Origin of the sequence: Rubrivirga sp. SAORIC476, from assembly GCF_002283555.1 — a bacterium.
Lineage (GTDB): Bacteria > Bacteroidota > Rhodothermia > Rhodothermales > Rubricoccaceae > Rubrivirga.
Genome location: NZ_MVOI01000011.1, coordinates 57,672 through 115,342 on the forward strand (window position 1 = coordinate 57,672; position 57,671 = coordinate 115,342).

General features: G+C 71.7%; 48 protein-coding genes and 1 tRNA gene (2 of these 49 cut by a window edge). 7 read left to right on the forward strand and 42 right to left on the reverse strand.

Annotation, left to right across the window (positions count from 1 at the left end; genetic code table 11):
• The 30 genes from B1759_RS16730 to B1759_RS16875 form a co-directional block, all read right to left on the reverse strand.
• A protein-coding gene (locus B1759_RS16730) for a hypothetical protein (protein ID WP_095516228.1) crosses the window boundary here: on the reverse strand, positions 1-661 show its beginning. It extends 1,055 nt beyond the left edge of the window; 661 of the gene's 1,716 nt are visible here — the first part of the coding sequence; the start codon lies at positions 659-661; the stop codon falls past the left edge of the window.
• Positions 662-704: 43 nt separating this feature from the next.
• On the reverse strand, positions 705-1,256 hold the full coding sequence (locus B1759_RS16735; protein WP_095516229.1) for a T9SS type A sorting domain-containing protein: 552 nt from the start codon (positions 1,254-1,256) through the stop codon (positions 705-707).
• Between the two features lie 251 nt (positions 1,257-1,507).
• Positions 1,508-3,229: a hypothetical protein gene (locus B1759_RS16740; protein ID WP_095516230.1), complete on the reverse strand. Its 1,722-nt coding sequence runs from the start codon at positions 3,227-3,229 to the stop codon at positions 1,508-1,510.
• Positions 3,230-3,295: 66 nt separating this feature from the next.
• On the reverse strand, positions 3,296-3,847 hold the full coding sequence (locus tag B1759_RS16745; protein WP_095516231.1) for a T9SS type A sorting domain-containing protein: 552 nt from the start codon (positions 3,845-3,847) through the stop codon (positions 3,296-3,298).
• Positions 3,848-4,105: 258 nt separating this feature from the next.
• The gene (locus tag B1759_RS16750; protein WP_198948974.1) at positions 4,106-5,077 is read right to left on the reverse strand and encodes a YheT family hydrolase; all 972 of its coding nucleotides are present in this window, start codon (positions 5,075-5,077) and stop codon (positions 4,106-4,108) included.
• Between the two features lie 62 nt (positions 5,078-5,139).
• Positions 5,140-5,213: transfer RNA gene (locus B1759_RS16755), tRNA-Arg, on the reverse strand.
• Between the two features lie 92 nt (positions 5,214-5,305).
• The gene (locus B1759_RS16760) at positions 5,306-7,372 is read right to left on the reverse strand and encodes an endonuclease (protein ID WP_095516232.1); all 2,067 of its coding nucleotides are present in this window, start codon (positions 7,370-7,372) and stop codon (positions 5,306-5,308) included.
• Positions 7,373-7,529: 157 nt separating this feature from the next.
• The gene (locus B1759_RS16765) at positions 7,530-8,798 is read right to left on the reverse strand and encodes a T9SS type A sorting domain-containing protein (protein ID WP_095516233.1); all 1,269 of its coding nucleotides are present in this window, start codon (positions 8,796-8,798) and stop codon (positions 7,530-7,532) included.
• Positions 8,795-10,141, reverse strand: a complete 1,347-nt coding sequence (locus B1759_RS16770; protein ID WP_143537453.1) for a hypothetical protein — start codon at positions 10,139-10,141, stop codon at positions 8,795-8,797. Before B1759_RS16770 ends, B1759_RS16765 begins: the two co-directional genes overlap by 4 nt.
• Positions 10,142-10,165: 24 nt before the next feature.
• Complete coding sequence (locus B1759_RS16775) at positions 10,166-11,701, reverse strand: tetratricopeptide repeat protein (protein ID WP_095516235.1); 1,536 nt, start codon at positions 11,699-11,701, stop codon at positions 10,166-10,168.
• Positions 11,698-13,026, reverse strand: coding sequence for a dicarboxylate/amino acid:cation symporter (locus B1759_RS16780; RefSeq protein WP_095516236.1), 1,329 nt, complete (start codon positions 13,024-13,026; stop codon positions 11,698-11,700). Before B1759_RS16780 ends, B1759_RS16775 begins: the two co-directional genes overlap by 4 nt.
• Positions 13,027-13,214: 188 nt before the next feature.
• Positions 13,215-14,678, reverse strand: coding sequence for a DUF92 domain-containing protein (locus B1759_RS16785; protein ID WP_095516237.1), 1,464 nt, complete (start codon positions 14,676-14,678; stop codon positions 13,215-13,217).
• A gap of 78 nt (positions 14,679-14,756) precedes the next feature.
• The gene (gene porV, locus B1759_RS16790; protein ID WP_095516238.1) at positions 14,757-15,947 is read right to left on the reverse strand and encodes a type IX secretion system outer membrane channel protein PorV; all 1,191 of its coding nucleotides are present in this window, start codon (positions 15,945-15,947) and stop codon (positions 14,757-14,759) included.
• A 48-nt stretch (positions 15,948-15,995) separates the two neighbouring features.
• Positions 15,996-19,991, reverse strand: a complete 3,996-nt coding sequence (porU, locus tag B1759_RS16795; RefSeq protein ID WP_095516239.1) for a type IX secretion system sortase PorU — start codon at positions 19,989-19,991, stop codon at positions 15,996-15,998.
• A 330-nt stretch (positions 19,992-20,321) separates the two neighbouring features.
• Positions 20,322-21,326 carry a tetratricopeptide repeat protein gene (locus B1759_RS16800; RefSeq protein ID WP_143537454.1) on the reverse strand — a complete coding sequence of 335 codons (1,005 nt, stop codon included), beginning with the start codon at positions 21,324-21,326 and terminating at the stop codon, positions 20,322-20,324.
• A 215-nt stretch (positions 21,327-21,541) separates the two neighbouring features.
• Complete coding sequence (locus B1759_RS16805) at positions 21,542-22,072, reverse strand: histidine kinase dimerization/phospho-acceptor domain-containing protein (RefSeq protein ID WP_198948976.1); 531 nt, start codon at positions 22,070-22,072, stop codon at positions 21,542-21,544.
• 128 nt (positions 22,073-22,200) lie between these two features.
• A complete protein-coding gene (locus B1759_RS16810; RefSeq protein WP_095516241.1) occupies positions 22,201-23,775 on the reverse strand; it encodes a hypothetical protein in 1,575 nt (524 codons plus the stop codon).
• Positions 23,776-23,817: 42 nt separating this feature from the next.
• Positions 23,818-24,681 (reverse strand): MBL fold metallo-hydrolase, encoded by an 864-nt coding sequence (locus B1759_RS16815; RefSeq protein ID WP_095516242.1) that lies wholly within the window; start codon positions 24,679-24,681, stop codon positions 23,818-23,820.
• A 68-nt stretch (positions 24,682-24,749) separates the two neighbouring features.
• Positions 24,750-25,331, reverse strand: coding sequence for a CvpA family protein (locus tag B1759_RS16820; RefSeq protein ID WP_095516243.1), 582 nt, complete (start codon positions 25,329-25,331; stop codon positions 24,750-24,752).
• Positions 25,328-25,774: a GatB/YqeY domain-containing protein gene (locus B1759_RS16825; protein WP_095516244.1), complete on the reverse strand. Its 447-nt coding sequence runs from the start codon at positions 25,772-25,774 to the stop codon at positions 25,328-25,330. Before B1759_RS16825 ends, B1759_RS16820 begins: the two co-directional genes overlap by 4 nt.
• Positions 25,775-25,953: 179 nt before the next feature.
• Entirely contained in the window at positions 25,954-26,718 is a 765-nt protein-coding gene (locus tag B1759_RS16830; RefSeq protein ID WP_095516245.1) for a hypothetical protein, read from the reverse strand.
• Positions 26,715-27,803 carry a PQQ-binding-like beta-propeller repeat protein gene (locus B1759_RS16835; RefSeq protein ID WP_095516246.1) on the reverse strand — a complete coding sequence of 363 codons (1,089 nt, stop codon included), beginning with the start codon at positions 27,801-27,803 and terminating at the stop codon, positions 26,715-26,717. Before B1759_RS16835 ends, B1759_RS16830 begins: the two co-directional genes overlap by 4 nt.
• The gene (locus B1759_RS16840; RefSeq protein WP_095516247.1) at positions 27,803-30,784 is read right to left on the reverse strand and encodes a BamA/TamA family outer membrane protein; all 2,982 of its coding nucleotides are present in this window, start codon (positions 30,782-30,784) and stop codon (positions 27,803-27,805) included. The genes B1759_RS16835 and B1759_RS16840 overlap by 1 nt, the downstream gene beginning before the upstream one ends.
• Before the next feature lie 280 nt (positions 30,785-31,064).
• Complete coding sequence (locus tag B1759_RS16845; RefSeq protein ID WP_158225324.1) at positions 31,065-32,114, reverse strand: bifunctional phosphoglucose/phosphomannose isomerase; 1,050 nt, start codon at positions 32,112-32,114, stop codon at positions 31,065-31,067.
• Positions 32,115-32,163: 49 nt separating this feature from the next.
• A complete protein-coding gene (gene ptsP, locus B1759_RS16850; RefSeq protein ID WP_095516249.1) occupies positions 32,164-34,023 on the reverse strand; it encodes a phosphoenolpyruvate--protein phosphotransferase in 1,860 nt (619 codons plus the stop codon).
• A 74-nt stretch (positions 34,024-34,097) separates the two neighbouring features.
• Positions 34,098-34,367, reverse strand: coding sequence for an HPr family phosphocarrier protein (locus B1759_RS16855; RefSeq protein WP_095516250.1), 270 nt, complete (start codon positions 34,365-34,367; stop codon positions 34,098-34,100).
• Between the two features lie 10 nt (positions 34,368-34,377).
• The gene (locus B1759_RS16860) at positions 34,378-35,358 is read right to left on the reverse strand and encodes a polyprenyl synthetase family protein (protein ID WP_095516251.1); all 981 of its coding nucleotides are present in this window, start codon (positions 35,356-35,358) and stop codon (positions 34,378-34,380) included.
• Complete coding sequence (locus tag B1759_RS16865; RefSeq protein ID WP_095516252.1) at positions 35,355-35,996, reverse strand: adenylate kinase; 642 nt, start codon at positions 35,994-35,996, stop codon at positions 35,355-35,357. The genes B1759_RS16860 and B1759_RS16865 overlap by 4 nt, the downstream gene beginning before the upstream one ends.
• A 79-nt stretch (positions 35,997-36,075) precedes the next feature.
• The gene (locus B1759_RS16870; protein WP_095516253.1) at positions 36,076-36,684 is read right to left on the reverse strand and encodes a hypothetical protein; all 609 of its coding nucleotides are present in this window, start codon (positions 36,682-36,684) and stop codon (positions 36,076-36,078) included.
• A 4-nt stretch (positions 36,685-36,688) separates the two neighbouring features.
• The gene (locus tag B1759_RS16875) at positions 36,689-37,204 is read right to left on the reverse strand and encodes a phage holin family protein (protein ID WP_158225325.1); all 516 of its coding nucleotides are present in this window, start codon (positions 37,202-37,204) and stop codon (positions 36,689-36,691) included.
• A gap of 149 nt (positions 37,205-37,353) precedes the next feature.
• Here B1759_RS16875 and B1759_RS16880 point away from each other — a divergent pair, with 149 nt between their 5' ends.
• Positions 37,354-37,626 carry a NifU N-terminal domain-containing protein gene (locus B1759_RS16880; protein WP_095516255.1) on the forward strand — a complete coding sequence of 91 codons (273 nt, stop codon included), beginning with the start codon at positions 37,354-37,356 and terminating at the stop codon, positions 37,624-37,626.
• 23 nt (positions 37,627-37,649) lie between these two features.
• On the opposite strand, the gene B1759_RS16885 is transcribed toward B1759_RS16880, so the two are convergent.
• The 7 genes from B1759_RS16885 to B1759_RS16915 all read right to left on the reverse strand — a co-directional run bounded on the left by B1759_RS16885 (position 37,650) and on the right by B1759_RS16915 (position 45,944).
• Positions 37,650-39,245, reverse strand: a complete 1,596-nt coding sequence (locus tag B1759_RS16885; protein WP_095516256.1) for a GMC family oxidoreductase — start codon at positions 39,243-39,245, stop codon at positions 37,650-37,652.
• 128 nt (positions 39,246-39,373) lie between these two features.
• A complete protein-coding gene (locus B1759_RS16890; RefSeq protein ID WP_095516257.1) occupies positions 39,374-40,528 on the reverse strand; it encodes an HRDC domain-containing protein in 1,155 nt (384 codons plus the stop codon).
• A 2-nt stretch (positions 40,529-40,530) separates the two neighbouring features.
• The gene (locus tag B1759_RS16895) at positions 40,531-41,121 is read right to left on the reverse strand and encodes a redoxin family protein (protein WP_095516258.1); all 591 of its coding nucleotides are present in this window, start codon (positions 41,119-41,121) and stop codon (positions 40,531-40,533) included.
• On the reverse strand, positions 41,121-41,657 hold the full coding sequence (locus B1759_RS16900) for a TlpA disulfide reductase family protein (protein ID WP_095516259.1): 537 nt from the start codon (positions 41,655-41,657) through the stop codon (positions 41,121-41,123). Before B1759_RS16900 ends, B1759_RS16895 begins: the two co-directional genes overlap by 1 nt.
• A gap of 52 nt (positions 41,658-41,709) precedes the next feature.
• The gene (locus B1759_RS16905; RefSeq protein ID WP_158225326.1) at positions 41,710-43,302 is read right to left on the reverse strand and encodes a M14 family metallopeptidase; all 1,593 of its coding nucleotides are present in this window, start codon (positions 43,300-43,302) and stop codon (positions 41,710-41,712) included.
• Positions 43,299-44,807 (reverse strand): sodium-dependent transporter, encoded by a 1,509-nt coding sequence (locus B1759_RS16910; RefSeq protein ID WP_095516261.1) that lies wholly within the window; start codon positions 44,805-44,807, stop codon positions 43,299-43,301. Before B1759_RS16910 ends, B1759_RS16905 begins: the two co-directional genes overlap by 4 nt.
• A 102-nt stretch (positions 44,808-44,909) precedes the next feature.
• Positions 44,910-45,944, reverse strand: coding sequence for a ParA family protein (locus B1759_RS16915; RefSeq protein ID WP_095516262.1), 1,035 nt, complete (start codon positions 45,942-45,944; stop codon positions 44,910-44,912).
• Positions 45,945-46,113: 169 nt separating this feature from the next.
• Between B1759_RS16915 and B1759_RS16920 the strand changes: the two genes are divergently transcribed.
• From B1759_RS16920 to B1759_RS16945, 6 genes are all read left to right on the forward strand, one after another.
• Positions 46,114-47,745: an apolipoprotein N-acyltransferase gene (locus tag B1759_RS16920; protein ID WP_095516263.1), complete on the forward strand. Its 1,632-nt coding sequence runs from the start codon at positions 46,114-46,116 to the stop codon at positions 47,743-47,745.
• Positions 47,746-47,777: 32 nt separating this feature from the next.
• Positions 47,778-48,365, forward strand: a complete 588-nt coding sequence (locus B1759_RS16925; protein WP_095516264.1) for a nucleoside triphosphate pyrophosphatase — start codon at positions 47,778-47,780, stop codon at positions 48,363-48,365.
• A gap of 3 nt (positions 48,366-48,368) precedes the next feature.
• Entirely contained in the window at positions 48,369-48,923 is a 555-nt protein-coding gene (locus tag B1759_RS16930; RefSeq protein ID WP_095516265.1) for a fasciclin domain-containing protein, read from the forward strand.
• Positions 48,920-49,684 (forward strand): SDR family NAD(P)-dependent oxidoreductase, encoded by a 765-nt coding sequence (locus B1759_RS16935; RefSeq protein ID WP_095516266.1) that lies wholly within the window; start codon positions 48,920-48,922, stop codon positions 49,682-49,684. Before B1759_RS16930 ends, B1759_RS16935 begins: the two co-directional genes overlap by 4 nt.
• Before the next feature lie 114 nt (positions 49,685-49,798).
• Positions 49,799-52,534, forward strand: a complete 2,736-nt coding sequence (locus B1759_RS16940) for a serine hydrolase (protein ID WP_095516267.1) — start codon at positions 49,799-49,801, stop codon at positions 52,532-52,534.
• A 48-nt stretch (positions 52,535-52,582) separates the two neighbouring features.
• Positions 52,583-52,891, forward strand: a complete 309-nt coding sequence (locus B1759_RS16945; RefSeq protein ID WP_095516268.1) for an FmdB family transcriptional regulator — start codon at positions 52,583-52,585, stop codon at positions 52,889-52,891.
• Between the two features lie 6 nt (positions 52,892-52,897).
• Here B1759_RS16945 and B1759_RS20500 read toward each other — a convergent pair whose 3' ends face one another.
• The 5 genes from B1759_RS20500 to surE all read right to left on the reverse strand — a co-directional run.
• The gene (locus B1759_RS20500; RefSeq protein ID WP_095516269.1) at positions 52,898-54,295 is read right to left on the reverse strand and encodes a GWxTD domain-containing protein; all 1,398 of its coding nucleotides are present in this window, start codon (positions 54,293-54,295) and stop codon (positions 52,898-52,900) included.
• A 62-nt stretch (positions 54,296-54,357) separates the two neighbouring features.
• The gene (gene tpiA / locus B1759_RS16955) at positions 54,358-55,119 is read right to left on the reverse strand and encodes a triose-phosphate isomerase (RefSeq protein ID WP_095516270.1); all 762 of its coding nucleotides are present in this window, start codon (positions 55,117-55,119) and stop codon (positions 54,358-54,360) included.
• 10 nt (positions 55,120-55,129) lie between these two features.
• Complete coding sequence (locus B1759_RS16960) at positions 55,130-56,863, reverse strand: GAF domain-containing protein (protein WP_095516271.1); 1,734 nt, start codon at positions 56,861-56,863, stop codon at positions 55,130-55,132.
• A gap of 12 nt (positions 56,864-56,875) precedes the next feature.
• Positions 56,876-57,334 carry a thioredoxin-dependent thiol peroxidase gene (gene bcp / locus B1759_RS16965; RefSeq protein WP_095516307.1) on the reverse strand — a complete coding sequence of 153 codons (459 nt, stop codon included), beginning with the start codon at positions 57,332-57,334 and terminating at the stop codon, positions 56,876-56,878.
• A gap of 1 nt (position 57,335) precedes the next feature.
• Positions 57,336-57,671 carry the 3' portion of a 5'/3'-nucleotidase SurE gene (surE, locus tag B1759_RS16970; protein WP_095516272.1) on the reverse strand. The gene runs 486 nt beyond the window's last position, so the window shows 336 of its 822 coding nt (coding positions 487-822); its start codon lies off the right edge, out of view; its stop codon occupies positions 57,336-57,338.

Here is a 57,671-nt window from a genome sequence, read left to right on the forward strand (position 1 = left end):
CGATCGAGAACGTCCCCTGCGGACGCGACCCGCTGGCACCATAGACGCGGTACTCCCAGATCCGGCCCGCGCCACCCGTCGAGGTCAGGCGGAAGCGCGTCAGCCCCGTCGTCGTGAACACCGGCGTGATGTCGCGCACGATCAGACCGATCGAGTTGAGCGCCCCGCGGATCTGCATTGCGCTGCCGGTGATGTCGATGATCCGGCCGTTCTCGTACGAGTCCTGTAGCGTGTTGCCCGGCGCGAACGAGCCCTCCGCCGAGGCGCCGCGGTCGAGGCGCATCGGCGCGCTCGCCACCTCCCCGTCGACCGAGACGGTGAAGTACTCCATGTCGGCGGGCACGTCGTCCTGCGAGCCCAGCACGGTCAGGAACCGGCCGCCCACCACGGCCGCGTTGTGGCTCTCCTCCCAGGTCGGCGCGGCGCCTGCGCGGGCATCCTCGGCCGAGGCGTAGCCCCGGAAGACGAGCGCGCGCGGCCCGTCGGCGAGCGCGGCGCCCTCGGCGTCGGTCAGCACACCGGAGTAGGTGAACCGCGTCGGGGCGTCGAGCACGGTCTCGGAGGCCGTCAGGCCCTCGGCGGCGGTGCGGTCCTGCGCGGAGGCGGACGGGATCAGGAAGGCGAGCGCGAGGGCCGCCAGAAGCAGGTGTCGAAGAGTCATCGGTCTAGGAGTGTGGTGTCGAGAAGAGGTCGGGGCGTCGTCTTTAGCGGACGACGGTGAAACGGGTCGCGCCGACGAAGGCGTCGGCGCTCAGCCGCACGTGGTAGACGCCCGGCGCCAGCCGTGCCGCGTCGAGCGGCGCGGTGTGGAAACCGGCCTCGCGCTCGCCGTCGGCGAGCACGGCCACCTGGCGGCCGAGCGCGTCGTAGACCGCGAGGCGGACCGTCGCGGCGGCGGGCAGCTCGTACGGGATCTGGGCGCGGGTCGCGAGCGGGTTGGGGTAGACCGACCGGAGCGCGATCTCGGCCGGCAGCGCCGCCGAGAGCGGCGCGGCGGCGGCCGGGGCGACGGGCACCTCGTCGAGCAGCACCGAGGCGCCGCGGACGGGCTCGACGGTGGCCCAGATGGCGACGGCGCCGGAGCGGAGGGCCTCGGCGGGCGTGGCGCGCGCGGCGAGGCGGTAGGGCCCGGAGGCCATCTGTGGGGTGCCGGCGTAGAGGTCGACGGTCGAGAGGACGACGTCGGCCTGCGCCGAGGCGGGGAGGACGAGGGCGAGTCCCGCTACGAGCGGGAGGAGCTGAGAGAACCAGCGCATAAGCGGAGAGGGGGGTTGAGCAGCGCACACGCAGTGCCGGAGCAGTCAGGATCCGCTGCGACGAACACGAAGTGGGGCGGTCGGCGAAGCGGGTCGTCCGACCGTTCCCACCTCTCCGTACGCGAAACCTCAGTTTGACGTGTCACGCGACGGAGCCCGATCCCTTCCTCCCAAAGCGACGGGGCCGACCGCGGCTGCGGCCGACCCCGTCGGGTGGGTCCGCCTCGGGACCGAGGCGGGCGAAGTGGGTACTACCTGTCGTTGGTCATCGTCGCCTGGATCTCTGCGATCCGCGCCTGCATGGCTGCGAGTTCGGACGCCATGCGAGCCTGGTTGGCCGCGACAGAGGCGGCACGCTCGGACGCGATGTCACCCGTCGACAGCGCGGCCACCGGAGCGAGGCGGTCGTCCTCATCCTCCCCCTCACCCAGGTTCGGGGCGACGGTCCCGTACGCCGTCGGAACGTACATGAGCGTCAGCTGCTGGTCGTCGATGGAGCCGGCCGTCGAGGACACCAGCTGCACGAAGGCGCAAAACGTCGTGGTCCCGGCAGGCACGGAAAAGAGGCCATGCACCGCGCCAATCTCGCGGTACGTCGCCGTCGGCAGGACCGACGGGATCTGGAGGTTGGCCTGCTGTGAGGTCGGCGCCGTGGGCGACGCATCGCAGTCCGTCGAGACGGCGTATTGAACCGTCGACGTGGTCCCGGTCGTGTGATTGACGATCAGCTCCCCCCCAGCGTAGGCGACCACGTACCCGGGTGCGGGCACCGTGATCGAGCGCGAGAGCGTCAGGTTGGCGCCCGATGACAGAGCGACCACCGACGAGTTGAACGCGTTGGCCGCGCCCGCCTCATTGAGGATCTCTGCCGCGCTGACCGAGCTGGTGGGGAGGTTCACCGAGGCGTCCTCAATCTCGCCCGTGTTGAAGGACATCGAGGACGTCCCGCCGGCGATGGAGACCGTGGCGCCCGACCCCGTGTTGCCGTCGACCGAGAAGGCCGAGCCCGAGCCCGAGGCCCCCGCGACTTCCAAGAAACCGCCCGTGCCGTTGATGTCTGGCTCGATGCGGGTGTGATTCAGCCCATCCTCGGTGATGAAGCGAGCCGCGCCGCCCTCACCCGACCAGTCCCAGAGCCGAACGTTGACACGCCCATTGGCCGGGTCGGCCGGGTTGGGGGTCGTGTAGGCCGCCAGCGCCGCCTGGTTCTCCAGGCTACCCAGCTGCGCCGTGTTGCCCGTCAGCGTCAGCACGTCCTCCCCCACTCCCGGCGCCATGATGAATCCGTCGGAGCCGCCGCCCGTCGCGTCTGCGATCGAGAACGTCCCCTGAGGACGCACGCCCGCGTCGCCGTAGACCCGGTACTCCCAGATCCGACCCGACCCCGCCGACGACGTCAGGCGGAACCGCGTCAGCCCGCTCGTTACGAACACCGGCGTGATGTCGCGCACGATCAGACCGATCGAGTTGAGCGCCCCACGGATCTGCATCGCACCGCTCGTGATGTCGATGATCCGCCCATTGTCGTACGAGTCCTGCAGCGTGTTGCCCGGCGCGAACGAGCCCTCCGCCGAGGCGCCGCGGTCGAGGCGCATCGGCGCACTCGCCGCCTCCCCGTCGACGGCCACCGTCAGGTAGTGCACGTCCGGCGGCACGTCGTCCTGCGAGCCGAGCACCGTCAGGAACCGGCCGCCCACCACGGCCGCGTTGTGGCTCTCCTCCCAGGTCGGCGCGGCGCCCGCGCGGGCATCCTCGGCCGAGGCGTAGCCCCGGAAGACGAGCGCGCGCGGCCCGTCGGCGAGCGCGGCGCCCTCGGCGTCGGTCAGCACACCGGAGTAGGTGAACCGCGTCGGGGCGTCGAGCACGGTCTCGGAGGCCGTCAGGCCCTCGGCGGCGGTGCGGTCCTGCGCGGAGGCGGACGGGATCAGGAAGGCGAGCGCGAGGGCCGCCAGAAGCAGGTGTCGAAGAGTCATCGGTCCAGGGGTGTAGAGTCGAGTAGGATGCAGGTCAGGGAAACCGTCGCTAGCAGACAAGGAGGTCTAGCGGACGACGGTAAAGCGGGTCGCGCCGACGAAGGCGTCGGCGCTCAGCCGCACGTGGTAGACGCCCGGCGCCAGCCGTGCCGCGTCGAGCGGCGCGGTGTGGAAACCGGCCTCGCGCTCGCCGTCGGCGAGCACGGCCACCTGGCGGCCGAGCGCGTCGTAGACCGCGAGGCGGACCGTCGCGGCGGCGGGCAGCTCGTACGGGATCTGGGCGCGGGTCGCGAGCGGGTTGGGGTAGACCGACCGGAGCGCGATCTCGGCCGGCAGCGCCGCCGAGAGCGGCGCGGCGACGGCCGGGGCGACGGGCGCCTCGTCGAGCAGCACCGAGGCGCCGCGGACGGGCTCGACGGTGGCCCAGATGGCGACGGCGCCGGAGCGGAGGGCCTCGGCGGGCGTGGCGCGCGCGGCGAGGCGGTAGGGCCCGGAGGCCATCTGTGGGGTGCCGGCGTAGAGGTCGACGGTCGAGAGGACGACGTCGGCCTGCGCCGAGGCGGGGAGGACGAGGGCGAGTCCCGCTACGAGCGGGAGCAGCTGAGAGAACCAGCGCATAAGCGGAGAGGGCTGGGCCGAGCGCGCCGCAGGCGAGAGAGCCGTGAGACACGACACGACGTTCGGAAAGCGGAGGCACCAGGGGTCGCACGACGCAGAGCAGCCTCCACCTATCCTTACGCGAATCGGCGACTTGGCGTGTCACGACCCGCCCTCTCGTGCCGTATCGCCCTCTATCGATCGAAAACAGGACCGGTCCCGGCGCGGCCACCTCCGCGAGCAGGTCCGCCTCGGTACCCCGCGGACGGGATGGGTGGGCTACGGAGCGACGCCCTGAGACGCATCGAGGAAACGCCCGACGACGTCCTCCGACCAGAACACGCCCCCCCGTTGCATGAACCCGACGTGCCCCCCGTGCGAAGGCATGAGCAGGGTTAGGTTCGGATTCGCAAGCGCCGCCTCGGCCGGAAAGCAGGTCGGCCCCAGAAACGGGTCATCGAGGGCATTGAGGAGCAACGTTGGGATGCCGATGTCGGGGAGACCGGGGAGCGACGACGCCCGCGCCCAGTAGTCCTCGGCGCTCCCGAACCCGTGGACGGGCGCCGTGAACAGCCCGTCGAACTGGCGGAAGGTGCGCGCGGCACGAATCGCCTCCAGGTCGAGGTCAGCATCGAACTGGTCTGCCTTGGCCGCCACCTTCCCCGAGAGCGAGCGCATGAAGCGGAGCATGTAGATGCGTCGGCTCCACACCTCCATCGTTTCCGAGGACGACGCGAGGTCGACCGGCACCGAGACGCCCGCGCCCGCCACGAGCCGAGGGTCGATGCCCGCGCCCTGCTCGCCGAGCCACTTCAGCGTCAGGTTCCCGCCGAGGCTGAACCCGACGACCGCCACCGCCTCGGCGCCGAGGTGGAGCACGTGGCGTACGACCGCGTCGAGGTCCTCGGTCGCCCCGCTGTGATAGGAGCGGAGCAGCCGGTTCGGCTCGCCGGAGCACCCCCGGAGGTTCCACGCGCAGACCGTCCATCCCCGCCGCGCCAGTTCGCGGGCCATCCCGCGGACGTACGCCCGGTCACTGCTGCCTTCCAGCCCGTGCGCGACCACGGCCACGCGCGAGCCCCCGGCCGTGCCCACCCAGTCGAGGTCCAGGAAGTCCCCGTCGTCCAGGTCCAGCCGCTCGCGGCGGTAGGCGACGCCGTCGACCTGCCGGAAGAGCGTCGGGAGGATGGTCTGGAGGTGGCCGCTGCGCAGCCAGAGCGGAGGCCGGTAGGCGGGGACGTGCAGATCCACGGGGCGAGCGGGACGGGGCCACAAAAAAACGCCCTCCGCCAAGCGTGAGGCGGAGGGCGTTGTACGCCCGAGAGGATTCGAACCTCTGACCTTTGGTACCGGAAACCAACGCTCTATCCAACTGAGCTACGGGCGCGGCGTGAGGGCAAGATACGGTCGGTCCGAGGGCAGGCAAGCGGCTCCGCGCTGCAAGACCTCGTGAACCGCCGCGCAGGCGCCCCCTCTCCGCTACCGAACCACCGTCAGCGTGCGCGACACGACCTGGGTGCCCGCCTGGACGCGGACGACGTACAGACCGGTCGGGGCCTGCGTGAGGTCGAGGGCCACCGACTGGAAGCCCGCCCCGAGACGTCCCGCCTCGACGGTCGCCACGTGGCGGCCCAGCGCGTCGAACACGTCCGCTCGTACGTCGGCCGCCTGACCGAGGTCGAGCGCCAGCGTGGTCCGGCCGCGCGTCGGGTTGGGGAACACCTGGGCGTCGAGCCGGAGCCCGCCATTCGGAAGGCCCTCTCCGGAGGTCGCCACCGTAGCCGACGACTGGCCGCCGTTCAGCGAGCCGCGCGAGTGGCCCGTCGGGCCCGTCCAGGTGAAGTCGGCGTAGGTCTCCCCGGAGCCGATCAGCTGGAGCGACTGGGTGGCGCCCGTCGAGCCGGTCTCGGACACGCCGATGTCCTCCGACAGCACACCGGACGCCGTCCCGCCCGAGGCCGTCAGCGTTCCCTCGTAGGAGAGGAACTGGACGAGCGCGCCGTCGCCGTCGACCAGCGCGAGCCCGTCGGGGGCGCCGTTCTGGATGCCTGCCTGGGCGAACCAGAGCGCGCCGAGGCCGAGGCCCTCGTCGTCGATGGTGCCCGAGAGCGGGAGCGTGGCATAGACCGCTCCGTTGGAGCCGTTGACGAACTCGACGCTCCAGCCGGAGAGGTCCAGCCCGGCCGTGCCCGCGATCTCGACGCCCTCGTCCACGTCGGTGCTGCTGTTGTCGTAGTGAAGCTCGTTGATCCAGGCCACTGCGGGCGCCGCGCCGACGAACGTCTGCCCGACGTTGGGCTGACCGGGCGTGGAGACGGTCGGGTCCTGCCAGGCGAAGTCCTCCGCGGCCGACCCGGTGCCGGTCACCTGGAGACTGTGGCCGAGGGGCGTCGTCGTGGTCTCGGCGACGCCGAGGTCGACGGAGGTAAGCCCGATCGCGGCATCGTCGGTAGCCGTGAACGTGCCCTCGTAGCTGAGGAACTGCTCCACCGTGCCGTCGGGCGCGACCAGCGCCACGCCGTCGGGGCTGCCGTTCTGGATTCCGGCGACCGGGACCCACACGGTCCCGAAGCCGGCCTGCTGCGAAGGCACCGTGCCGGAGAGCGCGACCGTCGCGTACGCGCCGCCGCCGTTGCCGTTGTAGAACACGAGCGACCAGCCGCTCATGCTGGTCCCGGCAGGTCCGGCCACCTCGACGCCCTCGTCGGCATCGGTGCTGGCGTTGTCGTAGTGGATCTCGTTGACCCAGAGCGGACCGGTGGCGCCTCCCTCCTCCCCGCTCCCGGTGAGCGTGTAGGCACGCCGGGCGAGGGTCGAGTCGAGGATGAACGGGTTGTGGGTGCCCTGCCGAGTCGCGATCCAGGCCGAGCGCGCGTACTCCTCCAAGTCCACCGGGTCGAGGTAGTGCCAGTCGATCAGGTCATCCGCCTGGGTGTCGAAGAACGACTGCGAGTTGTAGGCCGTGACCTGCCCGGGGTAGACGGCGCGGTAGTAGAAGACGGCGCGGGCGGCGTTGCCCTTGTGGTCTTCCCGCGGCTCGAAGCGGCCCGGCCCGCGCTCGCTCCACTCGTCGATGAACACGGTCGGGATGGTCGTCTGGTCGGAGGCGCCCCGGAACCAGCGGTCCGTGTCGGCATCGGCGATCTCGCCGTAGGGCTCGTTGCCGCGGGAGGAGTTGACGTTGGCCTTGGCCGGGAACAGGTGGTGCAGGTCCGAGCGCGACGGCTCGTCGGCCGCGCCCATCGACTGGGGCCAGGTGTGCTCTGCGTTGATGCCCTTGTTGAACGCGTCCGTGGACGGGTCGGCGCCGGGCGTCAGCTGGATGCAAAAGCGGGTGTAGACGCCACACAGCTCGCCGTCGGTGCGCTGCTCGTAGGCGTAGAGCGAGTCACGGGCCGGGTTGTAGCCGAGCGTGAGCGCAGGCGAGTAGTCCGCGTCGATGGCGCTCAGGAGCGGGGCGCCGGTCTGTCCGGGGTAGAGAACCGTCTGAGGCTGGGCGAAGACGGGGGCCGCGAGGAGGATCGCGACGAGTGGCACAAGGCGCATCGGTGTGGCGGGGGGACATGTGCATATACCCACTCCAGAGGGCGATCTCAACCGGCGTCCGCATATTTCCTACACGCGTAATAGGGAGCCACACATATCCCCCCTCGGGTCCCCATCGCAGTCCCGTTCGCGATTGCCACCTGGATCTCCGCGTGCCTCAGCGCACGACCGTGACGGGCACCGCCAGCGCCTCGGGCCCGCCGCGGACGGAGAGCACGTACACCCCCGACGCGAGGCCGGACGCCCCGATCTGGATGTCGCGCGCCGTGCCGCCCACCAGCACCATCGTGCCGTAGTCGCGCACCCGCCGGCCCAGCATGTCGATCAGGGTCACGCGGACGGAGACGGGCTCCAGACTTTCGAGTTCGATCGTCGCCGTGCCGGTGAACGGATTGGGGCCTCGGCGCGTCGCGGTCACCCGTGAGACCGTCTGGGGCAGCGCCCCGACCAGCTCGGCACAGCGCCCGGCGAGCGTCCACCCTACGTCTGCAATCATGCCGCAGACGACGGGGCCGGGCTCGGCGATGGTCTCGCTGCGCGCGATGAAGGGCGTCATCAGCCCGTCCGGCGTCCCGGCGGCGAACGCGTCCTCGTCCAGGTGCGAGTACGAGCCGCCCTGCACCCACGGGCGCGGCATGTACAGCGGCACCGACCCGCCGACCGCCTGCTCGACGCCGCGGCCGACGAAGCGGACCTCCTCTTGGAGCGCGTTGGCCAGCGCGACCGAGCCGTCGGGGAAGCGACCCGAGTCGAGCAGCGAGACGCCCTTCGGAGTCTGCGTGTGGAGGTCGTAGCTGAAGGCGCCCTCAGGGTCCTGCCCGACGTACCCGAGGCCGTCGTCCACCTCCAGCGACCCGATCAGGCCGAGGCCGTGGCCGAGTTCGTGGAGGACGACCGTGTAGAGGTCGTAGAGCCCGGTCGGTGCCGGCCCGGGGCCGAAGTGCCAGTCGTCGAAGTCGCTGTTGAACGAAGCCTCGATGTCGGCCGCGTCCCCGTTGAGGTCGTCGCCCGAGAGCGCGTCGGCCAGGGCTGCGGGGTACCACACGTCACGCGTCGGCGCGGCGGGAAAGTTGCGGTATAGGAAGGGCCCCGCGGAGCCGAGCGTGGTCGCCGACAGCGAGGTCCAGCTGGCCGACACACGCACGGTCTGCGAGGAGCGGATCCGGCACGACCACGTGTCGACGGCGGCCTGGAACGCCTCCTCGGCCTCGGCGGGGAAGCCGTCGTAGGTGACCTCGAAGCGAGCGCCTTCCGTGGCGGGGTTGCAGTCCGGTGCAGCGGGTCGCGCGACGCGAGCGCCGACGCCCGAAGCCGACAGCGCGGACACGGGCAGGTGGCACACGGTGGGCGCCACGCGGCCCTCCGTTTGCGCCTGGACGGACGTCGAGACGAGAAGCCCCAGCAGGAGCAGCGGCAGACTCCTCATCGGACGACGGTCAACGGCAGCGCCCGTACGGCGCCCTCGGACTCGACCACGACCCGGTACACGCCCGAGGCGGTGGCTCCCGGCACGACGCGGACCTCCACCTCGGCGGAGGCGGGGCCGTCCAGCAGCGTGGCGACCTCGCGGCCGAGCGCGTCCACGAGCGTCACGCGGAGGTCTCCGGCGGCAGGGCGGGCGACGCGAACCGTCGTGGCGCCGCGGAACGGGTTCGGCCCGGCCAGCGAGACGACGAAGGCGGAGGCGTCCGGCCCGACCTCCTCGGCCACGGTCAGGTCGAGGCACCCTTCCCCGAGCGTCCAGCCGATGTCGGCCATGTAGGCGCAGGTGAGGTCGCCGACATCCTGATATGCCTCGCCGGGCGCGACCCTGGGCGTCATCAGCGCCGTCGAGGTGCCGCGGGGATAGGCGAACTCGTCCCAGTGCGAGTAGGACGATCCGGTCACGAACGGCGATGGCGCCGAAAGTCGGCCCCGGTCTCCGAGAAGGCGCACGACCTCCGGGCTGTCCAGGTACAGTCCCCCGTTCTGAAACAGTGAGCCGAGGGCGTTGGATGGGTTGCCATACAAACCCGTGTTCAGGATCGACCGCCCTTGTGTGTCCTCCACCAGCCGGTCGTAAATGAACGGGAGGTTGTAGAAGGTGCCGTCGATGTAGCCCCAGCACCCCTGTCCCGACGTGCCGGTGCACTCATCCGATCCGGACCCATTGTCGTAGCTGCCCGACCCGATGAGCCCGAGCCCGTGCCCGAGTTCGTGGAGCACCACTGTCGCGAAATCGAACTGGCCCGTGGGCGGGTTGCCGTCCAGCCCGAAGTACCAGTCGGTCCGTGTACTGCTGAACTGGGCGACGATGTCGTAGAAGAAGTCGCCAGGTTCGGGATTGAGGTCGCGCCCGGCACGCGCATCCGCGAGAGCGAACGGGTAAAACGTGTTGGTTCGGGGCAGTCCCGGCGTGTTGCCGGTCAGGTTGGGACCGGCGCTGCCCAACGTCGTGGCCCCCAGTGCGGCGAACTCGGCGTCGATGCGGATCGGGACCGAGGACACGATGCTGGTCGACCAGATGTCGACCGCGCGCTGAAACGCGGCCTGCGCCTGTGCGGTGAAGCCCGAGTAGTCGACCTGGAACGTCGCCGTCCCGCGGGTGACGACGGTCGTGACCTCCGCGTCGGCCGAGAGCACCGACGTGTGCACGTCCTGGATGGGGCCGCTCACCGCCATCCCGTCCTGGGCGTAGAGCGTGCAGGCCGTGCTGTGGAGGTGGAGCACCGGCTGCGCAGCGAGGGCGGGCGCCGTCAGGGCAGCACCGAGGAGGAGGAGAAATCGCATCATCGTGGTGGGCGTGCGGGGGCGTCAGCGGCCAATGCGTTCGAGGGCGGCGCGGGTGCGCTGCTCCAGCGACTTGTGGTAGTCGAACTCGGCCTCGTTCTGAAGCACCTCGCGGTAGCGCGCCTCGGCGGCGTCGAGGGCGCCCGTGGCCTCGTGCACCTCGCCGATGTGGTAGACCGACCACGGCCCCCACTTGGCGAGCGGGTCGCCGGGGCTGTCGGCGGCGAGTCGGAAGTGGCGGATGGCGTCGTCCCAGTTTTCCTGGGCCTGGCGTGCGCGGCCGGTGCGGTACGCGGCCTCGGCGCGGGCTACGGCTGGCAACCCGGCGCCCGTCACGATGGTCTGCAGCACGCGGACCGCCTCGTCGTAGTCGCCCGCGTCGTAGGCCGCCCCGCCGATGAGCAGCGCGCGGTCAGCGGCCGTCATCGGCGCCTCCAGCCGCCGCTGGGCCTCGCGTTCGGCCGAGAGGTCGGAGTCGTAGTCGCGGTTGGCGCGGACGCGGCGGTAGAGCGACTCCGCGCGTCGGCGGTCGCCGGTCAGCTCGTAGGCCAGCCCGGCGTGGAGCGTGGTCTGGGCGACGAGGGCTCGGCCCCGGAAGGAGCGCGCGTAGTCCTCCAGCATCGGCGCGGCTTCCTCGAAGCGCCGCTCGCGAAAGAGGGCCAGCCCGAGGTGGGCTTCGAGGAACGGCACCTCGGCGACGCCGTCCGCCGCCTGGGCGACGAGGGCGCGACGCAGCGCGTCCTCCGCCTCGGCGGCGCGGCGGTCGAGGAGCAAGTGGTAGCCGGCGAGGTAGCCGAGGACCGGCGAGGCGGGCCGGTCCTCCGCCAGCGCGACGAGGCGGTCGACCGACCCCGCCCGGCGCTCGTTGAGCGTCGCGTCGGCGATGGCGAACGCTACGATGGCGTCCACCGCCAGCATCCCGTCAGCGTCGGCGGCGGCCTCCAGCTTGGCGAGGCCGCCGGGCACGTCGCCGCGGAACCCGAACAGGCGGGCGAGCCACCGGTACGAGCGCGGCACCGAGCCCGCGGCCACTTCGCAGACGCCCTGCCCGAAGAGCGCGTCGGGCGAGCCGAGGTCGCGGAAGCGTCCGCACGCCTCCCGGAGCGCGTTGCCCGCCCGCGCGTACCTCTCCTGGCGGCCGAACATCAACGCCCGGTGCAGCTTGGCCGTGGCGACGGCCAGCCGCGCGCCCGGCACGTCGCCCATCGCCTCCGCGACCGCCGTCAGCGAGTCGTTGAGGACGTAGAAGCGGTCGAACGCGGCGTCCTCCTCCGTCACGAAGGCCGACCACAGGGCGACGCTCTCCAGCCCGTAGGCCGCCGCGGGCGAGGTCGGCTCCAGGGCGCCTAGGGCGCGGAAGCCCGCCTCGGCGTCGGCGAGGCGAAAGTCGAGGCCGTCCGCGTAGGCCGCCGCGTACTGCGCCGCGCCCGCGTCGGTGGTCAGTCCGAGGGCCGCCCGCGCCGGCGCGCTCAGCACTGGGTCCGCCCCGCCGCCCGGCGACGGCTGGGCCGAAGCGGCGAGGGCGACGAGGGTCAGGAGCAGCGACAGGGCTCGGATCATGCGGCCACGACCAGGCGGTCGCTCTCTTCGGACAGGTTCACCGGGCCGAGTTGGCCCTCTGAGGACGCCACGATGCTCGCGACCGTCGCATCGCCGGTGACGTTGGTCACGGTCCGGCACATGTCCAGGATGCGGTCGACGCCCAGGATGAGCGCGATGCCCGCCGTCGGCACTTGTACCGATTCGAGGATGATGACCAGCATGATGATGCCTGCGCCCGGCACGGCGGCCGTCCCGATGGACGCCAGCACGGCCGTCAGCACGATGGTGACCTGCGCGCCGAGGCCGAGGTCGAGGCCGAAGGCCTGCGCGATGAAGAGCGTCGCGACGGCCTGGTAGAGCGCCGTCCCGTCCATGTTGATCGTCGCGCCGAGCGGCAGCACGAAGCTGGACACCTCCTCGCTCACGCCGAGCTTCTCCTCACACCGCTCCATCGTCACGGGCAGGGTCGCGCCGGACGAGGAGGTCGAGAACGCCACCAGCTGCGCCGGCGCGATGCCCTGAAAGAAGTCCTTGACGCCCATCGGCGTGAACATCTTCAGGAGGGTCGGATACACGAGCACGGTCTGGATCAGCAGCGCCACGAGCACCACCCCCATGTACCAGCTCAGCCCGGCGAGCAGCTCCAGGATGCGGCTCGGGTCGTCGCCTGCGGTCGCCACGATGGTGTCGGCGAGGAGCGCGAACACGCCGATGGGGGCCAGCAGCATCACGATGTCGACCAGCTTGATGACGACGTCGTTGAGCCCCTCGAAGAACGCCAGCACGGGCGCCCCCTTCTCCTTCGGGATCTGGACGAGACCGATGCCGAACAGGATCGCGATCACGACCACCTGAAGCATGCTCCCGTTGTTGGAGAACGATGCGAAGGCGTTGTCGGAGACAGCATCGACGAGGAACTGGAGCGGCCCGCGGTCGGCGACGGTCGCGGCCGTCTCGGTCCTCGCCGTCGCGTCATTGCCGAACGCCTCCACGAGCCCGTCCCGCAGTTCGGGCGAGAAGGCGTCCCCGGGCCGGACCAGGTCGGCCAGCAGCACGCCGATGGTCACGGCGATGGCCGTCGTGACGAGGTAGATGCCGATCGTCTTGCCGCCGATGCGGGACAGCTTGCGCAGATCGGCGAGGCTCGCGACGCCGGTGATGAGGCTCGCCAGCACCAGCGGCACCGCGATCAGCTTCAGTGCCGTGATGAAGATGGTGCCGAACGGCTTGACCCAGTTCGTCACGAACGGCCCCCACCCCTGGATGGCCGCGAGGATGCCGAAGGCGAGCCCGAGCAACAGCCCGAGGATGATCTGCCAGTGGAGCTTCCGGTACCAGGCCATGCGTGCGTGTGGGAGGAGTCGGCCAAGCTACGGCCGGAGTCCGGTGCGCCTCCAACGAGGGCGCCCCGTCGTCCGTGCCCGCTCGCGCCCCGGTACGGGGTTGTGCCCCGAGGAACGGGTGGAGAGACCGAGGGGCGGAGGAGGCGAGCGCGGTCATTCCTTTGGCTAGCCTATCGTCTGGCCTTCCCCTACCCCAGCCACCCCCACGCCACCCACCCGCCCAGGGCCGCGGACACGGTGCAGACCGCGTTCACTCCGTCGTTGTCCAGCCAGCGGACGCCCACGGCGAGCGGCAGCGCGGCCCCGTCCACCTCGGACCGCTCGGTGAGCGAGCCGTCCGGCAGCCGGTAGCGCGCCTGCAGCGTCGCACCCAGGAGCGAGTCCAGCACGGCGGCCCCCACCCCGACGCCGACCAGCACCGCTCCGCTCCCGATCCCGACCGCCGGCGAGAGCCAGACGGCCGGGAGCACCACCGAGGCGGCCCCGGCCACGACGCCCAGCGTCCCCGCCAGCGACATCCCGCCCGACGTGCCCGGCGCGACCCGCGACCCGATGCCCAGCCGACGCGTCTGCCCTCCGGCCCACGTGCCGATCTCGGTGCCCCACGTGTCCGCCGCCGCCGCCGCGAAGCTGGCTACGAAGACCCAGTACCAGACCTCGGACGGGACGAACACCGTCATCGCGAGCGCGGCCAGACCGGCCCCGCCGTTGGCCATCACCTGCGCCACGTCGCGTCGGCTCCCCTTCTGCGTCGCCGCCGCTGCCCGCGCCTTGCGCGACCGGCCCACACGGGACCATGCGCTCGACAGGACGAAGAACGAGAGCGCGGGAGCCGCCCACGCCATCCCGCCGAGCGCGACCAGCGCCCAGGCCAGCAGTGCGCCCGCCAGCGCGCCGGAGAGATCCAGCGCTCCCACTCGCCACGTCGCCCAGGCGAACCCCGAGGCGGCGGCGAGCGCGCCCCAGCCGACCGTCGCATCGGGCCCGCCCTCCCACCACACGAGCGCGACGAGCGCGGCCAGCACGATCCACAGGTTGTCCCACCCCGACCTGCCCAGCGCCTCGGCGAGGGTCGCGAGCACGGCTACGCTGGCGGCGGCCAGGACCACGGAGGCGGGCGCTCCCAGGCCGACCGTGAGCAGCCAGCTCGACACGACCCCGAATGCAATAACGGCAAACGCGAGCGAGCCGGCGACCGACTTCTCGGCCTCGCCGACCCGGTAGCGTCCTGGCTGCCGCATCCGCGTGCCCACCCACGACGCGGCGGGGTCGGCCAGCGCGAGCACCGCGAAGGCTACCTGCATCGCCCAGACGTGCGTCCCGAGCGGGCCCCAGCACAGCACCAGCGCCGCGAGCAGGGCCAGCGGAAACACGACCGTTCCCCACGACCGCCGCGAGATCCCGTGCACGCCCGGCAGCCACCCGCGCCCGTTCGCGACCGCGTTGCCTGCCACGAACACGACGGCCAGCAGCGCGACGCCCCGCGGCCGGTCGAACCAGAACGGCGCCGCCGCCGTCGACAGCCCGACCAGCATGTGGACCACCCGTCGGGTCGACTCGCTCCGCCACCCGATGCGGCGGAGCCCCTCCCCCACGCCCACCGAGGCGAGCAGCAACGCCCCGAACGCGCCGACTGCCTCGACCTCGGTCATGGCGCGGACGCAGAAAACGGGCAGAGCGCCTCGGTGCGAGACCCTCTGCCCGTCGCCTGGTCTTTGTGCCCCACGCCCCTAGCGGGGGATGTTGAGCAGCAGCGAGAAGCGGAGCTGGTCGGCCAGCGGCGAGTTCTCCTGGAGGGCGTAGATGTATGAGATGTCGACGCCGACGAGGCTGTAGCGGAGACCCGTCCCGAAGGTCAGGAACTGGCGGTTGCCGTTGGCCGGGTCCTCGTAGAAGTAGCCCGTCCGCAGCGCGAAGAGGTCGTTGTACCAGTACTCCAGGCCCGTGCCGAGCGTGAGCGACCGAAGCCCACTCACCTCACGGCATTCGGCATCCACGTTCTCGGACCCGTCGGCCTCGAAGCAGCTCTCGCCGGAGTTGGTGCTCGTCTTGACGAGGCGCGACTGCCAGGAGGTAAACAGCGCCTCGTAGAAGGGGTCGTAATCGCCCGTCGCGGGGTCCTTGTTGACGATGATCTTGTTCAGGTCGAGCGCGACGAGGACGCGGTTGAAGTCGTCCAGTTGCGTGTCGAGCGCGAGCCCGAACCGCAGCGTCGTCGGGATGGCATCCGGCTGGCCGACCAGGATCGAGTCCTCCGGGGTCGACTGGACGTAGGAGATGCCGGGGCCCATGTTGGCGAGGTTGACCGCGAACGTCGGCCGCGAGGACTGGCCGAGGCCGAGCTCCGGGCCCTGGTACTTGACGCCCAGGTCGACGCCTACCGAGGTGCCCGCCGAGGTCGGGTTGTTGCCGATGTCCCGGCCGCCGGTGAGGTTGGAGTAGATCAGCCGCGCGCCGGTCCCGACGGACAGGTTCTCGGTGACCGGGTAGCCATAGCTCAGCCCAAGCGCGAACTCGTAGGACGAGAACGTGCCCAGTTCGATGCCCTGCTCATCGGTAGCCGTCTGGGTGCCGAGGTCGAAGTAGGTCAGGTGCCCGCCGAGCGTGCCCGCCGACCCGAGGCCGTGCTTGGCCGAGAGGTGCTCGTAGCTCAGGTTGGCGCCGAGGGCCGGAAGCCAGGGGGCGTGGGTGAAGGACACCTCGGTGCCCTCCTGCCCGGCGAGGCCCGCCGGGTTCCAGAATGGGGCGTAGGCATTGTCTGCTACGGCGACGCCCGCCATTCCCATGCCCGAGGCCCGGCTGTCGGGCTCGATCTGGAGAAACGGGACGGCCGTCGTCAGGACGATCTCTTCGGGCGCCTGCTGGGCGATGGCCGGGACCGCGACGAGCGCGAGCGAGGCGAGGAGAAGGAAACGGGTCATCGGAGTCGGTGGGAGAAGTCGGGGGGAAGGGGTGGCCCGAGGGCCAAGCTAGCGGATCACGGCCAGCCGCTCGACGCGTTCGGCGACGCGCGTGCCGCCGGCCGGGTCGGGCACCTCCATGCGGAGGCGGACGAGGTAGACGCCAGAGCCGAGGCGGTCGAGGTCCTCGTCGAGGCCGTCCCAGGGAATCTGGATCGTCCGGTCGGAGAGGAAGCCGCCGGGCAACGCCTCGGCGCCGTCGATGGTGCGGATGGGCCGGCCAGCCAGCGAATAGATGCGGAGCTGCACGCTCGCAGGCGTGCCGACGGGCTGGTTGTGCTCGACGAAGAAGCGTGACGGCCCGGCCGTCGGGTTGGGGTACGGGAGCACGCTGCGCACCACGAGCCCCTCATCCACGACCACGAACGAGACGGTCGCGGTGGAGGCGTTGTTGAGCGCATCCCACGCGGTCAGCGTGGCCGTGTGCTCGCCGGGCGCCAGCGCCTCGCCCCCGTTGAGGGCGGCCAGCGGCACGCGGACGGTGCCCGAGCGGTACGTGTCGAGGTCCCCCTCGTAGAAACGGCCCACGTCCACCGCCTTCGCGGCGTCACCGTCGACGGTGACCAGGAGTTCGTGGCCCACACCCGCGCCGACCGTGTTGAGGCCGCTCGCGTCCGTCAGCCGCGCCACGAGGACGCCCTGGGGCGAGGTCGGGCCGCCGTCGACGAAGGTGGAGTCGTTGAGGAAGAGCGCGATCTCGGGCCCGGAGCTGTCCGACGGCCGCGCCGAGGCCGTCGTGGCCACAGTCGCCTCGGTGGACTGGCCGACGCCGTCGGTGCCGTTCTCGCCGAGCGCGTACGCCACGACGCGAGCCGAGAGGCCCGAGTAGGAAACGTCCTGCGGCACGAGGAACGTGGTCGAGAACCGGCCGCCGGCCACGGAGGCCCGGCCGGAGAAGAGCCGGTCCACGCGCGACGTGTAGTCGCCCAGGAAGTCGTCGTCTGGTCCATCGGTGTAGCAGCAGGCGTCCTCGGGCAGTTCGACCAGCCGCTCGGCGTCGAACACCGAGATGCCGACTTCGCCCCGGTAGGTGGGGTCGGGCTGACCGTCGAGACCGAGCACCTGACCCGAGATGGTCGCCTCGGCGAAGGCCTCGAAGCGGTCGGGCACGTCCAGCGTGATGCCGCGCTCGGGCAGGCCGAGGCGCATGGCCGGGTCGCCGAGGAGGTTGAACTTGCGGTTGTTGCGCCCGGCGCCGATGGCCGTGTTCTTGGTCCGGTAGAGCGCGTCGCCGAGGCGGGCGGGGCGGCCGTCAGGCTCGCGGCGCAGCATCTGGTCGGTCAGTTCCAGGTTGAGGCCGAAGTTGAGCGCGCTGCCGGGGTTGCTGGACGTGTAGACCAGCCGCACGGTCGTCAGCATGGCGACGCCGCCGCCGCCGGAGCGCAGCAGGATTTGCTCGGCGAGGCTCTGCTCGTGGGCGATGTCGAACTTGCCGAACGAGCACGTCGCGGTCACGAAGACGGGCAGGCGGTCGGCGTTGTCGAGCGACGCCACGATGTCGGGCGTCATGTAGTCCTCGTCGCCGAGCCCTTCGGGACCGCCGTGGCCGCTGTAGTTCCAGACCAGCGTGCCCTCGTTGATCGACGCCCGGATGTCCTCCGAGACCTGCGGGCGGACGCGCCCGCGCGCCGTGATGACGCTCGGGTAGGCTGGCCCGTAGATCTTGCGTAGCGTCACCGTCGGGTCGACCGCCTCGGCGAGGTTCGCCGTCTCGTCGGCGTTGAGGACGTGGAGGTCGCGGTCCCAGCTCCGCGGGTACTGGTCGTCGGCGACGAACGTGAACTGAGTGCGCCAGTCGCCGCGCGTGGCGGGGCTCTCGTAGCGGATGATCTTGTCCACGACCGTGGCGGCATCGCTGGCCGTCCGCGACGGGATGCGCCCGATGGCGATGTCGACGCGGTCCAGTTCGCTGGACGTGTACTCCCACTCCCCCTCGTCGTCGCCCAGCAGGCCGAAGTAGTCGTCGGAGGTGTACGAGTTGGTCCGCGAGATCATGTTCTCGGTCTCGAACGGCGGGATGAAGCTGACGCCCGGGCGCTCGGGATTGGAGGCCGCCAGGTTCGGGATCCTCCGGAAGTTGTAGTGCCCATCGCCGAACAGGAGCAGGTATCGCGGAAGCTCATCGGCCGGGGCGCGGTCGTAGAGGAACTTCATGAAGTCGCGCACAGCGCGCATGTCTCCCGTCCCGCCTGCGAACTCGTTGTTGACCTGCTCGATGGTCACCACGAGCGGCGTCAGGCCATCGGCCTGCCGATGCGCCGCCAGGCGGTCGGCGGAGGCGCGGAAGTCGGGGTGCGTGACCACGACGTAGTCGGGGCGGCTCGCCAGGCCGTGGAGGTTCTGGTTGGGGACCGCGCGCGCGCCGGACGCCGTCCCCCCCGGCATGCGGATGTGCGCCCCGGTGGGGTCGAAGGCCACGATCTCTCGCGGACGGTCGGCCTCGGCAGCGACCTGGACGCGGTAGCTCGCCCCCTCCGCACGCACCCCGAGGCGGCGGATGGTGCCGGGCTCGGTCACGTCCCAGACCTGCGGCTCGGACGCGAACCCGCGCACGGCGACCTCGAAGCGGCCCGCCTCGCCGCCCGGCGTCGGGAAGGACAGGAAGCCATCGGCATTCCCCACGGCCGGACGGCGCACCACGGCCTCAACCCAGTCGAGCCACGCGCGGGCACCCTGGTACCCGCCCACGACGCGGAACGCCACGCCGAGGCCGCTGCCCAGCGTCGTCTCGGCACGGAGCACGTCCGGGCTGGCCAGGTTGCCTGTGCTGGCGCCCGAGGTGGAGACGGCCGAGGGCCGGACGGTAGCGAGGGTCTGGCCGTTCTTGAGCATCGCGATCGACACGGACGGACTGGCCTGCGCCGCCACACGCGCCCGGTAGCTCACAGGCGCCGCGCTCGCGGCGCCCACGGGGGACACGGCGAGCACCGAGAGGGTGCTGCCGCTCATGTCGAGCGACTGTCCGAACCAGTCGAGGCCCGACCCGCTGCCGTCGCGCTCGATGTTGGCCTGGTCCACCTCGGCGAACCGCCGGTCCTCGATCTGGGCGACGACCGTCGCGTCGGGCCAGTCGGGGAATGCCCCGCCTCCGATCCGCTGCGGCGTCGGGGCGTCGAGGCGGAGGAAGTAAAACGATGCCTCGGAGAACGGGCTGATGTCGTGGCTCCACTCTCCGCCCGAAGAACTCGGCACCCAGTCCCACCACTGCGGGCCCTCCGCGTAGAACAGCAACGCATCGCCCTGGACGAGCGACGGCACCTCCAGGAGGTCCGCGGGGCGCGGGGTAGCGTTGACGGCCGGGAGAACGCGCCCCCCGGTGCCGTAGACGGCGACCGAGCCCATCGAGACGCCCTCGACCCCGAGCGAGTCGCGCAGGAACGCGGCGTCGATGCGATAGACGCCGCTCTCGCGGATCGGGACCTTGACCCACCGCCCGTCGGCCAGGACGCTGCGGTCGACGGCGAGGTGGGGGTTCACGTCGCCCCGCGCGGCCAGCCGAGCCGCCACCGGCGGCCTGGGGACGCGCACGACCACGCGCCGCGCGCGGATCAGCCGCCCCTCCTCGACCCGCAGCAGGCGGATCGCCAGACTCCCGACCAGCTCGCGCCGACGCTCACCGACACCGATCACCTCGGCGGAGGCCCCGGCGAACGCGTCCGCGCCCTCGATCGGCGGCAGCGCCACCTCGTCGCCCTCGAAGGCCAGCACCGTCACCGATGGCGGCACGGCCGAGGCGAGCGAGAGTTCGTGCGAGACCACCGGCCGTCCGCCCACCGCCAGGCCCACGAGCGTGGCGAGGTCGCCCCCGCTTCGCTCGACCGCCTCAGCCAGTGGCGTCCGCCACGCGGCCGTCATCTCGACCGTGACCGTGGTCGGCGTCTCCTCGATGACCCGCAGGACGGGCCGTTGAGGGACCGTCTCAGCGTAGCGGACAGGCACTTGCGCCTCCGCGGTACCGAGGGTCCACCCCATGAAGAGGGTGCAGACGAATGCGAGACGCGACATGGAGAGCGTGCGGTCGGCGATGCCGAAGGAGCCTGGGGAGCGCAGTCACTCTGCGCGGGCGTAGCACGAACTCTCGATACGCGTCGGGGGGATGGACGGCAAGAAGATACCGGCGCCTCGGAAGCCAGAGCAAGGTGCGCCGGGGTGCCCTCTGCCTCCACCTACGCGCAGGTGCGGGATCGTCCGACGAGACCGTCAAACCGCTCTTCCAGACCCCACCCCCAGCGAACGAAGTTCTCGTGCAGCCCCGTCCCACACAGAGGTGCCCGCCTCGGCACAGCGGCCGAGGCGGGCACGGGCGGTGTCCAGCCGCCGGAAAGCCGAGGGGCGCTAGCTGTTGATGTTGCGGTGGATCGCCTGCCGCGTCAGCCCGATGCGCTCGCCGAGCTGGCTCCGGTTGTCGATGCCGGGGATGCCGACGAAGCCGTTCACGAGGCTCGTCAGGTATTCCTGCCGGAGGCGGTTGATCGGGATGGGCCCGAGGATCTTGGCGATGTCGAGTTCGGCCAGCTCGCGCTGTGCCGCGGCGGCATCCTCGTCGACGCGTTCGAGGAGCGAGGGCCAGACGGGGACCTGATCGAGCGTGGCGCGCGCCTGCTGGTAGTACTCCAGCGCGAGGCCGTAGAACTTGAAGTCGTAGTGGTAAATCTGCGCGAGCTGATGGAGCGCAAGCCCCTGCTCGGCAACGAGTTCGTTGCGAGTGGCGAGTTCGTGCGCCTTCTGAAGTGCCTCTTCACCCTGGTGGTGCTTGCCCACCTTGACGAGCGCGAATCCTTTCAGGGTGAGGGCCTTCGGGATGTACTCCACGAGACCATTGCGGCGGCTCAGATTGTAGACCCGCATGCAGACCTCGATGCCCTGCTCGTACGACCCCTGCGCCATGAGCGCGGTCGCCTTTTCGAGCAACGCGGCGATCTCCCAGGTCCGGCTCCCGAGGCGGCGCGCTTCCTCGCGGACGCGGTCGAAGTACTGCAGGGCGGCAGCGACGCTCATCAGCCGGTGGCGCATGAGCCACCCGAGGCGATAGTCCAGCACGATCGTCTGGTAGGCGTCTTGCGGGTCGATCAGGGCTAGTTCGGTCTTCGACCGCTCGACCGGCGCGTCCCGGAGGCAGCGCACGGCCTGGAGTTGGACGTGGGTCTGCAGCGTAGGCCCGAGCCGCATCTTCAGGAGCTCGTTGAACTCCAGGTAGGCGTCGTACACGCGGGCATTCTCGAGGTGGTCGAGGGCGCGCGTCCATCGCTCCTGGACAGCCGAGGGCTGGCTGCTGAGCGCATCGGTCACGCGGTCGGCGTGCTCGCGCTCGTGGGCCGGGATCATCGGGGCAGACGGCATGGTGGAAAGGCTTGAGGAAGGCGATGGCGCCGTGACCCAACAGATATCGTCCCGACGGCAGTCGCCTTAAGCCTGTCTTCGGGCACATCTGCTTTCCTTCGACGCCCCCTCGTGGTCAGTTTGGCGCCGCGCGAGCCGCTTATCTCGCAACAGGATCGCCCCACGGCGGTCATGCTCCCTCCGACCTTCGCGTTCTTCTCGAAGGAGACCGTCCCTTAGGCGCTGTCGCGCGCTCGGTCTATGCGGGCCCGGAGGGCGGCCACGTCGGAGAACAGGCCCTCAAGCCGGGTGGCCGCCTCGGCGATGGACTGGAGCGCCTCGACCACCATCTCGTCCGCCGCCGTCGCGCGGGCCATCTCGAGTCCCAGTTGGGCGTTCCCCGAGATTACCGCCAGCGGGTTGTTCAGCGCATGCGCGACCCGGCTCAGTTCCCCAGCCACCTCGTCCAGCGCTGCTTGCGAATCCCCAGGAGGCGTCGCCCCGGTGGCCCCACTCAACCGGTCCGGCAGGTCGTCGAGCGCGGGGAGAGCGTGGATCGGGGTGGACAGTCCGAGCACATCGCGCAGGGCCATGATCGCCTCCCCCCCTTCCACGTCCGGCCCGAGGTAGACCGCGTCGAAGGCGGTCCCGGCGAGGTAGGCGCGGGCGTCCCGCGCCGTCGCTGCAGGGGTCACGGTGGCCGCGATGTCGGGGCGGGACGAAAGCCAGGCCTCGGCGTTCGGGTGGACGAGCAGAACGATGGACACGGTCGAGGGTGCGATTCTCAGGCCCTACGCCGGATGCATCGGCCGGGTCCCCCGTCCGCCCCACAGACGCCACAAACACGTGACAAGGCGCGGTTTCGACACCCTCCGGTGTGCTCCGCTCTCCCCGACTATACGCCGAGGCGGGCCCCCCGTGGCAGGCTGTCCCCGCTGGCCCCTGGCAGGTCCACGTAGGCCGGGATCTCGACCCCGATGAGCGTTCGCAAGTCCGACCGCCCCCCCATGTCGGCGTCGACGCGCTGCCAGATGAACTGCCGCGTGCGGGTCTGTCCGTCACGGCCGACGACGCCGTGCCGACCGAAGAAGGGAGACTGAGAGGGGCTCCAGAACCACTGCGTGAACGCGGTCCGCTCAGTCGGGCTGAGGCCGAGCACGTCCGTGGCTGCGGCGAAGTGGGAGACGCTGGCGATGGCGCGTCCGGTGAGCCCTTCCGCGGCGCCGCTCCAGCGACTGGTCGCGCCGCCTGCATCGAACGACGCGATCACGACGCCCGAGGCGTCCAGGATTCGCTTCAGGGTCTGTTGGCCCGCCGAGAGTTGGTGGACGCGCTGGTCGACCATCAGGTCGAGCGTGTCGGTGAAGGCCGAGACGCGGCGTTCGAGCTGCTTCTCGTGCGCCTGGTCGGTGGCCTGAAACAGGACCATCGAACGGCCATTGAGCTCGAACCCCCGGAGCGAGACCTCGACGGGACGCGTTTCGTCGTCGCGGCTGATGAGGGCGTACTCGATGCCCGTGATCGCGCTCCCCTCCTTGAGCGAGCGCTGCGCGAGTTCCATCAGGGGGAGGACCGGGAACGTCTCGTTCAGGGCCTCGGCGCGCCCGCCGCGGACGGCGGCGATGGGGAGCCCGGTGGCAGCGTAGAAGGCAGGGTTGGCGTCGACGATCTCGCCATCGAGCGTGCACAGGAGGACGTAGTGCGGGTTGATCTGGTAGAGCGCGGCGATGTGCTCCTTGGTGTCGCGCGCCTCACGGCCGAGTTGCTGGAACCGTGTCGTGACCGGACGGAAGGCTTCCGCCAGCGGGCCCAACCAGACCCCCGCGTGCCGCAACAGCGCGTCGCCATCGGCATCGCCCTGGGCCACGCGCTCGCCGAGGAGCGCCAGCTGATGGGCGGTGCGCGGCCCCGTGTACCAGGTCATCACGACGAACACGCCCACGAGGAAGCCCCACAGCGACGCCGTGGCGAGGACGGACTGGAGCACCGTCCCGTCGGGCAGGGCGTCGGGAACGGGCGCGACGGCCACCAGACGCCCGCCACCGGCGAGGTCGGCGGCCGCGAGGCCGTAGGCGACCCCGGCCACGTCGGCGACCGGATCGAGGCCTTCGAGGGACGCCACGGTCGCGCCCCAGTCGGCCGCCTCGGCGAGCGCGGCGTCGGTGGTGGCGACGAGCCGGCCCGAGGGGCCGTACACCATGAGCGCGTCCGCGTCCGGGTCGGCAAAGCGGTTCAGGGATGCCTGGACGCCGTCCCCGCCGAGGCCGCGGCTGACCGTGTGCGCCCGCGCGCCGAGCTGATCGACGAGCGCGCGGGTCGTGAGCGAGGCGACGCTGCTCAGATGCAGCATGGCCCCGGCGACGGCGATCACCGTCACGACGAGAAGCCCGAAGATGGCGGCGCGGACGGCCGGCGTCGGGGAAAGCATGGAGGCGGGGTGCGCCGAGAGCGCGCCGGGGACGTCGCGCATGGCGACAGGTCGGGACAGGGGTATCGGTCCCCCGTGCGCCGACTAAACCCCGGGGGCGTCCGGCAGGCCCTCGCGCTCGTCGTCGGTGCGGAACCCCTTCTCCGTCTCGACCACGCGTGCGGACGCGATCGTCGGGTCGTGCTCGAACACGAGCCGCCACGTCTCGCTCGCAGCCCGCGTCAACAGCCGGTCCTTCTCCTTGATCGTCTCCAGCGGCTCCACGTCATAGGCCATGCCCCACAGCAGCGGGACGTGCGCCGCCGTGGGCACGAGGTCGGCCGCGTAGAACAGCGACCGGTCGCCGTCGTGGATGCGAGGGAGTTGCTGCGCGCGCGTGTGGCCGTCGACGATGTGCAGCTCGACGTTCTCAAAGGGTGAGGCGGTCGAGTCGAGCAGGACGAGCCTCCCGGAGGCCTCCAGCGGATCAAGGTTGTCGGGCAGGAACGACGCGGCCTCGCGCTGGCTCTCGTGGGCCCAGGCCCAGTGGTCGGCCTGCACGTAGTAGGCCGCCTCGGGGAAGGTGAGGACCAGGCCGCCGCCGGGCGTGCGGCGCGTGGCCCCGCCCGCGTGGTCGAAGTGGAGGTGCGTCAGGAGCACATCGGTGACCTCCTCCGGAGTGACGCCGAGGCGCTCGAGGGAGCCCACCAGCGTCGAGTGCGCATGGTCGACGCCGTAGATGTCCTCGAACTTGGCATCGGCCTTGTGCCCCAGGCCGGTGTCGACCAGGATGGTGCGCCCGTGGCCGCGGAGCAGCAGGCACCGCATGGCGAGCGGGATCCGGTTTCGGTCGTCCGGCGGGATGCGACGCGCCCACAGCGGACGCGGGACGATGCCGAACATGGCGCCGCCGTCGAGGCGAAGCCGCCCGGCTTCGATGAGGTCGATCTGGTAGCCGCCGAGGGTCATGGGGTCAGAGGTGTGGGTCTCACGTCCAGACGAAGGAGCGATGCGTACTGTTCACGGCCTCGGCCTCCTCACTCCAGCGGCTCCTCACCGGTCACCGACTCCGGCTCGCCCTCGCGCCAGGTGTTGAACTTGTCGACCAGCGCGGCCTGCATGCCGGGCGTCGCGGTCCGGACGAGAGACCAGACTTCAGGGGCGAGCGCCTCGACCGGACCGTAGAGGAGCGACGCGTCGCGGTCGGCGGGGTCGACCAGGACCGGCCCGCCGCCAGGGATCGGGGCGTAGGACGACGCCAGGAGGGTCACGCTCAGCCCGAACGCAGCGCGGAGCGCGCCGAGGCCGCCGCCCGCTGCCGTGTCGAGCGCGCCGAGCTTGATCGCCTCCAACGTCTTCCGCAGGACGTGGGCTGCGACCGTGAGCGCGGCCAGCACCGCCCCGAACACGACGATGAACCCGAGCACCGGCGCCGTCCGGGCGCTGACGCCCAGGCTGGCAGCCACGACGTCGCCCACCGGCGCCATCAACGCGGTCGCGGCCACGAACCCGAGCACCCAGCCGACGGTCCCGACCGCCTGCATCAGCGCGCCCGTCCGCAGCCCCCGCCAGAGGCCGAAGGCGAGGACGAGCCCCAGCACGACATCGAGACCGCTCATCCCGCGCCCAGGGCCGCCTTCACGGCCGCCTGCACGCGCCCGCCCTCGGCGACGCCCTTGAGCTGGCCCATGGCCGGTCCCATCACTTTGCCCATGTCCTTCATCGAAGTCGCCCCGGTGCGCGCCACGACGGCGTCTACGACGGCGCGGATCTCCTCGTCGGTCGCCTGCGCAGGGAGATAGGCCTCGATGACAGCCAGCTCGGCGGCCTCGTGCGCCGCGAGATCGTCCCGGCCCGCCACCTCGAACTGGGCGATCGAGTCGCGCCGCTGCTTGGCCTGCTTGGCGATGATGGCGAGGACGTCGTCTTCCGTGGCGACGCCGGTTCCCGCCTTCTCCTTCTCCGTGATGGCGGTCCGGATCATCCGGATGGCGGAGAGGCGGACCTTGTCCTTCTCCCGCATGGCGTCCTTGAGATCGGCGGTGAGGGTGTCTTTCAGCATGGGGGTAGAGGCGGGTTCCGGGTTCCGGAGTCCGTTCCCGGGTTCCAGGTTCCGGTTCCCGGCCGTTTACGGGGAGGAGAGAAGGATCCAGGGTACGCACGGCCGACACGCTCCGGGCCGTGTTCCCGGTTCCCGGGTTCCTGCGTATCGCGCCCGCCCGGCGCGGAGGACGCTCGGTGCTACCGGAGCACGAACCGCAGCGCCAGCGCACCGATGCCCACCTGCATCGCCCCCAGCGCGATCGTCGAGGTCCGGTCGAGACTCAGCACCTCCTGACGAACCGACTCGTCGCCGAACTCGGCGAAGCCCTCCGTGCGGTACCGGTCGTCCAACTCGTCCGCACGGAACTTGTAGCGCACCGCGACGGCCCCTGCGGTCAGCGTGGCCGCGGCGATGCCCATGTCGATCAACGTCCGGCCGAGCGTGGAGCGCTCGGTGGGCAGCAGCGCCACCTCCGGCACGGCGTCCTCCAGCAGCGGCAGCACGAGCGTCACCCGCGCCTGTCCCGCCTCGACCGACTGGCGGACCGACTCGTACCCATCGAGGGATGCGACGAGCACCACGGACTCGCCGGCGTCCGCGTCGAGGGTGAGCGGCGCGAGGCCGAGCGTGTCGAGGCCCTCTGGCCCCTGACGAACGATCGTCGCGCGGATCGGGAGCGTCTCGACCCGAAGGCGGACCGGCAGGGCGATTCGCACCACCAGGGAGTCGCCGGTCGCCAGCGTCACCTGCGTCTGGGCGCGGCGCGGGTCCCACGTCTGGCTGTCCTCCACCAGCGTCAGGTCCCGGACGCCCGGCGCGGCCTCGACCCACTCCCCCGCCCTGCCCACGCGGTCGCCGTCCACCCACACCTCGCCCGCCTCGGCCTCGACGCGGACGTGGGCCGTCTGCGCCGCAGCGGGCACGGCGAGGAGGAGAGCGAGCAGGAGCGCGAGTCTGCTCATCGGGCGGTGTGGAAGGCGATCACGTGGCGGGGCTCGACGAGGACGACGAGCAGCCCGCTACCGACGGTGAGCGCGCTCTTGACGCGGCCGCGCAGCTCGGTCGACCACTCCTCGCGGCCGGTCCGGCCGTCCACGATGAGGAGCTGTCGGTCGAGCGTCCCCACGGCCACGCGGTCGCCGATCCAGACGGGCTGCGCCGTCACGTTGCCGTCGCCCTGCATCCGCCAGCGCTCGACGCCCGTCGTGGGGTCGATGCCGCGAACCGTGCCGTCGCTGTAGCCCACCGCGAGCCCGGTCGCCCCGATCGCCGCGCTGCTCACCCGGAGGGGTTCTTCGTCCTGCACCTGCCACGCCACGTCCCCGGTACCCGCGTCGAGGCGAGCGAGGTCGCCGCGCGTCGTGGAGATGTAGACGGCGCCCACGTCGGCCGTCGGGGGGGCGTAGACCGGAGCCCCCACCTCGGCACGCCACTGCTCGGCCCCGTCGAGCGCACGCAGGCGAACGACCGTCCCCGCGTCATCGGCCACGATCACGTCGGTGCCGACGGCGAGCGGGGCGGCATGGAACTGGACGCCTGTCGGCGACGCGCGCTCCCAGCGGACGTCGCCCGTCGCGACGTCGAGCCCGGCGAGGCGCCCGTCCAGCAGGGGCACCACGAGGGTGGCGCCGACCCGGACGACGCCCGCCTGCACCTGCCCTTCCCGCCACCGCCAGATGCGCCGCCCGCGGCGCACGTCGTAGGCCTCCACCCCGCCGCCTCCGCCAACGGTCGGCACGTAGAGCACCTCGCCGTTGGGCGAGACCGCCAACTGGCCCTCGACGCTGTCGCCGAACTCGCCCGCGCCCTCAATCCGTCCCGTGTCCCGGTCGATGACCACCACGTCGCCCTTCCGGGTGCCGACCACCACGAAGCGGTCCGTGACGTGCGCGGCGGACGGGCCGAACGCGCCGTCGGCGTCGCGCTCCCAGAGCAGATCGAGCGGCAGACCGGGCGGCTCGGCGGACGCGTCCCCCAGCGCCGCGCCGAGGTTGATCGTGGAGCAGCCCGTGAACCACACGCCGAGCAGGAGGAAGAGCGCTCGCATCAGAAGTCGTACCCGAAGAAGAACTGGCTGAAGGGGCTCCGCTCGGACCACTGGAGGCCGTCCGTGAAGCGGTAGCCGATGTCGTAGCGCAACACGATGGCGCCGAGGAGGCTCGTCCGCAGGCCGACGCCCAGCGAGCCCTTCGTGGTGCCGACGAGGAGTTGCTCGTCCGGGCCGATGAGCGAGTAGTCGGGGTCGAGGAAGACGTCGTTGTAGCCGTCCGTCCAGTTGTGGGCGGCGTCGGCGAAGAGGGTCCCGCGGAGGCCCGCGATGATGGGGTAGAGCGGCGGGCGACGCAGCAGCGGGAAGCGCAGCTCGTTGGAGGCGAACCACATCTTCGAGCCGCGCACGCGGAGGAACGGGAAGCCGCGCAGCGACCAGGAGCCGCCGAGGAGGTTCAGTCGCGCCCGCCGGCCGACGTTGGCCTGCACCAGCCCCCACGACGCGAACGTGACCTCGTCGGACAGCCGGAGGTAGTTCCGCACGTCCGCCCGGACCGAGTAGTAGTTCTCGTTCGACTGCCACACGTCGGTCGTGTAGCCGATGCTCAGGTTGCCGCGGAAGCCCTCCACCGGGCCCCAGGGGCCGTAGAGCGCGTGGTCCTCGACGAGCGTGACGACGTTCGTGAGCGACGCCGTCCGCAGGGTGTCGAAGGCCGTCGTCCGGTCGGCCGAGCGCAGCAGGCCCGTCTTCTGCCCGACCGCGAATGAGGTCTCGACGTCGATCCGGCGGAAGTAGGAGAGCGGGTAGCTGACCAGCCCCAGCACGCCGACGCGCTGCTCGTAGGACGGAATGCGCGACGCCTGCGCCGGGTCGCGGCGGTCGAAGCGCGGGCCAGCCAGCCGAAAGGCCCCGTAGCCCACGTTGGCGCGGCGCCCGAGGTGGAGCCGGGTGACGGACACGTTGAGACCGTCGAGGAAGCTCCGCCCGCCGTCGATCGAGTTGGCCGAGTAGGCGGTGACGAAGATCTTGTCGTTGCCCAGCATGTCGGAGAACGCCACGGTGGCGCCGCCCGCCTGCGCGCTGGCCGTCGTCGTGGAGACGACCGCACCCTGCGCGAGGTCGAGCTGGTAGCGGGCGCGGTACGGCTCGCCGGGGCTTCCCTCGACGTCATAGCGCGCGAAGGCCCACGGCTCTGTCGTCGGCACCTCGCCCGCCTCGGTGATCTGCTCGGGGTTGGCGGAGAGCGAGTCCACGTCGAGGGCGCGGACGGTGAACCGGAAGTCCTCGAAGGCCGCGAACACGAGGTCGTCCTCGCCTGCCCAGACCGGGTCGAAGGCCGCGCTGGCGAACCGCGTGAGCTGACGCAGGGTCACGGGACTCTCCTCGCGCACGGCATCGCCAGGGGGGATGGAGGCGTCTGCGAGGAGCGAGGGCGTGCCGAACTCGGCCAGCCAGAGGTCCTGCGCGCTGAACTTCCCGTCGGCCTCGCGGCGCGAGCTGGCAAAGGCGAGGCGCGTGCCGTCGGGCGACCAGCGCGGCGAGAGGTCGACCTGCGGCCCGGCGGTGACGTGGCGGATGGCGCCGGTCTCCAGGTCGAGCGTGAACAGGTTCGACGCGCCCTCATGTCCCCAGGGCGTCCGGTCGGAGGCGAACACGAGCGTCCGGCCGTCCGGGCTGAGGTCGGGGGCGCTGTCGTTGTAGGCGTCGTTGGTGAGCTGGCGCAGAGCGCCCGCGTCGCGGTCGTAGAGGTAGAGATCCGCCTGCCCGCCGCGGTCGATGCCGGAGAAGACGACCTGCCTCCCCCCCGCCGACACCGTCGGCGAGTAGAGGGCGACCAGTTCGTCGAAGCCGAGCATCGCCAGGCGGTCGCCGGTGGTCAGGTCCACAAGGTGGATCACGTCGGTCGCGCCCCGCTTGCTGACGACCGCCAGCACGCCGTCGTCGCTGACGTCCATCCGGCTCTCGAAGAGGTGGAACGCCTCGAAGTCGAGCGAGCGGCCTGCCCGGAGCACCGTCCGCGGCTCGCCGACGGGCTTGAGGTCGTCGTCGACGTCTTGCGCCAGGACCGAGGAGTAACTGCCGCGGTTCGAGTAGAACAGCACCTCGCGCCCGCCGTCCGGCCGGGTCCAGACGACCGGCTTGGCGTTGAAGCCGCGCGCCGCGATGGGACTCGTAGTCAGCGCGGCGATGTCGGCGCCGACGAGCTTGGGCGTGTACTGCGCGCGGATCCACGCCTCCCAGCGGTCTGAGATGACCTCCCCTTCCTCCCCGAGGACGACCTCCATCACGTCCCCGAAGTTGGCGTCCTGCCACGCCTCCTCGATCAGGTCCAGCAGGCGCTCCTCGCCGTACGTCTCGGCGACGAACCGGCAGAAGGCCTCGCCCTCCTTGTACATCACGTAGGAGCCCGCGATGCGGTCCATGTCGTGGAGCGGCACGAAGAAGTTCGAGGCGACGGCGTCGCGCAGGATCATCTCGTGCTGGAAGTCCGGGTCGCCGCTCCAGTACTCGGCGAGGCCCTCCGTGAACCAGAGCGGCAGCACGAAGTCGGTCGGGCGCCGGTGGTCGCGGAGCACGCGCGACAGCTTGTTAAACGTGAACACGTGGACCAGTTCGTGCCGGATAACGCGCTGGAACCGGTGCAGGTCGCCGTCGGCCGGGATCACGACGCGGCCCTTGAGGAACTCGAAGAAGCCGCCGACGCCGTCCGGGATGAAGCCCGGCGTCACGTTGGTCTGCTTGAAGTGCAGGTTGGACGCGTAGAAGATGATCGGGACGCGGTGCGTCAGCGACAGGTCGAAGCGCGTCTCCAGCGTGTCGTACCAGTCCTCGGCCGTCTCGGCGCCGATGGCCGCGAGGTCCTCGGCCTCGGGGTAGTAGTAGACGTCGAAGTGCTCCGTTTCGAGGATATGCCACTCGAAGCCGTCGTACTGAATCTTGTTGCGCCCGAACCCCTGCGCGCTCGCCGAGGCGGCCAGCCCCAGCAGGGCCAGCACGGTGAGGAGGAGTTGGAGGCCGTCCGTGTCGGGTCGCGTCATGGTGTCGGGGCCGCAGCGCGGCTTGGGGACGCTAGGCACGATCCACGACGCGCGCAAGGGCAGAAACCGGCGGGCTCCCTCAGCTCGCCTCAGCGTCAGCGCGACAACGTGCGGGTGTACGCCCACACCGCACGGGATCGCGACCGCTGCCCCGTGGTGAGGCTGGAGGTCCCGTGTGGTGTGAGTCTCAGGCCACCGATCCCTGCCCCGAGGCGGGCCCCGTCAGACAGCGGCCTCTCGCCGACGCGTCGCTTTCGGACGGCACAATCAGCGTGCCCCGTCACGCGAGCGTCTTCTTGAGCGACTGAATCGTCTCCACCGGCGTCGGATCCACGCCCTTCACCATCGCCAGCCAGAAGCTCGCCGCATCACCCAGTTGGACGAGCGACAGCGCCCGGTCGAGGCGCGAGGTGCCCTCCGACCGCAGCTCCGTCCACCCGCCGATGCCCGGCGCCACGAGGTCGCGCGTGGCGTCGAAGCGCTTGGCAACCTGCCCGTGGTCGTCGGCGTCGCGGAGCGCCACGACATGCATCACGGACGCGAGCGCCGCGGGCGCCGCCTCGAAGCCCATGATCTCGTTGTGGTCCATCTCCGGCAGCACGTTGCCCACGGCCGGGTGCTTCGCGTTCTCGTGGATCTGCGTCCGCCACCGCATCCCGACCGACTCCAGCAGGCCGACGCCCGTGTAGATCACCGGCAGCATCCCGTCGAACTGGGCGGCGAGGGCGCGCGCCGGCGTGTCGGCATCGTCCACGTCGTTCGCCTCAGCGCGGTCGCGGGCCGACGCGAGGGCCGTGGCGAACTCGGCGTCCGACAGCTCCGCCAGTCCCAGCTTCCGGGCCAGCCGCAGCACGACGCCGAGGGAGTAGCCCAGCGCCGCGCGAGGCTGGAGGCCGCCAGGGATGGTCACCACGTCGAGGCCGTCCGCCTCGGCGATGCCCGCGAGGGTGCCGCCCGACGTGATGGCGAGGCGCCGCGCCCCGCGCGCCTTGGCGTCGGCGAAGGCCGCGAGCGTCTCTTCGGTGCCGCCCGAGTAGCTGGACGCGACCACCAGGGTCTTCTCCCCCACCCAGCCCGGCAGCGCGTAGCCGCGGTTGACGAGGAACGGCAGCGGCGACGTCGGCTCCACGATGCCGCGCACGAGGTCACCCCCGATCGCCGAGCCGCCCATGCCGCACAGCACGATGCCGTCGAACGCCGAGGCGTCCAGGTCGAAGCCGTCTACGGCCGCCCCGCGCTCCCAGCCGACGGCGAGATGGTCGGGGAAGGCGCGGACGGCGGCGCGCATGTCGCCGGGGTCGAGGGAGGGGTCGTAGATCGTGTCGGACATCGAAAAGGGAACGTGGAGCGAGCGGGATGAGCGGCGTGCCGATGGCACATCAGCCGCCGGAGGCCGGTTCGAGGCGGGCGGAGATGCGGTCGGAGAGTCCGCCATCGGCCTGGTCGAGGCCGAGAAGATCGGCGAGGTCGCGGTTGTGGCAGGCGAGGAAGTAGTCCAGGAGGCGACCCACCGAGGTCGCGTCGGGCTGGCGGAGGGCACGACGGGCGAGGTCCTCGGCCTCCTCCAGCGTAAACGCCCGGATGACGCGCTTGACGAGCGTCAGGTACGCCGGCGACGCGCTGAGCGTGCGGACGCCCAGCCCCACCAGCAGCGGCGTCACGCGCGGATCGGCGGCCACCTCGCCGCAGACCGACACCGGAATGCCCGCCTCGTTGGCGGTCTTGGCCGTGTGCGCGATCAGCCCGAGGACGGCCGGGTGCAGCTCGTGGTAGAGGTCCGCCACGAGGTCGTTGCCGCGGTCGACGGCCAGCGTGAACTGGGTCAGGTCGTTGGTGCCGATCGAGAAGAAGTCGACGGTCTTGGTGTACAGCTCGGCCTGGATGGCGACCGACGGGACCTCGACCATGATGCCCAGCGGCACGTCCGGGCGATGCTCGATGCCCTCGGCGCGCAGGTCGTCGCAGACGGCCCGGTACGCGCGCCGGAACTCGCGGACCTCCTCGATGCCGGAGACCATCGGCAGGAGGATGCGCGGCGGCGCGTCGTCGGCGGAGGCCGCGGCGGCACGGAGGACGGCGCGGAGTTGGGGGCGGAGCAGGTCGGGCTTGTCGAGCAGGATGCGGATGCCGCGCCAGCCCAGGAACGGGTTCGCCTCGCGGTGCGACATCGGCAGGACCTTGTCGCCGCCGAGGTCGAGCAGCCGGAACGTGACCGCGTGCGGCGCCGACGCCACGATGGCGTCGCGGTAGACTTCGTACTGCTGCTCCTCATCAAGGGCCCGCCCCTGGGTCAGGAACAGCATCTCGGTCCGGAACAGGCCGACGCCCGCGGCACCGTACTCGTGCAGGAGCGGGAATTCCTCCCGGAACTCGACGTTGGCCTGGAGCGCGACCGGATGCCCGTCCTTGGTCTCGGACGGCATCGCGAGGAGCGCCTCGCGGTCGGCCGTGATGCGCGCGAACTGGGCCGCCTTCAGTTCCGCCGCCACCAGCGTCTCCGGCTCCGGGTTGACGATCACCGTCCCCGAGAAGCCGTCCACGATCACCACGTCGTCCGGGCCGACGTGCTCGGCGAGGCCATGCAGGCTCACGACCGCGGGCACGCCGAGCGCGCGGGCCATAATGGAGACGTGGCTCGTCGGGCCGCCGAAGTCGAGCACGACGCCCAGGACGCCGCGGCGGCTGAACAGCAGCACGTCGGCCGCGGTCAGGTTCTGCGCGACCACAACGCGGTGCGGGTCGATCTTCGACACCGCCCGCCCCTGCTGGAGGTTGCGGAGGACGCGGTTCTGCACGTCCTGGAAGTCGGCCGCGCGCTCGCGGAGCGACGCGTTCGGGCTCGACTCCAGCCGCCGCCGATGCTCGTCCAGCACCGACTGCACCGCCCACCCCGCCCCGGCCGCGTTGTCGCGGACGTGCTCGACGACCGCGTCGTAGAACTGGCGATCCCGCAGGATCAGCCCCTGTGCGTCGAAGATGCCCGCCGAGCCCTCGCCCAGCTTCTCGCGCGCGACGACCGTGATCTTGCGCAGTTCGCGCTCGCTCCGCTGGATGGCGCGCTCGAACCGCTCTAGCTCCGCCTCGACGTCCGCCGGGTCGAGGTGGTCGGGTGTGGCCTGGTAGGCGCCCGCGGCGAACAGGTACGCGGGCCCGATGGCGACACCGGGGGCCACGCCGATGCCCTCGACCCGGAGTTCGGGACGGGGCTCAGGGGCGGGGGCAGAAGGATCGTGGGACAAACGACTGGGGAGGTGGCCTGGGACGGGACGGGTGTCGGGAGTGTCGTGCGGGCGGACAGGCCCGGCACGCCCCGCTACATCGCTTCGCCGAAGCCCCGCTCGAAGAGCGCCTCGAGCGCGTCGGCAGCCTCGGCCTCGTCGGCGCCCTCGAACAGCAGATCGAGCGTGGCGCCCTGCTCGGCGGCCAGCGTCATCACGCCGATGATGCTCTTGCCGTTGATCTCGTAGCCGTCCTTGCGGATGAAGAACTCTGCCTCGAAGCGGGACGCCTCGCGGACGATCATCGACGCCGGGCGCGTGTGGACGCCGGCTTTGTTGCGGACCGTGACCTCGCGAGTAAGCATGGGAGGAGGGCTAGAGGGTTCGGGAGGCGAGGCCGAGGGCCAGCGTGCGGAGGGCGTCGGAGGCGGGACCGGCGGGCAGCACGTCCAGCCCGGCCCGCCCCACCTCGGTGTAGTGGTCGACGGCCTCGGCAGCGGCGTCGAGCACGCCGAGGGCGTCGAGGCGGTCGCGAACGGCGGGGACGCGGACGGGGTCGAGACCGCCCTCGAACACCTCGGCGAGCCAGTCTGCGTCGGCCGACTCCGCGCAGGCGCGGGCCGTGAGGAGGAGGAACGTACGCTTGCCCTCGACGAGGTCGCCGCCGATGGGCTTGCCCCAGGTGTCGGGATCGGCGGTGAGATCCAGGAGGTCATCCTGAATCTGGAAGGCGCGGCCGAGAGCGAGTCCGGCGCGGCGCAGCGCGTCCACCTCGGCGTCGGAGGCGCCGCCGATGACGGCGCCCAGTTCGAGGGCGTGCTCCAGCAGCGCGCCCGTCTTGCGGTCGATCATGCCCAGGTACTCGTCCACCGTCACGTCGTCGCGCGTCTCGAAGCCCATGTCGAGCGTCTGCCCCTCGCACAGGAGCCCGACCATCCGGTAGTGCGCCTCAGCCAGTCGGCGGGCGTCGGCTCCGTCGGTGCCGACCACGAGGCGGGCGGCGAGGCCCATCATCAGGTCCCCGGCGAGGATCGCCGTCGGCTCGTCCCAGCGAACATGAACGGTGTCTCTCCCCCGACGCGTGTCGGAGTGGTCCATGATGTCGTCGTGGACGAGGGTGAAGTTGTGGAACACCTCCACGCCCAGCGCGGCAGGCATCGCGCGTCTGCGGGCCGCGTCGCCGCCGAAGGCCTCGGCGGCGAGCAACACGAGCACGGGCCGAATGCGCTTGCCGCCGCCCGCCAGCACGTAGCGGACCGGCGCGTAGAGCCCCTCGGGCTCGCTCGGCAGATCGAGTCCCGCGAGGGCATCGTTGACCTCCTCGATGAGGTCCGTGGGCGAGAGCGTCGTCGTCACGCTTCCCCGACTGCGGCGAGCGCGGCGTCCACGCGAGCCTGCACCTCGTCGAGCGTCCCCGTGCCGTCAATCTCGACGGTCGGGACGTGCGCGCGGAGGGCCGCCTCGACGGGCGCCGTCTCCTCGTGGTAGACCTCCAGCCGGTGCTGGATCGCCTCCGGCTGGTCGTCCGAGCGGTGGACGAGCGTCGCCAAGTCCGTGTCGGCGGGCGGCGGGTTGAAGTCGAGGTGGTAGATCTCCCCCGTGGCGGGGTCGGTGCGGCGGCGCGAGAGGCGGTGCACGATCTGGTCGTCCGGGACCTCCAGACTGATCATGGCGTCGAGCGGCGCCTCGGCCTCGGCGAGGTGCTTCACCAGCCACTCGGCCTGAGGGACGGTGCGCGGAAACCCATCCAGGACGAAGTCGCGCGTGCCGATCTCCGCGAGCGTGTCTGCGACGATACCGCAGGTCACGTCGTCGGGCACGAGTTCACCGGCGGCCAGCAACTCCGTCACGCGGACGCCCAGGGGCGTCTTCTGGCGGATGGCGGCGCGGAACAGGTCCCCGGTCGAAAGATGGGTGAGGCCGTGGGCATGGGCGAGGCGCTTGGCCTGCGTCCCCTTGCCAGCCCCCGGCGGGCCGAAGAGTGCGAGTCGCATCGAAAGACGTTGGGAGAACGCGCAAGATACGGGGGCGGACCGATGCCCTGCCCGGCGTCTCGCGACGAGATCGGGCGGCCTAGTCGTCGTCCAGCGCCTCCCCGATCGTCGGCTCGCCCGTGATCCGCTGGGCGGCCTGATCGAGCAGCATCTTGACGCCGAAGCCGACCGCCGTGGTGAGCGCGACGCTGAAGGCCTCCTGCTTCGCGGTCTTGGGCTTCTCCGCCGGCCCCTCGCCGTAGGCGACGGGCATCTTCCCCATCGCGCGCCGGATGGCCGTTTCCACGTCGCTGCCCTCGGCGACCCGCTCGGCGGCGTCGTCCAGCGCGAGAGCGAGGCGGGCCCGGATGAAGTCGACCGTGTCCTCGGGATCGACGCGGCGCTTCGAGCGGGCGCGGAGGCCGAGCAGCGCGCCGACGACGGCGCCCACGCCAGCCGCCGCGATCACGGCGTCGCGCTTGCGGTGGCGGATGCGGTCCATGAGCGGCCGTCCGCCCACATTGACGTCGTCGAGCAGGGTCGCCGCCTCGTGCTTGAGCGCGTCGATGTGGTACTGGATGTCGCGCTCGCGGGCGTCGATCTGCTGGCGCACCTGCTCGATGGTGACGACCTCGCCGAGGTCGCGCTCGGGACGGAGCGCGCTCGGGAGCGACGACGGGAGCGTGGGCTTGCGGGGAGGGGTAGTCATGCGGTCAAACGGCGGCGTTGCGGACGGCGGCCGCCTGCTCGCGCTGGAGGGAGTCGACACTGCGGTCCTTCTCCTCCCGTGCGAGCCGTCGGGCCTCGAGGGCCTCAGCCTGCCGCGCGCGGACCCGACGGAGCCCGAGCACGGACGAGAGCCCCGCCCCGAGGAGGAGGAGAAGGGTCGTGACGAGGAAGCCCCATCCCGGGCTCCCGAGAAGCGCCCCGATGCCCAGCGCGATCGTGACGAACACGAACAGCAGGGCGATGATGGCGAGCACCAGCGCGGCGACGAAGAAGCCCGCCGCGTCGACGAAGTGCTGAACCCGGTCGATCTGTGCCTGGACGCCCTCGATCTGGCGCTTCACGAGATCGACGCGGAGTTCGGTCCAGTCGCGAAGGTCTGCCGAGAGCGCGGCGAGGTGACCAGTCACGCGGTCCAGCTTGGTCTGGTGCGGCGGCAGCATCCGCGACTCCGGCGCGACCTGGGCCGGCGGATCCAGGACCGGTGACGGCTGCTGAATCACAGCCGGCAGGGTCTCACCAACGCGGGGACCGGTCGGGCGTGTGGAGGACGGGGGGACGGCCGATGAAGGCGGACGGGCCATCAGGAGAGGCGGAGCACGGGAGAGGACGGGGCGTACACCCCAGCCCTCCCCCAGGTTGCCACCCGTCCATGACGATCTCCCCACGCCCGACGCCCAATCCCAACAGCCTCAAATTCGACGTCGACGGTGCGACGGTGATCGACCGCGGCCTGCTGGCCTACCACTCGGCCCGCGAGGCCGCCGGGGACGACCTCGCCCGCGACCTGTTCGCCATCCGCGGCGTCGAGTCGCTCCTGATCGTGCCCGCCTTCGTGACGGTCACCAAGCACCCCGCCGCCGACTGGGACGATCTGGCGGAGGGCGTCGAGCACGTCCTTCGCCGGCATCTGACGGCCGGGTAGCCCTGCCTCGGCGCCGGGGCGGGTCAGGCTACCTCGTGACGGTCGGCCACCGAGACGTCCTGGCGGATCAGGTCCGCCGCCCGTTCGGCGATCATGAGCGTTGGGGCGTTGGTGTTGCCGTTCGTGATGGTCGGCATCACGGAGGCGTCCACCACGCGGAGCCCCTCGACGCCGCGCACGCGCAGGTCGGGGTCCACCACCGCGTCGGCGTCCGCCCCCATCCGGCAGGTCCCGACGGGGTGATAGAGGGTCTCGGAGGTCTCGCGGACGTGGCGCTCCAGGTCGGCGGTGTCGAACGAGGCCGGGCCGGGGAGCAGCATCTCCCCGCGGAAGCGGTCGAGCGGCCCCGCCTCGGCGATCTCGCGGGCCAGCCGAAGGCCCGCGACCAGCACGTCTACATCGGCCTGCTCGGCGAGCGCCGCCGGGTCGATGGCCGGGTGCACCGTCGGGTCGGCCGAGCGGAGGGTCAGGCGACCCCGGCTCTTCGGACGCACGAGCGTCGGCCCGATGGAGAAGCCGTGGTCGGTGGGCGGGGTCAGGCCGTGGTCCTGGAAGAGGATCGGCGCGACGTGGAACTGGAGATCGGGCACGCCGCCCGCCCCGTGGGAATCGACGAACAGGCCCGCCTCGGCGATGTTGGACGACAGCATCCCCCGCCGGGTAACGAGGTAGCGCAAGACGCTGCTGATGCTCTCGGCGTTGACGAGCGAGACGGGCTCGCGGAGCGCGAAGTGCAGCCCGGTGATCAGGTGGTCGTGCAGGTTGTCGCCCACCGCGGGCCGGTCCACCACGACGTCGAGGCCGAGGGCCCGAAGGTCGTCGGCGGGGCCGATGCCGGAGAGCATCAGGATCTGGGGCGAGTTGACGGCGCCGCCGCAGACGATCACCTCGCGGTCGGCGTAGACCGTCTCGATGCGCCCATCCTGCACGATCTCGACGCCGACGGCGCGGCCGTGCTCGATCACCACCCGGCGCACCAGCGCGCCCGTCCGCACGGTCAGGTTCTGCCGCCGACGCGCGGGCTTGAGGAACGCGGTCGCCGCCGACGCTCGGCGCCCGGCCTTCTGGGTGAGCTGGTAGAGTCCGGCGCCAGCCTGCTGCTCGCCATTGAAGTCGGCTGTGCGCGGCATTCCGGCCGCGACCGCCGCCTCGATGAACGCGAGGCTGACCGGGCTCGGGTCCTTCGGGTCCTCGATCCGGAGCGGACCTCCCGCGCCGTGATAGGCCGAGGCGCCGCGGACGTTGTCCTCGCTCCGCTTGAAGTATGGCAGCGCGTCTGCGAACCCCCAGCCGTCGCAGCCATCAGCGGCCCAGCCGTCGAAGTCAGCATGGTGACCGCGGATGTAGATCATCGCGTTGATCGACGACGACCCGCCGAGCACCTTGCCGCGCGGCCAGTAGAGGGCGCGGTTCGCGGCGCCCGCCTGGGGCTCGGTGTGGTAGTTCCAGTCGGCGTCCGTCTGGAACAGCCGCGAGAACGTCGCCGGGATGTGGATCTCCGGGTGGTGGTCGCGGTCGCCTGCTTCGAGGAGCAGGACGGAGTGATCGGGGTCCTCGCTCAGCCGGGCGGCGAGGACGCACCCCGCCGTGCCCCCTCCCACGATGATGTAGTCGGTCATGTCAGATGGATTGACGCAGTGCGGCAACGTACCGCCGCCGCACCTCGTTCACAACGGCCTCCGCCCGCGCGCTCGTGCCGGGGGATCTCCCACGCTCTGGGTCCGCGGCGACCGCGCCCCGAGACGGGTCAGCCCGCCACCGGCCACCCGTCCCCGGCGTCGAGCCGCACCGCGACGGTGCCCCGCAACAGCCCCTCCAGGTCACGTCCGACAAAGTCGTACCGCCAGCCCGGGAAGGCGTCCGCGACCGCATCCGGCCCCGCCTCGACGATGGCAGCGAGTTGGGCCTTGGTGGCGACGAGCGCCGAGTCGATGTCCTCCCGCTCGCACCGCCCGGCCAGGAAGCCCTGGGCGACCAGCAGGCGCGCGGCGCGCTTCTCGTCCTCCGGCCCCGGCCGACCGCGGCGCTGGACGCGCTCCGGCTCCGCCTCGGCGCCCGCCTGGACGGCGTCGAGGAGACCGTCGGCGTAGCGGGCGACCTGGCGGTCGGTGAGGCGGAGTCGACGCAAATCGTCCGCAGTCTCCGGCATCCGGTCGGCGATGGCCGCCAGGGCCTCGTCTGGCAGCACCATGCGGCGTGTCCGGTCCAGGTCCCGCGCCTCCACCTCGCGCCACGCGGCGACGGCCCGAAGCACGGCGCGCTGGCGGCCCGACATGCGCCCGATGCCGCGCACCTTGAGGCGGTCGACGGCGTCGTTCGGGTCGGACTCCTCGAACAGCGAGGGATCATTGTAGCGCTCCATCTCGGCGTCCACCCACTCGGCGCGCCCCCGCGCCTGGGCCTCGTCGCGGAGCTTCTGGTACACGTCGAGGAGGTAGCGCACGTCGTCCTCGGCGTAGCGCGCCTGCGAATCCGTGAGCGGGCGCTTGAGCCAGTTGGACCGTGTCTCCCCCTTGTCGAGGCGGATCCCGACGGCCCACTCGACGAGATCCTGCAGCGACGCCGTCGCGGTCTGCCCAACGAGCCCGGCCGCGCGCTGCGTGTCGAACGAGTTCACCGGCAGCGTGCCCGTCGCCCGCGCGAGGATCTGGAGATCCTGGGTCGCGTCGTGGAGCACCTTCACCACAGAGGGGTCCGCGAGCACCTCACCGAGCGCGCCCATCTGCCCCTCCAACGCGATCGTATCGATCAGATGGACGTCGTCCCCCCCGAGGCCGACCTGGATGAGGCCGAGGCCGGGGTAGTAGCTCCGCTCCCAGACGAACTCGGTGTCGAGGGCGACAGCGGGGAGCGTCCGGGCTCGGTCGCAGAGGGCTTCCAGTCGGTCGGTCGTGTCGATCATGCTCAGTCGGTCGTCTGCTTGAGGGCGCACCCGAAGGCCTGGGTGCGCTGGACCTCGATGGGCAACCCGGCGACACTCTGGTCCATCGCCTGCGCGAGGTAGGGCACCCGGACGCGGTCCGCCGAGGCGGGGCTGTCGTCCAGCGTCCCGTCGTAGCGCAGCACGCGGCCGGCGTCGAAAAAGAACACGTGGGGCGCGCTGGTCGCCCCGAAGGCGCTCGCCAGCGCGCCGCTGGGGTCGGCGAGGTACGGCATCACCAGCCCCGCACCGGTGGCGTACTCGCGCGACGCCGTCGCCGACTCACGGTCCGACTGTGCCGGGTCGTTCGCATTCACCAGCACGAACCCGATGCCCGCGGGCGTGTAGCGCTCCGCCAGATCGGCGAGGCGGGGCGCGTAGCGGTCGGTCCACGGGCAGGCGTTGCTCCAGAACACGACCACGAGGCCCGCCGCGCCCGCCGAGGCGGACAGGGTCGTCTGGGAGCCGTCGGCGGAGGCCAGCGCGGCGTCGGCCATGGGGAGCGCGTCGCCGTAGGTGATGCCCTGAGCGGACGCGCCCGAAGCCAGGAGGAGGACGAGGAGGAGTCGGAGCATCAGGAGGAGGAGCGGGCGGCGTCGACGGAGGCGGCCAGTTCGTCGTAGCTCATCTCCCCGACGTGCGTGTCCTGCACGATGCCGTCCCCGTCGAGAATCATGGTGATGGGGAGCGCGCCGCCCACCATGGGGTTGAGCTGTGACGTGAGGTCGCCGGGGCCGGTGTAGAGGTAGGACGGGTCGGTGACCTCGTGCTCGGCCAGGAACGCGCGAATGGCCGGGTACGCGCTCGCCTCCTGGATGGCCACGAACCGGACATGCACGTTCTGGTCGGCCATCTCCTCGTCGAAGCGCACGAACTCGGGGAACTCGGTCCGGCACGGGCCGCACCACGTCGCCCAGAAGTTGAGCACCACCACGTCGGCCTCCATCGTCACCACGTCGTCGATGAGCGCTTCAGCGCTCACGACCTCGACGATGGGCAGGTCGGCCCCGGGACCGTCCGCCGTCGCGGCGTCTGAAGGGGACGATTCGGGAACAGGATCGGACGCGCAGCCGACGGCGGCGAGAAGCGGGAGGAAGAGCAGGAGACGCATGGAGGACAGGCAGGCGGACGGGCACAACGCGCCGTCGCGACAGGAAGTGCCGTTAGCGAGCCGGGATTCGCTGGATGGGCACACGGTCCTCGGCGAGCGCGCCGGCCAGCACCCCCCACGCGACGAGGCCGTCGTCGGAGCGGGGCTCCAGAAGCATCACCACGAGGCGCCCCAGTTGCTGGTCCACCGGGACGATCAGGCCCGCCCCGGACACGCCGGCGGGGGCCTCCTCCCAGGTCCCGAACACCTCTTGCATCCGCACGTCCTGGAACGCGCGCGCGGCCGTGCGGACACTGTCGACTCGGAAGCGCTGCGCCCCCGCTTCGGGAAAACGACCCGGTCGGTACTGGATGCCGTGCCCGTCGAGCAGCGGCGCGACCGTGTCGGCGACCTCGCTCGAAACCAGGTAGGCCGTCGGCGCCGTGACGGTTTCCGACGGCGCGAAGCGAACGTAGGCGGGCATTGTCTCGGGCGTGCGCACGTCGCGGCGCTGGTACATCGGCGATCCGGTGACAGGGTGCGCGAGCGTGTCGACGGCGCCGAGCAGGATCTCGACCGGCTCCGGCAGCGCCTCCCAGGTCGCGCGGACGGCGACCGTCTGCCCCATCACTCGCTCCGCGTCCGCCTCGGCCACCCGCTGGCGGACGTGGGTCGCCTCCGCCCAGACCCGGTCCACGATCTCCTCCACGAACCGCCGCGACACGGCCACGCGCTCGCCGTAGGACGCATAGCTGTACGACTCCGACAGGATCCCGTAGCGCCCCCGCACGCCGACGTAGTTGGAGGAATAGCGGGGCTGGGGGCTGTACGAGTACCAGCCCCGCGGCGCGGTCGTCTCCTCCCCGAACGCGCCCGGCACGTTGCCGTAGTGGTACGTCGCGAAGTCGTCGGATGCCAGGATCGCGTCCGAGATCGACGGCAGCCAGCGATCCCACAGGTCGGCGTCGAGCCCCGCGGGCGTGTTGGGCGAGAGGCCGGGCGCATACGTCAGGTGATAGCCCATGAACGTCCCGTTGGTCGTGTGAAGGTCGACCACCACGTGCGGGTCCGCGTCGCGGATCAGACCGACCAGCGCACGCGCCTCGGGCGAGGCGAGCTTCATAAAGTCGCGATTCAGGTCGAGGCCGTCGGCGTTGGGACGCTGTCCCATCCCCTCCACCGGACCGAGTTGGTACGGACGGTTGTCGTAGCCGACACGCTCGTTGCCGTCCGCGTTGTAGATGGGCGCGACCATCAGGACCAGCGAGTCGGGCCACGCTGCGTGCGCGCCAGCGGACACGTCGCGGAGCAGTTCGAGCATGGCGTCCTTGCCGTCAGTCTCGCCCGCGTGGATGGTGGCGAAGACGAGCACGCGCGTCTTGCCCGTCGCGCGGACGGCCTCGGCCGTGGCCGCCTCGGCGCCCCAGACGACGAGCGGGAGGTCGCGCCCCTCGACCGTCCGCCCGAACGTACCGAGGCGGAGGTCGCTGTCGGCCGCGACGAGCGCCAGCACCTCGCGCACCTGGTCGTAGGTGGCTGTGCAGCTGTAGTCGCACGCCTCGGCGGGTGTCACCAGGCCGGGCGACGCGGACACCGAGGCGGGCGGGGCGACGGAGGCGCAGCCCGCCGCGACGGCTGCCAACAGTGGGAGGACGAGTCGGGTCACGAGGGGTCGGAGGGGACGAGACGGCGGACCATCCACGAGTTGAGGGCGAAGAACGCGCCGAGCGCGAGGCCCCACTGCACGAGGCACGACATGGCGCTGTACGGCTCCAGCGGGTCCCACCAGCGGCTCGTGAAGTCGGTCGTCGTGGCGAGATACAGCCACCAGCCCAGCAGCACGACGGCCTGGAACGGGATCGCCACCTTCATCCAGGCGCTCCAGAGGCGCGGCAGCGCCCAGTCGGTCTCGGTCGCGATCTCCTCCCGGAGCCGATCGGCCCCGTAGCGGATCACGGCGTACGCGATGAACGCGCCCGACAGCATCAGCGCGACGCCCCAGACGAAGTCCTGGTTGCCGAAGAAGCGGTCCGACAGCGCGCTCGGCACGCCCACCAGGAACGCCACGACGCCGACGCCGACGACCGCCTTGGTGCGCGGTGCCCCCAGGTCGACCACCACGCGGGTGGACAGTTCGATCATCGAGATCAGGCTGGAGAGCGCAGCGAAGGTGAGCGCGAGGAAGAACAGTACCGCGAGCGGGGCCCCCAGCGGCATCTCCGCGAACAGCGCGGGCATCCAGATGAACGTGAGGCCCGTGCCGCGCTCGCCGCTGGTCCGCATCACGTCCAGCACCTCCGGCTGGCTCATCTGTGGCCCCAGCACGGCGAAGGCGATGCCGAAGATCATGATGCCTGCCAGCAGCGATACCACGTTGTTGCCGACGCCCGTCAGCACCGCGTTGCGGACGACGCCGTCCTCCTTGCGCATATAGGCGGCGTAGGTCAGGATCAGGCCCCAGCCCGCGCCCGTGTCCCAGGCGTTCTGCGTGAGCGCCTCCAGCCACGTCGAGGGCGCCGCGAGCGTGCCCCAGTCGGGCGTGAACAGGTAGGCGATGCCCGCACCTGCGCCCGGCAGCGTCACCGCTCGGACCACGGCCACCACCACGATGGCGAGCAACGTCGGCACCAGGATCTTGTTGGCCTTCTCGATGGTGCCCACGCCGCCGCGGACGGCCAGCACGCCCAGCCCCATCATCGCGGCGTGCAGCACGATCGGCCAGGGCGACGCCTGGAACGCCTGCCATGCCGCGAGTGAGGACTCGCTCGTCACGGGCAGCCCCGAGGCCAGCGAGGTGGCCATGAAGTAGGCGCACCAGCCCGCCACCACGCTGTAGTAGCACATGATGGCCGCCGCCACGAACGCCACGAACGCCCCCAGCCACGCCACCTTCGGCCCGGCCAGCTTCGCGAACGTGCCCACGACTCCCATCCGCCCGCGCTGCCCGAGCGCGTACTCGGCGATGATGAGCGGGATGCTCCACACCAGCAGGAAGACCAGCCACGCGACCAGGAACGCCCCGGCCCCGCCGTCCCCCGCGTTCGACGCCGCGATCCGCGGGAAGCGCCAGATGTTGCCTGTGCCGACGGCGATGCCGAGCACGCTCAGGATGAGGCCCCAGCGGGACGTGAAGCGGGCGGACGAGGAGGCGTCGGCGGTCGGAGAAGCCATGCGGGATCGGAGGTCAGCGGGCGGAATGGTCGGGGTCTGGGAGCCGTCGCAGCCTGGGCCCCGTCGCGGATCTCCGCCTGCGCTCGGTCCCGTCAGGGAGGGCTAGAGTTGGTCCAAACTCGTCCATCCGCCGGACGACGGCGCCTCACCGGATGACGAAGGCGGGGTGTCGGCCGCCGCCTCATTCGAGGGGAGCATCGGGCGAGCGAAGAGCGCCGCCGGGATCGCGGTCGGGTCTGCGGCCTCCGTCGCCGCGTGCACAGGCGTCGCACCGGCCACCGGCTCGGCGGGAGCCGCCGCCTGCGAGCGGGACTCGACCGGGACCGGCGTCGCCGCCTCGGGTGCCGACAGGGAGGGCGCCGAGGCGACCTGCCCGTCGCCCGACCCGAACACGTACCCGGAGATCTCCTCGGCTGCCGCCGTGTAGTCGACCGCCCCGCGGGTCGTGTGGCGCGAGTCGAACACCGTCCGCCCGTCGCGGCTGGCGACGGCGAGCGACGAGGAGGTCCGGATGGCGGTCGAGAGGACGGCGTCGCCGTACTTGGCCCGGAGGTACTCGGCGTAGCGCGCGTGCCGGTTGAGGCGCGCGTCGACCTGCGTGAGGAGGAAGCGCGGCGGCGCGAGACGCGGGTTGAGCTTGTCCTGCACGAGGCCCGCCGTCTGCCACGTCTGCTCGGCGCCCACCACCGGCTGGTATTCCGGCGTGACCGGGATCACCACGTGGTCGGACGCGACGAGCGCGTTCATGGTGTAGACCGACAGGGCCGCCGCCGTGTCGAGCAGGAGCAGGTCGTAGTCGTGACCGGCTCGCACCGTCTCACGGAGCCACAGCACGTCGGTCGGGCGCGTCAGGCGGCGCAGCGAGCGCGTGAGCGCCATCGAGGACCCGATCAGATCGAAGCCGCTCACGGAGTGGACGGGGAACGACCGGAGGTCCGCCTCGCCGTCCAAGAGGCCCAGCGCGGAGTGCTCCGGCGGGGGCTCCGGCGCTCCCAGCATGCGGGTCAGAAAGCCCTGCGGGTCGAGGTCGACCACGAGGACGCGCTTCCCCTGCCGCCCCAGCGCGGCGGCCAGGTGGATCGAGGTGGTGGTCTTCCCGGTCCCCCCCTTGTGATTGCAGACTGTCAGAACAGGCACATGAGCCGTGGCGAGCGAGGCGCCAAGATAGACCGGTGTTCGGGAAGTGGCGACCGACGGCGCCGGGCCGGCTGGGGGATGCCCCGAGGTGTATGGGAGGGGCTCTCACGAGCACTGGTTAAGGCACCACGCATTCGCCCGATACCCAACCAGCCCCCACCCCGGTTCGATGGTCTCTAACAAGCCTCAGCACCCCCCCTTCAGCTCGTTTGGCTGGTCGCTCTCGGGGGCGCTGCTGATCGCGCTCAGCCTGCCGCCGCTCGGCGTATACCCTCTCGCCTGGGTGGGTCTGGTTCCGCTGATCGCGCGCTGGGCCCTCCGCCGCCCCTCGCTGGACTACGTCCGCGAGCTGTACGCGCTCCTGCTGACCACGAGTTGCTGCGTCGGCTTCTGGCTCCTCTTCAACCCGAGCGCGTCGACGGCCGCCCTGGGCGGGATCACGCTGTTCCTCGTGCCGATCCCCCTCGTGGTGGCCTTCGCCATCTCCGGCGTCGTGCGCGAGCGCCTGGGCCTGATCGCCGGGCTGTTCGCCCTCGCGCTCAACATCCTCGCGGCCGAGTTTGTGACGCTCGCCCTGGGCGTCTCCATCCCGTGGCTGGTGCTCGGCTACACGCAGGCCGACGCCGTGGAGTTCATTCAGATGGCCGACATCGGCGGCGTGCTGCTGCTGAGCCTCTGGGTGCTGCTCCTCAACTTCACCGCCTTCCTCGCGCTACCCCGGTCCGACAAGCCCGGCGATCGCTACGGCGAACGGGGCGTGTCGATGGCCATCTTTACGGCGCTCGTCGCGATTCCCGTCGCGTACGGCGGCATCCGGACCGCGCAGGCCGACGTGCCGGCGGCCTTCACGCGCGTCGGCATCGTGCAGCCCGGCGTCTCCCCGATGGACTGGGACCGCCAGTCGCCCACAGTCAAGATCGACGACCTCGCGTCACAGTCCGACGACCTCCTCCAGGCCTCAGCCCGGGGCTCCTCGGCGCCGGACTCGACGACCAACGGACGAGCCGTGGCAGAGAACCCCTCGGAGATCCATCTCCTGATCTGGCCCCAGACGTCGCTCCCGTTCATGGGCACCAACGAGGGTGAGGCGCAGCTCTACGACCGACTCCAGCGGTGGACCTCCCAGCGGGGCATCATGCTGCTGGCCGGTGCCGAGACCGCACCCAAGGGCCTGGAGCGCAGCTACCGCCCGCCGCGTCCCGGCGAGCTGGCCAACTCGGCGGTGCTGTTCCAGCCCGGCGAGGAGATCGTCCGCTACGACCAGATGCGGTCGGTCCCGTTCGCGGATCGCAAGGCCGCCCAGGGCACCGACCGGGTGCTGTTCCACGCCGACGGTGCGGACATCGCGACGGCGGTGGGCTTCGAGTCCGTCTTCGGCAACCACATCCGGCAGTTCACTCGCGACGGGGCGGACCTCATCGTGGTCCTCTCGCGCAACGACCTCTGGGGACGCTCGGCGGGGCTCTACCAGCACCTCCAGTTCACGCGACTCCGCGCCATCGAGTCGCGGCGCTCCGTCGTCATCTCGACCGTCGGCGGCATCTCCGCGCTGATCAGCCCGACCGGCGAGATCGACGAGATCGCCGGGTGGCGAGACAGCGAGACGCGCTCGGTGCAGGTCCCGACCTACCGCGGCCAGACGTTCTACGTCCGCCACGGCGACTGGATCGGCCGCTGGGCGTTCGGCTTCGCGCTGCTGTTCAACATCGCAGCGATCGGCCTGAGCATCTTCGCCCCGGAGCTCGTCGGGACGAAGCGGATCCAGGCGAAGCGGATGGTGCGCCGCCCCTCGATGGTGTAGCGCGAGCGATCTTCGGGCGTCCCCCCGCGCCCATGCTCGCTCTCTCCGTCCCCCTCGTGCTCGCCTCGGCATCGCCGCGCCGCCGCGACCTCCTGGCCCGCCTCGGGCTGACGTTCGAGGTCCGCCCCAGCGACGCGGACGAGACGTGGCCCGAGGCCCTCGCGCCCGGCCCCGCTGCGGCGTCGGTGGCCCTCCGCAAGGCGCACGCCACCGACGCCGCCGAGGCCCTCATCCTGGCGGCCGACACGGTCGTGGTGTACGAGGGCGAGATCCTGGGCAAGCCCGCCGACGCCGACGAGGCGACCGCGACGCTGTCCCGACTGAGCGGCCAGACCCACGAGGTGGCCACCGGACTGGCGCTTCGCCTCGGGGATCGGCAGACGACGGCCTTCGAGACGACGCGCGTGACGTTCGCGCCCCTCTCCCCCGCCGAGATCGCCGCCTACGTCGCCACGGGGTCTCCGATGGACAAGGCGGGCTCGTACGGGATCCAGGACGATCTGGGGGCCGTCTTCGTAGACCGCATCGAGGGCGACTACTTCAACGTGGTCGGGTTGCCGCTCCGGCGCCTCTACGCCACCCTGCGTGCCTTCGTCCCCGACCTCGTCTCGCTCTCCTGACGCATGCCGCCGATCCTGCTCACGGGCCGCCTCACCGTTCTTCTCCTCGCGCTCGCCGTCGTCGGCTGCTCCGACCCGGCCCCGTCGGACCCCGCTCGGGCGGACTCCTCGGCCACGGAAGCCCCTCCCGTTACCTCCGGCCGCCAGTCGGTCGCGGACGTCGCCTCGGCCAACCCGCAGTTGCAGACGCTCCATCGCCTGCTCGTCGCCACCGGCCTGACTGAGACGCTCGCGGACACCTCTACGACGTACACGCTCTTCGCCCCCTCCGACGCCGCCTTCGCCGCGCTGGGCGAGGAGGCCCTCGCGGCCCTCGACGCCGACCCCGAGGCGGCCCGAGCCGCGCTCCTCGGACACGTCGTGGCGACGCGCATGCTCTCGTTCGACGTCTTCCCCGACCTCGCCATCGAGACCGTCGGCGGGTCGGAGTTGACGTTCGCCGAGGCGGGCGACGGACTCGCAGTCCAGTCCGGAGGTACCACGGCCCGCATCACCGACGCCGACCTGGACGCTGACAACGGCGTGGTTCACCTCATCGACACCGTCCTGATCCCATGACCGACGCTTCGACCGACAGCCCCGTCTACGTGCTGGTGGGCGGCACAGGCGGCATCGGGGCGCCGCTCGCCCGCCGCCTCGCCGCCGACGGCGCCCGCCTGGTGCTGGGCGCCCGCGACGGCGACCGCCTCGGGGCCCTCGCTGGGGAGACCGGCGCCCGCGCCTTCACCCTGGACGCCACCGATGCCGATGCCGTCTCCGGGCTGATGGGTGCCGCGATGGAGGCCCACGGCCGCATCGACGGCGCGATCAACCTGGTCGGCTCCATCCTCCTGAAGCCCGCCCATGCCACCTCCCCTGCCGAGTTCGACGACACGCTGACGCTCAACCTGAAGACGGCGTTCTACGTCGTTCGCGCGGCCGCCAAGGCCATGCAGGCCAACAAGGTGCAGGAGGGCGGCTCCATCGTCCTGATGTCGAGCGTCGCGGGCCGCTACGGGCTCCCGAACCACGAGGCCGTCGCGGCGGCCAAGGCCGGCATCGAGGGGCTCGTGCGCGCGGCGGCAGCGACCTACGCGCCCCGAGGGATCCGCGTCAACGCCGTCGCCCCTGGCCTCGTGCGGACACCGCTGGCGGGCCGCCTCGTGGCGACCGAGCAAGCCGTTGAGGCGTCCGCTGCGATGCACCCACTCGGTCGCATCGGCGAGCCCGAGGACCTGACCGACGCGCTCGCCTTCCTCCTGGACTCAGCGCGGAGCGCCTGGGTGACCGGCCAGACGCTCTCCGTCGACGGCGGCTTCGCGACGGTCCGGCCGCGATAACCTCACGGCGGGGCACGGTCACGCACCGCGCGTGCGTTGGGAGCACGCGGCATCGGCGCCTGTTCAGACGCTACCTTTTGGGCGATGGCGCGTCCCCCCGGCCCTCGCTTCTCTATGTCCCTGATCGTCAAGATCGTGACGGCTGTCGGACTGGCCGCAGCTGCGATCTGGTCCGCTTCGTCCGTCCCCGTCCCGGCCCCCGCGCCCGCCCTGGCCCCGTGGGGGCCCTCCGAGGCCTCAGCCGAGGTCCTCGCCGACTCGCTCGCGCTCGACGTGCTGATCGGCCAGGTGGTCGGCGCCCCGGACGACGCGACCGGCCTTGACCGTGCCATCGCGGAAGGCCGCGTCGGGCGGATCGTCGTCTCCCCGCGCCGCGTCGACGCACACCTGGCGCGCCTCCGGGACTGGCAGGCCCGCGCCCCTCTTCCCCTTTCCCTCGCGACGCAGGCAGAGCAGGTGGCGCTGGACGGCCCCCTGACGGCCAGCACGGTCGGGCTCGCCGCTGCCGCTCGCCCCGACCTCGCCTTCATGACGGGCCGCGCCCGCGCCGAGAGCGCCCGCGACCTGGGCATCCAGACGCCCGGCTCCGGCCTCCGCCTCGGGGCCGACGAGACTTCAGAACGGCCCGTCGAGCAGGCGCTGGTGCGGGGTCTCCGGGAGGGCCAGACCCTCCCCGCGGTGACGCTGGCCGCCGCGGCGGACCTCGACGCGTTCGACACGCTCGCCGAGGCGGGCCTGATGGAGGTCCACGTGGACGCGTCCACCCCGTCTGGCGCGGCCCTGGTGGGCCAAGTCACCCAGCGTGGGTCGTACCGTGGGCTCGTCGTGGCCGATCTCGGCCGGAGCGCCGCCGGGGCGGTCGCGGCCCTGCGCGACGGCGCCGACCTCGTCGTCTCTTCGACCCCCTCCGCGGCCTATGATTCGCTGTCCCACGCGCTGCGAACGGGCCGGCTCGCGGCCGAGCGCGTCCGGGAAGCATCGCGGCGCATCCTCGCTGCCAAGGCGTGGAGCGGTCTTGAACTGGTGACTCCCGAGCCGCGCGGAGGGGGCGACGGCTCCACCCGGAGTCTGCGGATCGACCCCCTCCGAGCGCCTTCGGCCTCGCTCCTGCACCGCACCCAGCTCCTCACCGCCGAGATCGCTCGCGCGAGCGTGGCCGTCGTCCAGACCGAAGAGGGCCCGCTGCCGCTGGTCGGCCCGCGCCCGCGGCGGGTGTTCACGGTCGTGCTCGACCCCGGCGCATCCGTCGAGCGCGCACTGCCGTTCGTGAACACGCTCGCGACGGGGCTGGGGCCGGGCTCGTCGGCCAGCTACGCCCGCCTCGGGCTGGGGAAGGACGAGGCGCACTACCGGGAGGCCCTGGACGCCACCCGCGACGCGGACGTGGTGGTGATCGCCGCCTTCCCCGACGCCGACGGACGACTGGCCGCCCGCCACCAGGCCGTCCTCGGCTCGCTCCCGACCCGCCTCCCGACGGTGATGGTCGCCTTCGACGATGGCGCGCTGGCCGCGGGCATGCGCCGCCCCGACGCGCTGCTCGTCGCGAACGGCACGTCGGAGATGGCCCAGACCGCCGCCGCGCAGGCCATCGCGGGACAGATCCCGGTGTCCGGTCGCCTGACCCGTCCGGTCGCAGGCCTCGCGGCAACCGGCGACGGCGTCCGCCTCGCGCAGCAGGTCCTTCGGCCCGGCAGTCCCGAAGAGGCGGGCATCGCCGCCGGAGCCGCCGCGCGCATCGACGACGTGATGCAGCGGGCCGTCTCGTCTGGCGCCTTCCCAGGCGGCGCCATCGCCGTCGGACGCTCGGGCGTGCTGCTGGCGCTCCAGGGCTACGGCCGCCTCACCGCAGGCGGCGCACGCGTCACGCCGGATACGCCGTACGACCTCGCTTCCCTCACCAAGGTGGTCGGGACGACGGCCACCGCCATGCGGATGGTCGAGGATGGCCGCCTCGACCTCGACGCCGAGGTGGTCGAGACCCTGCCTCGCTTCCGGACGATGGGCAAGGAGTACGTCACCACCCGCCAGTTGCTCTCCCACTCGGCGGGACAGCGCCCGTGGTACCCGTTCCACGCCCACGACATCGCCTCGCGTGAGGAGGCGCTGGACTTCATCTACGCCGACACCCTCCGCTATCCCCCGGGCACGCGGTCGCGATACAGCGACTTCGACATGATCGTGCTCGGGGAGATGATGACCACCATCACCCGCGAGCCGCTCGGCGACCTGTTCGACGATGAGATCTTCGAGCCGCTCGGCATGACCGCGACTGGCTTCCGGGGCGTGGGCGTGCGTGACCCCGAGGCCGCGCCGACCGAGACCGATGCCACGTGGCGAGGACGGACGCTGCAGGGCGAGGTCCACGACGAGGCCGCGTCGGTGTTCGGGGGCGAGGCGGGCCACGCGGGGCTGTTCTCGACCGCCGCCGACATGGCCCGCTTCGGCTTCATGCTCGCCAACGGCGGGCAGGCCAACGGCACGCGCATCTTCCGCCGGACGACCCTGGAGCGGTTCACCGAGCGCGTCCGCCTCCGAAGCACCTACCCGACCGGCCTCGGGTGGATGGTGAACTACGGCGACACGTCGGCGGGGAGCGCCTTCGGGCCACGCTCCTTTGGCCACACCGGCTTCACGGGCACCTCCATCTGGGTCGACCCCGACCAGGAGTTGTTCGTCGTGCTTCTCACCAACCGCGTCCACCCGTCGCGACGCAACACCCGGATCCGCGAGGTGCGCCCGGCGCTCGCCGACGCGGTAGCGGGTGCCATCCAGACCCCACCTCGCGAGCCCGCCCGCGCCTGGGGCTTCGGCCCCGTCCCCACGGACTTGCCCGGCGTCGCCGTTCGCTAGCGGACCCGACCGCCGTTCGGAGCGCGGCTCCGCCTCCTCCCCTCGTCTATGCCCACCTACGTCTACCGCCGCCCCGACGGCACCACCTTCGAGGCCTTCCAGAGCATCTCCGCTCCGGCCCTCACCGAGGACCCCGAGACGGGTGTCCCCGTCACCCGCGTCATCTCCGGCGGCGCCGGCCTGCAGTTCAAGGGCGACGGCTTCTACATCACCGACTACGTCAAGAAGAGCGGCTCGGCGAGCGAGTCGGGCGAGGCGGCGCCGAAGAGCGAGACCTCCTCTGCCAAGCCCGCGCCGAAGAAGGCGGACAGCGCGCCCAAGGCGTCGACCAGCAGCAGCTCGTCGGCGAGCGAGTAGGCCGGGCTACGGCACCACGCCGGATCGCCACTGCCGCTGGACGTGGCGGAGCAGGTCGGCGTAGGCACGGCTGCGCTGGAAGGTGAGGACGGAGAACGAGGCGCTCTCGAACGGCCGCCCGGCGGTCCGCTCGAAGACGAACAGCGACGGGCCACCGCCGCCGAGGGCGTAGCTCCAGCGCTCGCCGGTCGGGGTCGCCTCCACGAAGCCGGGCGGGCCGAGGAGGACGTAGAGCATGCCCTGGTCCGTCTTCCACCCCTCCTTGTAGGTCGCGAAGAGCCGGTTGGCCTCCTCGACCCGCTCGTAGTACGCGCGGACGGTCGCCGCCGCGAGGCGACGGTCGTCGAGGCGCTCACCCCAGAACCGGTCGAAGGCACGCCGCTGCGCGGCCGGGCTCTCGGCCTCGGTGATGGCATCGAACTCCCCCGGCCTGGCGAGGTACGTCAGAGGCCCGATCAGGTCGCCGAGGCGGGTCACCTGGGGATAGTCGCGGCGGCGCACGACGAACAGCCGCTCCGAGGCGTCGAGACTCTCGCCGCCGGGGGCTTCCACCCGGATCTCCGCCCGGTACACGCCGGGGTCGAGCGGCGGCACCGGGGCCTCCACATCGACGGCGTCCGCCGGGTTGAGGAGGGTCTGGCGGACCGTCTGGACCGTGTCGACGCGCGACGCGTCTACGCCGCGAGCGGCGAGGCTGCCCTCCAGCGGCACGAAGTCGTCCATGGGTCGGGCCGGCGCGTCGTCGGCGGTCAGGCGGAGGACCGTGAGGACCGTCACCGCCTCGTCGGGGAGTCCGGTGGCCTGTGCGACGGCGCGGAGCGAATCGAGGCGCGCCGGCACCGCGGACACATCCACCGGGGCGACCTCTCCCGAAGGCTGCTCCCCTTCGAGGCGGAGACCGCCCAGAGCCGGTGCTTCCGACGGGACCGCGACGACGACCTGAAGCTGGCGCTCCGCCGTTCGTCCGCTTCCGAGGTCCTCCAGAACGGCCCGGACGAGGTAGCGACCCGGCGGCACGTCGAACCGCTCGGCCCGCCACGTCGGCGTCACAGACCTCGCCGCCTCGCCAGCCCCGACCCGGAGGGAGTCGCGGACCGAGCGCGTGCGCGGGGCGCCTCCCTCCTGCTCAACGGTCACCACCCACTCGGCCGCCGCGACGAGGCCGTCCTCGGCCGGGCGGAACACCAGCGAGGACGGCGGAAGCCCGAGGCGCACGTCCACGCCCGATGCATCGTCCCGGACGCTGGCGACGGCGTCGAGGACGAACACTGGCTCACCGGCCCGGTAGGCCGCCGCGTTGGCGTCGATCCGCGCCTCAGGGGGCACCGATCCGCTGCACCCGACCCCCATCAGCGCCACGCCGACCAGGACGAGCGCGCGCAGGCGGGACCGCGGCGGGGCCACCTGTCGTCCCGGTCTGCGACAGCGGGGCCAAGCGCTGTGTCGGGGACGCCCGGCCCGGCGTCTCAGCACGCGTCGTCGGCGTCCATGGACGCGCGTGCCGCCGCGACGATGGCGGCGAAAGAGGCCGCGTCCAGGCTCGCACCACCGACGAGAGCACCGTCGAGGTCGGGCTGCGCGAACAGCTCCGCCGCGTTGTCGGGCTTGACGCTGCCGCCGTAGAGGATCTCGATGTCCTCCCCCTCCTCGAAGCGCGCAGCCAGCGCCCCGCGGATGGCCGCGTGCATGGCCTGCGCCTGCTCCGGGGAAGCGGTGCGCCCGGTGCCGATGGCCCAGACGGGCTCGTAGGCGACCACGAGGTCGGCCGACTCCACCTCGGCGAGCGAGTCGGCGAGTTGGGCGAGCACGATCGCCTCGGCGTCGCCGGATTCGCGCTCCTCCAGCGTCTCGCCGACGCACAGGATCGGGGCCAGACGGGCGGCCTGCGCGGCGCGCACCTTCTCGGCCACGAACGCGCTCGTCTCTCCGAACAGCTGCCGCCGCTCGGAGTGGCCCACGATGACGTACTCGACCCCGAGATCGTCCAGCATCGACGCGGCGACCTCGCCCGTGAACGCACCCGACGCGGCCGGGTGGACGTTCTGAGCGCCGAGCCGCACCTCGCTGTCGCGGAGCCGCTCGGCGACGGCATCCAGCCAGATGGCAGGTGGGCACACGGCCACGCCCACGTCGTCCGCGTCGGCGGCGACGGCCGCCACGACGTCGGCGGCGAGGCCCACGGCATCCGCGTGGCTGAGGTTCATTTTCCAGTTTCCAGCGACGAGCATCGGTTCGGGGTCAAGAGTCAGAAGAAGGGTCTGCCTGGTGAGCCGCCACCTCGGCGGTCACCGCTTCGGCGAGGGACGAGAGGAGCCGGAGCTCGTCCTCGGTCCAGGCATGGGGCGAGTGGTCGATGGCGCAGAGGGCGCCGATGACGTGACCGTCGGGTGCGGCCACGGGGACGCCGAGGTACGCGATCACGTCCATGGCCTCGACGGCCGGATTGTCGGAGACCCGCGGTGACGTCCGCGCGTCGTCCACCACCATCGGCCGCCGTTCGTTGGCGACGTGCTGGCAGAAGGAGTGGCTGAGCGGCGTCTCCGTCAGGTCTGTCCCCGTCCGGCCGGCGAACACCTGGCGGTCCTCGTCGACGAGCGAGACGAGGGACACCGGTACGCCCAAGGACGCGGAGACGAGCCGGGTCAGCGCCTCGAACGACTCCGAGGGCTCGGCGCCCAGAAGGCCCGTCCGGCGGAGCGCGTCGAGGCGCGCGGCGAGGGCGGCAGGGTCGGGGGGGGCGGCCAGCACGCCGACGTCCACCGTCTCAGCCGAAGCGCCCTGCCCGCCCCAGCCCCCGGCGTCCACCAGGTCGGCCCACCGCTCGGCGGCGTCGGCGTCCTGGATCGGGGTCGTGTCGTAGGCGACGCCCACGAGGCGCGTCCCTTCCTCACCGGGGATGGAGGTGCCCCGAACCCAGAGGCTCGCCGGGTTGTCGGCCAGCCGCGCCCGCAGGTCGAGGGTTCGTCCTGGCGCGGCCAGCACATCGCGGAAGGCTGCCCTGGCGACCTCGGGGTCGATGAGGGCGTCGGCGAGATCCTCGACGGACTTGGCCCCTGGCCGCCCGAACAGCGCGCGGAGGACGGCGGTGGAGCGGACGAGGTGACCGTGAGCGTCCAGCACGAAGGTGCCGACCAGCCCCGCCTCGACGGCCCCTTCGATCTCCTCGGCATGGATGCGCGAGGTGACATCCACGACGGCCACGACGGCACCGCGGACGTCGCCCCCCACGCGGACCGGGGCGAAGGCGAGGTCGAGCCACTCGGCCGGCCGCAGGTCCGAGGCGGCGCGGCGCACGCGGGTGCGCACGGTCTCACCGGACAGCGCGCGCTGCCAGTGTGCTCCCCAGGTGCCCCGCTCCAGAACGGGCTCGCCGAGAAAGAGCGCCTCGTCGGCGTCGAGGCCGAGGTCGCGGGCCGACTGGTTGACGACCAGGACCCTCCCCTCGGCGTCCACCGAGGCGATGGCGTCGGGGGTGGCGTCGAGGACGGCGCGGAGTTGGGCGCGCTCCCGGTCCAGCGCCATGTGCGCGTCCTGAAGGTGCGCCTCCGACGCCAGCAACGTGGTCACGTCGCGGGCCTCCAGCAAGAACCAGAGCTCTCCGTCGGGGCCGTCGACCGACTGCACATCCACGAGGAGGGTGCTCTCGACGCCGTCGCGGCGAATGGGCGCCAGGAATCGGTCGAGGAGCCCGCCTCGCGCCAGACGGACGCTCTCTGCCACTCGATCCGGCTCTGCCCACCACGGCGCCTCCTGCACCTGCGAGCCGAGGGCGACGCGGCGGGAGGGAAACAGGTCGGCCGCGGCATCGCTCAGAGCCCGGATTCGCCCCTCGCCGTCGGCGACGAGGCTGAGACCGAACGACGCCTCGAACACGGTCTTGTAGAGGTCCGCCGGCATGGGTGAGGGCACGCCCTCCCGGACCACCTCGTGGCGGTCGGTCGGCGCAGGGTCGAGCGAGGGGCGCAGGTCCATCGGAAGAGAGCGTCAGGCGGGCAGTTTGGCGAGAATCTCCTCCGCGTGGCGGTCAGTCTTGGGTCGCTTGAACACGTGGATCACGCGGCCGTCGGCTCCGATCAAGAAGGTCGTCCGCTTCGTCCCCATGGACTTCCTGCCGTACAGGTTCTTCTCCCCCCACGCGCCGTAGGCCTCCAGGATCTCGTGCTCGGGGTCCGCGAGGAGCGGGAACAGGAGGTCGTACTTGGCCGCGAACCGCTCGTGGCTCTCGACCGGATCGGCCGAGACGCCGACGACCGCTACGCCCGCCTCGGTGAGGTCGCCTGTGTGGTCGCGGAGGTTGCACGCCTGCTTGGTGCAGCCCGGCGTGTCGTCCTTCGGGTAGAAGTAGAGCGCGAGCGGCTTCCCCGCGAAGTCGGCCAGCCGGACGGTCGCGCCGGTCTGGTCGATGCCTTCGAAGGCAGGGGCGAGGTCTCCGGGGGCGGGCATGTCAGCCATGGACGGTCGAGATCGAGTCGGTGAGGGAGCGAATGGCCGCGAGATGGTCGTGGGCCGTGAGGTCGAGTTGGAGCGGCGTCACCGAGACGTAGCCGTCGCGGATGGCGGCCAGGTCGGTGTCGTCGCCCTCGTCGAGGTCGATGAACCGGCCGCCGAGCCAGTAGTAGGGCCGCTGCGTCGGGTCGAGACGCTCCTCGAACTCCTCCTCCCAGCGCGACCGTGCCTGCCGCGTGGTGCGCACCCCCGCGAGGTCGGCCAGCGGACGGTCGGGCACGTTGACGTTGAGCAACACGCCCGGCGGGAGGCCGTCGGCGAGGACGCGCTCGGC

Bases quoted from the DNA above. Each gene is read 5' to 3' on its own strand.
- B1759_RS16735 (WP_095516229.1), bottom strand. From the start codon at position 1,256: ATGCGCTGGTTCTCTCAGCTCCTCCCGCTCGTAGCGGGACTCGCCCTC.
- B1759_RS16740 (WP_095516230.1), bottom strand. From the start codon at position 3,229: ATGACTCTTCGACACCTGCTTCTGGCGGCCCTCGCGCTCGCCTTCCTG.
- B1759_RS16745 (WP_095516231.1), bottom strand. From the start codon at position 3,847: ATGCGCTGGTTCTCTCAGCTGCTCCCGCTCGTAGCGGGACTCGCCCTC.
- B1759_RS16760 (WP_095516232.1), bottom strand. From the start codon at position 7,372: ATGCGCCTTGTGCCACTCGTCGCGATCCTCCTCGCGGCCCCCGTCTTC.
- B1759_RS16765 (WP_095516233.1), bottom strand. From the start codon at position 8,798: ATGAGGAGTCTGCCGCTGCTCCTGCTGGGGCTTCTCGTCTCGACGTCC.
- B1759_RS16770 (WP_143537453.1), bottom strand. From the start codon at position 10,141: ATGCGATTTCTCCTCCTCCTCGGTGCTGCCCTGACGGCGCCCGCCCTC.
- B1759_RS16775 (WP_095516235.1), bottom strand. From the start codon at position 11,701: ATGATCCGAGCCCTGTCGCTGCTCCTGACCCTCGTCGCCCTCGCCGCT.
- B1759_RS16780 (WP_095516236.1), bottom strand. From the start codon at position 13,026: ATGGCCTGGTACCGGAAGCTCCACTGGCAGATCATCCTCGGGCTGTTG.
- B1759_RS16785 (WP_095516237.1), bottom strand. From the start codon at position 14,678: ATGACCGAGGTCGAGGCAGTCGGCGCGTTCGGGGCGTTGCTGCTCGCC.
- porV (WP_095516238.1), bottom strand. From the start codon at position 15,947: ATGACCCGTTTCCTTCTCCTCGCCTCGCTCGCGCTCGTCGCGGTCCCG.
- porU (WP_095516239.1), bottom strand. From the start codon at position 19,991: ATGTCGCGTCTCGCATTCGTCTGCACCCTCTTCATGGGGTGGACCCTC.
- B1759_RS16800 (WP_143537454.1), bottom strand. From the start codon at position 21,326: ATGCCGTCTGCCCCGATGATCCCGGCCCACGAGCGCGAGCACGCCGAC.
- B1759_RS16810 (WP_095516241.1), bottom strand. From the start codon at position 23,775: ATGCGCGACGTCCCCGGCGCGCTCTCGGCGCACCCCGCCTCCATGCTT.
- B1759_RS16815 (WP_095516242.1), bottom strand. From the start codon at position 24,681: ATGACCCTCGGCGGCTACCAGATCGACCTCATCGAAGCCGGGCGGCTT.
- B1759_RS16820 (WP_095516243.1), bottom strand. From the start codon at position 25,331: ATGAGCGGTCTCGATGTCGTGCTGGGGCTCGTCCTCGCCTTCGGCCTC.
- B1759_RS16825 (WP_095516244.1), bottom strand. From the start codon at position 25,774: ATGCTGAAAGACACCCTCACCGCCGATCTCAAGGACGCCATGCGGGAG.
- B1759_RS16830 (WP_095516245.1), bottom strand. From the start codon at position 26,718: ATGAGCAGACTCGCGCTCCTGCTCGCTCTCCTCCTCGCCGTGCCCGCT.
- B1759_RS16835 (WP_095516246.1), bottom strand. From the start codon at position 27,803: ATGCGAGCGCTCTTCCTCCTGCTCGGCGTGTGGTTCACGGGCTGCTCC.
- B1759_RS16840 (WP_095516247.1), bottom strand. From the start codon at position 30,784: ATGACGCGACCCGACACGGACGGCCTCCAACTCCTCCTCACCGTGCTG.
- B1759_RS16845 (WP_158225324.1), bottom strand. From the start codon at position 32,114: ATGTCCGACACGATCTACGACCCCTCCCTCGACCCCGGCGACATGCGC.
- B1759_RS16855 (WP_095516250.1), bottom strand. From the start codon at position 34,367: ATGCTTACTCGCGAGGTCACGGTCCGCAACAAAGCCGGCGTCCACACG.
- B1759_RS16865 (WP_095516252.1), bottom strand. From the start codon at position 35,996: ATGCGACTCGCACTCTTCGGCCCGCCGGGGGCTGGCAAGGGGACGCAG.
- B1759_RS16870 (WP_095516253.1), bottom strand. From the start codon at position 36,684: ATGACTACCCCTCCCCGCAAGCCCACGCTCCCGTCGTCGCTCCCGAGC.
- B1759_RS16880 (WP_095516255.1), top strand. From the start codon at position 37,354: ATGACGATCTCCCCACGCCCGACGCCCAATCCCAACAGCCTCAAATTC.
- B1759_RS16885 (WP_095516256.1), bottom strand. From the start codon at position 39,245: ATGACCGACTACATCATCGTGGGAGGGGGCACGGCGGGGTGCGTCCTC.
- B1759_RS16890 (WP_095516257.1), bottom strand. From the start codon at position 40,528: ATGATCGACACGACCGACCGACTGGAAGCCCTCTGCGACCGAGCCCGG.
- B1759_RS16895 (WP_095516258.1), bottom strand. From the start codon at position 41,121: ATGCTCCGACTCCTCCTCGTCCTCCTCCTGGCTTCGGGCGCGTCCGCT.
- B1759_RS16900 (WP_095516259.1), bottom strand. From the start codon at position 41,657: ATGCGTCTCCTGCTCTTCCTCCCGCTTCTCGCCGCCGTCGGCTGCGCG.
- B1759_RS16910 (WP_095516261.1), bottom strand. From the start codon at position 44,807: ATGGCTTCTCCGACCGCCGACGCCTCCTCGTCCGCCCGCTTCACGTCC.
- B1759_RS16920 (WP_095516263.1), top strand. From the start codon at position 46,114: ATGGTCTCTAACAAGCCTCAGCACCCCCCCTTCAGCTCGTTTGGCTGG.
- B1759_RS16925 (WP_095516264.1), top strand. From the start codon at position 47,778: ATGCTCGCTCTCTCCGTCCCCCTCGTGCTCGCCTCGGCATCGCCGCGC.
- B1759_RS16930 (WP_095516265.1), top strand. From the start codon at position 48,369: ATGCCGCCGATCCTGCTCACGGGCCGCCTCACCGTTCTTCTCCTCGCG.
- B1759_RS16935 (WP_095516266.1), top strand. From the start codon at position 48,920: ATGACCGACGCTTCGACCGACAGCCCCGTCTACGTGCTGGTGGGCGGC.
- B1759_RS16940 (WP_095516267.1), top strand. From the start codon at position 49,799: ATGTCCCTGATCGTCAAGATCGTGACGGCTGTCGGACTGGCCGCAGCT.
- B1759_RS16945 (WP_095516268.1), top strand. From the start codon at position 52,583: ATGCCCACCTACGTCTACCGCCGCCCCGACGGCACCACCTTCGAGGCC.
- tpiA (WP_095516270.1), bottom strand. From the start codon at position 55,119: ATGCTCGTCGCTGGAAACTGGAAAATGAACCTCAGCCACGCGGATGCC.
- B1759_RS16960 (WP_095516271.1), bottom strand. From the start codon at position 56,863: ATGGACCTGCGCCCCTCGCTCGACCCTGCGCCGACCGACCGCCACGAG.
- bcp (WP_095516307.1), bottom strand. From the start codon at position 57,334: ATGCCCGCCCCCGGAGACCTCGCCCCTGCCTTCGAAGGCATCGACCAG.